The organism is Streptomyces spiramenti (assembly GCF_012034385.1).
In the GTDB taxonomy this organism is placed as follows: Bacteria; Actinomycetota; Actinomycetes; order Streptomycetales; family Streptomycetaceae; genus Streptomyces; species Streptomyces spiramenti.
The window spans coordinates 1-53677 of the sequence record NZ_JAAVJB010000003.1 but is presented as its reverse complement, the minus strand read 5'-3'; the positions used below and the strand labels follow the sequence as shown (position 1 = coordinate 53677).

Below are 53677 nucleotides of genomic sequence, written 5' to 3'. Positions count from 1 at the left end.
GTCCCGGGACGCCGTGGCGTCCCGGGACGGGCCCGAGGGTCAGCCGGTCGATGGACCGGTGGGCCAGGGGGGCCGATCGATCAGTTGTCGACCCAGCCGTGAGACGAGGCCAGGGAGGCGACCTGGTCACGGATGCGGCGGATCTGCTGCGCGGTGAGGTCGCCGTCGGCGGCGATCAGCGCCTCGGTGATCTCGACGCGGAACTCGGAGCGGGTCAGGATGTCGCAGACCTCGCCGTCGACCAGCTGGTCACCGCCGTTGTCGGCGGACGAGCGCGCGGCCGGGGCGGCGGCTCGCGGCGGCAGCGGCGGCTCGCCGGAGGTCGAATCCACCAGCCGGATACGGGACGCCTTCGGCCCCTTGTCGCCCATCTCCATCTCGAACTCGACCTCGCGGCCGGCCTGGTAGAGGTACTTCTCGCCCATGAGGTCGTTGGCGTGCATGAACACGTCCTCGTGGCCCTCCTCCGGCACGATGAAGCCGTAACCGCGAACCTCGTCGAACCGCAGGATCTTACCGATCATCCGCACTGCCGCCTCCTCAACAACTGCAACCACCGCACACACGGGTGCCCCGGACACCGTGCCCGGGCATGGTCAGAACCTAACGTGCGACCGGCCCCCACGCGCCAGTGGCGTCACCGTTCGTCCAGCATTCGTTCGCCTGCCGTTCACCTCCGCCGCCGATGACCTGGCGCACCCCGTCGCGTGACGTGGCGGCCACCGGAACGCGCCCCTGAATTTACGTACGGGCCGTTGTCATGGACTTCTCTACGCGCGTAGCTTAGGGTGACCCCCGCCTCTCGCTGTGCCACCGGGCGCGGCGCCGGGTACCAGAGGAGAAACCACGTGCCGCACGACAGCCGCCGTCGCCGCAGAGTCGCCCTGGTGGCGGCCGGCGCCGCCACCTCGCTGGTCCTCACCCCTCTCCCGCGGGCGCTGGCCGAACCCGCCCCCGACCCCGACGGACCGGCTGTCGCGACCGGCGCCGTGATCAGCGAGGTCTACGGCGGCGGCGGCAACTCCGGTGCCGCGCTGGTCCGGGACTTCGTGGAGCTGGGCAACCCCGGCGGCGTCTCCTACGAGTTGGCGGGCCACAGCGTGCAGTACCTGCCCGGTTCGCCGGGCGGCAACAGCCGGTGGCAGGCGACGCCGCTCTCCGGCACGGTCGAGCCGGGCGCCGGGTACCTCGTCGCCCAGGCCGCGGGCAACGGGGGCAGCGTGCAGCTGCCGGCCCCGGACACGACGGGCTCCATCGCCATGAGCGCGACCACCGGAACCGTCGCCCTGGTCGACGGCACGGCACCGCTCACCTGCAGGACGGCGGCGGACTGCGCCGCGGACGAGCGCGTCCTGGACCTGGTCGGTTACGGATCGGCGGTGGTGCGGGAGGGTTCGGGCCCGGCCGCCGGAGCCGGCAACACCACCTCCGTCGCCCGCGACGCGGAGCTGACCGACACCGACGACAACGCGGCCGACTTCACCGCCGGTGCGCCGACCCCCGTCAACTCGGCCGGCGAGGGCATCGACGACGGCGGCGGCGGGGACGACGGGGAGGAGCCCGGCGGGCCGCCGGAGGCCGGCGACGTCCGGATCCACCACATCCAGGGCACCACCCGCTGGTCGCCGCTGGCGGGCCGGCGGGTCACCGGCGTCCCCGGTGTCGTCACCGGCGTCCGCGCCTCGGGGTCGCGCGGCTTCTGGATGCAGGACGCCACCGGTGACGGGGACCCGCGCACCAGCGAGGGCCTGTTCGTCTACACCGGCTCCGCGGTGCCGACGGTCGCGGTCGGCGACGAGGTGCTGGTCTCGGGAGAGGTCTCCGAGTACTACCCGGCGACGGGCGCGCAGTCGATCACCCAGGTCACCGGACCGCGCGTCACAACGCTCTCCCGGGACAACGAGCTTCCCGCGCCGGTCGTGCTGGACGCCGCCTCCGTTCCGGACCTCTGGGCCCCCGAAGCGGGCGGCTCCATCAACGATCTCGTCCTGGAGCCAGACAAGTTCGCGCTGGATCTGCTGGAGTCGCTGGAGGGCCAGCGCGTCGAGATCAACGACACCCGCGTCGTCAGCCGCACCACCGACTACGACGAGCTCTGGGTGACGGTCAAGCCGGAGGAGAACCGCTCCGCCCGCGGCGGCGTCGTGTACGGGTCGTACGACGAGCCCAACACCGGTCGGCTGAAGGTCATGTCGCTCGCGCCGCAGCCGCTGCCGGCCGCGGACGCCGGTGACGTGCTGTCCGGTTCTACCGTCGGTCCGCTGGACTACGCCCAGTTCGGCGGGTACACGCTGCAGGCGACCGAGCTCGGCACGCACGTCGGCAACGGGCTCACCCGCCCGGCGACCCGCCCCCAGGCGGACGACGAACTCGCCCTGGCCACCTACAACGTGGAGAACCTCGCCGCCACCGACCCGGACGCGAAGTTCGCCGCGCTCGCCGAGGGCGTCGCCGTCAACCTCGCCTCCCCCGACGTCGTCGCGCTGGAGGAGATCCAGGACGACAACGGCCCGGTGAACGACGGCACGGTCACCGCCGAGCGGACGCTGGAGAAGTTCACCGACGCCATCGTCGCGGCCGGCGGCCCCCGGTACGCGTGGCGCTCGATCGACCCGGAGAACAACCGCGACGGCGGCCAGCCCGGCGGCAACATCCGCAACGTCTTTCTCTACAACCCGGAGCGGGTGGACTTCACCGACCGCGAGGGCGGCGACGCCACCACCGCGGCCGAGGTCGTGGCGGGCGCGGACGGCCCCGAACTCTCCGTCTCCCCCGGCCGGATCAACCCCGGCTCCGACGCCTGGGCCAGCAGCAGGAAGCCACTGGTCGGCGAGTTCGTCTTCGGAGGCGAGACGTACTTCCTCATCACCAATCACTTCAACTCCAAGGGCGGCGACCAGTCGCTCCACGGCCGGTTCCAGCCGCCGCAGCGCACCTCGGAGGCGCAGCGTCACCGCCAGGCCGAGGAGGTCGCCTCCTTCGTGCGGGAGCTGCACACTGCCGACCCGCAGGCCAAGGTGGTCAACCTCGGGGACTTCAACGACTTCGAGTTCTCCCGGACCCTGGAGATCCTCGCCGACGGCGGCGCCATGAACAACCTGCTGCTGACGCTGCCGCCCGAGAAGCGCTACACCTACATCTTCGACGGCAACTCGCAGTCGCTCGACAACATCCTGATGAGCTCCACCATCGAGGAGTTCGAGTACGAGGTGCTGCACATCAACACCGAGTTCGCCGACCAGGCGAGCGACCACGACCCGCAGCTGGTTCGGATCGCCACCGGCGACGGTGACGACGGCGGTGACGGAGACGGCGGCGGTGACGGAGACGGCGGCGGTGACAACGGCGGCAGCGCCAAGGACCGGCTGAAGGAGAAGCTGAAGGAGCTGGTGCGCGACCTCCAGGAGTGGCTGCGCAGGCTGCTCGGCCTGTGACCCGGCCCGGCCGGTGAGGGCGGCGACGCCCTGACCTCGCGCCGGTGACGGGCGGTCCTCGACCGCCCGTCACCGGCGCGTTCGGTCCCCGGCGCGTTCCGTCCCCGGGCCGCGCGTGCCGGGCGGAGGCCCACCGATGTGTCACCCGTCACCCGCGGGCCGCACCCGCGCGGCCCTTGTCGGAGTGCCCCTAGGCTGCGGGGATGACCACACACGTGCCGCGGGCGGCCCCCGGCACTCCTTCCCCGCAGGTCCGCACCCGGTCACTGCCGTGGGACTTCACCGGCGCCGGTGGTCACCGGCTGTCGGGCCGGTTGGAGCTGCCGGTCGACGGCGAACCGACGGCGATCGCCCTGTACGCACACTGCTTCACCTGCGGTAAGGACGGCCTCGCCGCGGCGCGCACGGCCAGGCTCCTCGCACAGCGGTCGACAGCGGTTCTCCGCTTCGACTTCACCGGAGTCGGCGGCTCCGAGGGGGAGTTCGCGGACACCGACTTCTCGGGCAACGTCGCGGACCTGGTGTGCGCGGCGGCGGCGCTCACCGAACGGCTTCGGCCGCCTACGCTGCTCGTGGGGCACTCGCTGGGCGGCGCCGCCGTCCTGGCCGCGGCACACCGCGTCCCCGGGGTGCGCGCGGTCGCGACCATCGGGGCACCTTCTCATCCCGCTCACCTCCGACGGCACTTCAGCCCGGCCGACCGGGAGCGGATCAGGCGCGACGGGGTCGCGGAGGTGACGCTGGCGGGCAGGCCGTTCCGGGTCGGCGAGGGGCTGCTGCGGGACGTGGTGGAGCAGCCGCAACGGGAGCTGATCGCGTCGCTGCCGGTGCCGCTGCTGGTGCTGCACTCCCCCGACGACCGACTCGTCGACCCGTCGCAGGCCCGTGAGATCCACGACGCCGCGGGCGACGGCGCGTCGCTGGTGTGGCTGCACGGCGCCGACCATCTGCTGACGGACCGGGCCGACGCGGAGCGCGCGGCACAGCTGATCAGCTCCTGGGCTGCCCCGTTGCTCGCAGCCCCGGGGTGAGCGACGCCGCGTGACCGCCCCGCAGCGCGCGGGCGACAACGGGCGTCGGCCGCCGCACGGGCCGCGCGGCGGCTGCCCGGCTCACCCCCGGCGGCGGTCTACCGTCGGCCCGGGAGCAGTTCGTCGAGGAGCGCCTCGGTCTCGGCCGGCAGCGGCCGGTCGACACCGAACAGCTGGCCGTGGTGGGCGGTCAGCCACTGGGCGGCGCCGGTGAGCCACTCCGAGCGGCCGGTGGCGTGGGCGGCCCGCAGCAGCTCGTTCCACAGCCGCTCGTCGGTGGGCGCGGCGCCCAGCGCCGTCCGCACCGCCAGGTAGGCGGGCTCGCCCTCGCCCGCCTCGCGGTGGGCGCCGGAGAGCGCCAGGGCCACCTCCGCCACCAGCAGCGGGTACTGGGCGTCGACGACCTCGTGGCGCAGCCACTCGAACCTGCCGTCCGCCCGCTGCCCGTCGAGGAGCGGGCCCCGGGCCAGGCTGAGGGCGTCGGTCAGCCGGCGGGTCCGGTCGGCCGGGTGGAGGCCGGGGCCGGGCGCGGCCACGGCGCCGTGGTGCAGGGTGCGGAGCACGTCCCAGTCGGAGACGACACGGTCGGAGAGGACCAGCCGCCCGTCACTGCCCGCCGACAGTCGGGGTCGCCCGGTCGCGGCCTCGGTGCCGAGCCACTCGGCGAGGCGGGTGACGAAGGCGTCGCGCACGTCGTCGGTGACGCCCCGCGGCCACAACGCCGCCGCCAGCACCCGGCGGTGGACCCCGGACCGACGCAGCAGCAGCACGGCGAGGGCTTCCCGCAGCTGTGCCGCCCGCTCGGGGTCGGGGTCGGCGAGGCCGGTGAGGGTGTAGCCGCCCATGATCTCGGCGTACACCTCCGGCTTGCCGCCGGCTCCGAGGTCCACGAGGAACGGTGGTGCGGCGACGGCCGCATCGGTGGTGTCCTGGTCGCCGAGTGCCGCGAACATCCGCACCACGGTGGCGCGTTCAGCTGCGGGCAACAGCTGCGCCGCGAGGTGCAGGCCCATGTCGGGTTCGGTGAGGCGGCCGTCCCGTGAGATCTGGAACTCCCAGGCCAGCCCGGGAAGATCGGGTCGGTCGGAGGTCACGAGGTAGCCGATGCCCAGGGGGGCCGACACCGAGGCCAGTGCGCCGAGCCGTTCGGCCTCCTCCTCCGTCGGGTCGACACCGATCACGACCAGGTGGGGCGCCCACTGGTGGCCGCGGGCCGGCCCGGTACGGCCGCGCAGCACGGAGTCCTGGCCGGTGTGCTGGAGGTTGCCGTGCCGCAGCCGGGTTTCGGTCTCCATGACCTCCAGCAGCCCGGCGACGTCCTCCAGGTGCCGCACGCGGGTGGGGGCCAGCGCGGTGAGGTCGGCTGCGAAGCCGACGAGGCTGACCGTCATCCGGTCGGCCCAGCCGCTGGTGGCGAGTTCCGCGGCGATGGAGGAGAGCACCGCTTCGCGGTCCGCGGGGGCGCCGAGGACGGACACCAGGCCGGGGACGGCCTCCAGGTTGAGGAGCAGCCGGATGTCGTCCCGGGTGCCGAGGCTGACCAGCCCGGGGTAGGGCGCCTCGGCGTCGGCCGGTACGTCCCGGACGGCGTCCAAGCGGTACCGCTCCAACGTCCAGTAGGAGTCGCTCTGGCCCAACTGCCAGGGAGCGGGGGGTACGTCGGCGGGCTCAGCCAGCTGGAGGTGCAGTTCGCCGTCGCTGAGCCAGGCGGCGTAGACGACGGGGAGGGAACGTCCGGCGGCGTCGAGGTCGGCGGAGAGCCGCCGCAGCGCCAGGTCGAGGAAGCCCACGGCGGACGGGTCGGCTCCCGCCAGCAGCGCGTCGCGGGCGTCGCGGCCCGTGCTGTCGCGAGGTTCGAGGTCGTCGCCCGCGTCGCGTCGCAGGGCGCCCGCGGCGGTCTGCCAGAGGGCGTTCCTGCGGGTTCGGCCGAGGGCGCCGAGGAGCCCTGCCGCGAGCAGCGGGGCGGCCATCAACGCGTCGGGGAGGCCCGGACCGTCCTCCCGCCCGGCGGGCGCCGGTGCCGCGAAGGCGGTGGAACCCGACCCGGAGTGCGCGGTGGGGTCGGGTTCGGAGAGCACCGCCGGTTCCGCACCGACCGGAACGGGGCCGGGAGCGCCGCGCGTGCCGTCGGCGACCGTCGCCCCGGCGGGCGCCTCGGTGACCGGTGTGACCTCCATGCCTCCGTGGTCGGGTGCGGGCGCGGCGGCCTCGGTTCCGGTCCGGGGGTCCGGGGCGGGGGTGACGTCCATGCCGCCGTGGTCCGGGGCGGGGACGGCGTCCGCGGTGTCGGCCGTCTCGCCGGGCAGGGCCTTCGACTCGCCATCCGGGGTGGCGCCCGGCTTCGAGCCGCCGTTGCCCGGGGTCACCTCCATTCCACCGTGGTCCGGACCGGGGGCGGGCGCCGGGTTCGCGGTGGGGTCGTTGCCGTACTCGGTGATCTCCTCGACCTCGTCCTGGCTCAGCTCGGCCTGGTCGTGGGGCAGTTCGACCAGATCGCCGCCCTCTGCGTCGGCCGGCATCTCCAGAATCCATCCCGGGCGGATCAAGCTGGCCTCGGTGAGCCGTGAACCGTCGGGCTGCACGCGGTCCTTGTTGAGTTCGTAGATCTCCTTGTAACGCAGTCCGTCGCCGAGGTGCCGTTCGGAGATGCCCCAGAGGGTGTCGTGGTGGCGGCCGTCGGGGGGCTGGATGCGGTAGTACTTCGTGGCGTCGGCCTCGTCCTGCCGTTCGGTGCCCGCGGCCTCCTCCGGCAGCGCCATCGCGGGGGCGGCCTGGGTCGCGGTGCCGGGCCCGGCACCGGTCTGGCCGGGAGCGTACTCGGCCTCGGCGACGATCGCGTGGTGGGACCGGGGGTCGAAGCCGTTGCCGATGGCGTCGAGTCCCGGGGTGAAGCTCGCCGCCGTGGTGCCCAGGAGCAGGAGCGCACCGACGAGTTGACGGGCGAGCGCCTGGCTGCCGCCGGCTCCGGGGACCCTGGCGGGCATCCCGACGCCGGACACGGCCGCCTTGACCTCCACCAGCACGCAGGCGGTGAACTGCGCCCAGGCGACCCAGACCAGCAGGGTGAGGATCTTCAGGAAGACGGTGGTGGAGATCTCCTGGCGGAGCATGTCCAGACCGGGCGCCCGGGTGGGCAGCGGCCAGCCGACGAACCAGGCCAGCGCCGACGGGACGCCGACGACAAGGCAGACGAGCGCGAGGAAGGCGGCGAACGCCTTGAGCACGTCGCCGAAGGAACGCCCGACCTTCACCGGTACGGGCGAGCGGTTCCCGCTGCCGGAGTGAGTGGTGCGCGCCATGGCGTCTGCTCCTGTTCGAGGGGTCGTGTCGGCGGTGGGGATGGCGGCGGCGCCGACGGTGGCGGTCGCCGCAGGGCGGTCACTGGGCCTGGGCGACGGCGGTGGCCTCCCCGGTGACCCGCACGCTGGAGGTGAAGACCGAGGAGAACAGCGGCCGGTAGTCGACCAGGACCTGGACGACGACCTGGGACTCGTCGGTGCGCGCCCTCACGCAGTGGGCGGAGGAGACCTCCGCGCTGGTGAGGTCGTAGTGGCGGACGAAGTCCCTCACGCGGGCTGAGCAGTTGGCGGTGTTGATGGGCGCGCCGGTGGCGCCGGCCCGGATCGCCTCCTCGTCGAGGTCCTGTGCGGCGTACCTGGCCGCCTGTTCGGCGATGTCGGCGGCGCGTTCGCGGTTGGAGATCGCGAGACCACCGTCGACGACGAAGGCGGCGAGGGTGATGACGGTGAGGGCGAAGATCACCACGAGGATCGCTGCCGAGCCCCGGTCCCCTTCCCCGGGTACGCAGTTCTGCCCGGGTGCCGCCGTACCGGCCCCGGTGGCGGGGACCGGCTCGTCGGCGGGAGCGGCGGGAGCGGCGGGAGCGGCGCGGCGGGGAGCCGGGCGGCCGGGGGCGGTCATCCGACCCGCCGGTAGGGGTCGATGGGGGCGACGGAGGTGCCGCTGACGCGGTTGGTGGTCGGGAGTCCGACGAGGTCCATGCCCCGCACCTGGCACTCCACCCGGACGACGAACAGGCCGCCTTCGCTGAAGTCGGTGCCGCCGAGGAACGGCCCGCTCCACGAGGAGCAGACGTCCTTCAGCTGGTCCGCCAGCACCTCGGCGGCGTGGGCCCGGCCGGTGGCCTGGTCGCGGGCGAGCGAGCCTGCGCGGGCGGCGTCACGCGCCGCGCCGTCCACAGCGGCACGCGCCGAAACCTGGTTGCCGAGGACGAACAGCACCAGGATGAAGAGGATCATCAGCGGTGCGAGCAGCACGACTTCGACCGCGCTGATGCCCCGGTCGCGGTCCTGCCGCGAGCGGGCGCGCGGCGACCGCCCCTCTCGCCCTGTGTCATGCACGGTGTGTCATCCCCCGTCCGGTACGAATCGTTCGACCGGCCCCTCCGAGACCGCTCTGACCTGCAATGTCATCCCCGGGAGAATGGCGGGGGCGTCGCCGATGACGGTGACGCTCACCATGTCCCCCTCACGGCCGACGGGCACGCTGACGTTGGCGAGCAGCCCCGGGCCGGCCAACTGGCGCACGTAGTCGTGGGCCTTGCTGCGTGCACTGTCCTGCCATCCGGCGGAGACGTCCGCCTCGCGGCGGGCCTCGCGGGCGCCGGCCTGGGCCGCCGCCTTGGCGACGTCGGCGGCGAACGAGTACAGCGCGAACTGCACGGCGCCGAAGATCAGGAAGAACATGATCGGCGTCAGCATGACGAACTCGACGGCGGAGGCCCCCGAGTCGTCGCGCAGCGCGGCGCGGAGCCCCGCCGGCGTGCGGTGACGGTCGGACGGCGGCTGCCGTCGCCGCCGGTCACCGGCCCCCGGCCGCACCGGGCCGCGGGGACGGGCGCGGTGCGCGCCGGTCCCGGGCGGGCGGTGCGCCGGACCGCTTGCGCGGCGTGGGGCGGTGACCACTGCCGTCACTAGCAGTTGCCGCTCTGGTTGCTGGCTCCGGCGATGCAGTTCTGCACGTCGGTGGCCTTGGAGGTGAGGGCGCTGGAGATCACGAAGCCGACGGCGAGCACGATACCGACGACCACGGCTGCGATGACGACCCATTCGATGGCCGACGCACCACGGTCCCCCTCCGCTCGGGCGCGCTGGAGCCGGGTGCGCAGTGCGGCGTACAGGTATCCGATCGCGGGGTGCGAGAACCCCGTGGAGTGACGCATGTCGTTTCCTTTCCCGTTCCGGGCCGGCGTCAGAAGCCGCCGAAGACCCGCATGCCTGCCGGATAGATGAGGAACACCAGGAATCCCGCGCAGAGCAGGAGCTGGGCGATGAGCATGGACTGGGACTTCTCGCCCGCGCCGCTCTCGATCTCCGCCATCTCCCTGCCGCGCATGGTCTCGGCGCGTGCCCCGAGGCTGTCGCGGACCTTGGCGCCGTCGTCGGCGACAAGGGCGAGGGAGTTGGACAGGTCGCGCAGTTCCTCGACCCCCACCTCGTCCCCGAGCTTACCGAGGGCCTGCCACTGGGTGATGCCCGTGATCCGGGCGTCGGCGAGGGCGGTGCGGATCCGCACTAGCGCCCAGCCGTCGCTGACCTCGGAGGCGGCCTTCAGCGCCTCCGGCAGCCCCCGGCCGCCGGCCAGGCTCATGGCGACCAGGTCGAGGTAGGCGGCGACCACCCGCCGGAAGTCCCGGCGCTTGGCGGCGGCGTCGCGCCGCACCTCCAGGTCGGGGAGGAAGAAGAACAGGCCGGCGAAGGCGAGCGAGAGCCAGACCGGGATGAAGGGGCTTTCCCCGATGCCGAGGAGGTGGACCCCGGTGAAGACGGCCGGGCCGAAGACCAGGCCGACGGCGGCGAGCCCGAGTTTGGTCGCGAGGAAGTTCTCCCAGCTGCGGCCCAGCAGCGCCAGGTCGGCGCGGAGCGACCGCTGCACCCAACCGCGCCGCAGATACGCCTCGGCCAACCACTCGCCGGCCCGGTCGCGGAGCGCGTCGAGGCGGGAGCGGCGCTGATCAGCGCCGGTGGGCCGGGCGGCGGGGACGGTGAAGGAGGCGTGGCCGCCGCGCGCCCGGACCGCGTCCACCCGGTGGATGGCGAGGACGGCGCCGCGGCGGGTGGGCATCAGCGCCCGGATCAGCGTGTAGAGGCCGAGGCCCAGGACGGCGCCGACGACGACCGCGGAGGTGACCGTGGAGTTCATCTCCGCACCACCGGGCCCTGGCCGCGAGCGGGCGCCGCGGCGCCGGCGTCCTGCGCCTCACGGACGCGGCCGGCGGGCGTGGGCCGGACCATGAAGCGGTCGGGCACCTCGATGCGGGAAAGGCTGCGCATCCACCAGAAACCGAGGCCGAACAGGACGCACACCAGGCCGAGTACGAGCTGCCCGAGCGCGTCGCCGTAGGGCTCGACGTAGGCGGAGTTGAAGATCGAGAGTCCCACGGGGAAGGCGAGGCTGACGGCGACGACGATCTGGACGCTGCGCCGGGTGGAGGCGCGCTGCGCGGAGACCCGCTGCCGCATCTCCACCTCCTCGCGGGCCGACTTGGCGAGGGCGCCCAGGACCTCGCGCAGCCCCGGGCCGCGCAGCCGCGCGTTGAGGATGAGCGAGGCGATGATGATGTCGGCCGAGGAGTCGTCGAGTTCCTCGGCGAACTCCTGGAGCGCGTCGGGGAGGGTGGTCCGCGACCGCAGCCGGTCGACGAGGTTGTTCAGCGGTTCGCGGAGCGCGGGCGCGGAGGCCCGCGCCGAGGCGGGGATGGCCTGCTCCAGGCCGACGGCGCCGGCGATGGTGTCGCGGAGCGACTCGGTCCAGGAGGCGAGCGCCTCGACCCGGGCCATGGCGGCGCGTTCCTCGGCGGCCCCTCCGAACAGCTTGTCCCACACGAAGGTGAGCAGTGCCGCAGCGAGCGCCGCGACCGGCCAGCCCGTGAGGACGAGCACGGCCACCGCGAGCAGGACGGCGATCATGGACCGTTGGCCGAGGAACCGCGCGATCTCGGCCCGGCGGCGTTCGGCACGGGCCACCTCGTCGGCGGTGCGCGGTGGCAGCCCGCGGAGGGCGACGGCGAGCAGAGCGAACCCGCCGCCCGCGGCGAGGCCGCAGGCGAGGGCCAGCAGGGTCTGCGGCGCGAGGATCCCGGTGGTGGGCACGGCCGGCTCACCCCCACCCTGGCTGGTAGCCGAAGGCGGCGAGTTCGTCGACGCAGGAGATCGCGGCGTGGGCGCGCGGCACGCCGTCGCGACCCTCGGCGAAGACCTCGCTCGACAGCACCCGGCCGTCGACGCCGTTGACCTCCCGGACGGAGGTGACGAGCCGTTGCAGCCGACCTCCGGTGGCGTAGTCGTTGCGACGGTGGATGAACACCACGAAGTTGACGGCGCCGGCGATCAGCATCTGGCTCGCCTCGATGGGCAGCCGCTCGTTGGCCTGGAGCGCGTAGGTGGAGATGCGGTTGAAGACCTCCGCCGAGCTGTTGGCGTGGATCGTGGAGAGCGAGCCGTCGTTCCCCTGCGACATGGCGTTGAGCATGGTGACGATCTCGTCGCCGAGCACCTCGCCGACGATGACGCGGGAAGGGTTCATGCGCAGCGAGCGGCGGACCAGCTCAGCCATCGAGATGTAGCCCTGACCCTCGGAGTTGGGGAGCCGCTCCTCGAACGCCACTACGTTGGGGTGGAGTTCGGGAAACTGGTCCAGGCCGAGTTCCAGGGCCCGTTCGACGGTGATGAGGCGCTCGTCGGCCGGGATCTCGTTGGCCAGGGCCCGCAACAGCGTGGTCTTGCCCGCGTTGGTGGACCCGGCGATCATGATGTTCTTGCGGGCGCGGACCGCCGCGACCAGGAATCGGCCCATCTCGGGGGTGACGGTCCCGTTGCCGACGAGGTCGGCGAGGAAGACTTTCCCGAGGCGGGCGCGCCGGATGGACAGCGCGGGCCTGCGGGTGACGTCCATGACGGCGGAGAGCCGGGAACCGTCGGGGAGTCGCAGGTCGAGTTGGGGGTTGGCCGCGTCGAACGGCCGCGAGGAGAGGCCGGAGTAGGCGCCGAGGACCTGGATGAGTTCGACGAGTTCCTCGTCGGTCTCCGCGACGGGCTCGCCGCGTTCCTCCCGGCCGTCGGCGTAGCCCACGAAGACCTGGTCGCAGCCGTTGATGTCGATGTTCTCGACCTCGGGGTTGTCGAGCAGGGGCTGCAGTCTCCCGACGCCGAAGAGCGCCGCGTGCACGGCCGCGGCGTAGTCCTCCTCTGACTGGGCGTCCAGCGGCGCCCGGCCCTGCGCGATCTCCTCTCGGACGTACTCCTCCAGGACCTGGGCGATGACGGCGCGCGCGTAGTGACGCTCGTCCTCGGGAGTCATGGCGCGGATGCCGCCGGCCTGGTCGATGCGGCGCTGCTCGGCGATCCGGTCGCCGGCGTCCTGCCGGAACCGTTTGACCAGCTGGTGGTTGACGTCGGTCACCGGTGGCCTCCGCGGGGGCCGTTGCCGGAGGCCGGGTAGCCGTATCCGCCACCCGTGGGGTAGCCGTAGCCACCGCCGGCGGGGGGTGCCGTCGGCGGGGGCCAGGGGCCCCCGGGCGGGGTGGGTGCGGGCGCATAGGGGCCCTGCGCCCCGTACTGCGGCGGCACCGGCGCGTGGCCGTGGGACGGTGGCGGCACGGCACCGGCGGCGGGCTGCGGCGGGGGCAGGGTTCCGACGGCGCCGGTGACGGCGGGGGCGAGTTCGCGGTAGGTCTGGTGGAGGTCCGCGACGACCTTGCGGGCCGACCGCACCAGTAGGGACTTGTCGACCCGACCGCGGCGGCGCCGGCCCGCCAGCTGGTCGGCGCCCGCGGCGTCCTCGGCGACCAGTCCGGCGACGCGTGCGCCGCTGCCGGCCGCGGTCAGCATCTCGTTGACCTGGCCGGCGATCCGGCTGCCCTGGGAGGGGTCGGTGACCAGCAACAGCCCGATCGGCGGGCGGCCGTGCTGCGCCGCGCCCCGATGCTGCCCGTGGAGTTTGCCGCTGAGAGCGAGGACGCGTTCCCGGGCGTGGGCGAGGTTCTCGGGCTGTGCGCGGGTGACGAGCAGTACCACGGCCGCGTGGGGCAGCAGCGCCAGCGCGGGCGAGTCCGGTCCGAGGCGCCCGCAGTCTGCGACGACATCGGCCGCGGCCTCCTCGTGCGGGGAGCGGGCCAGTTCGGCGAACGCCTTGCCCAGGGCCCCGAACTGGCCGGAGACACCGGTGCCCTGGTCGGAGGAGGTGAGGCCCACGATGACGTCGAGTCCGCCGGAGACGCGCTGCGAGTGGTCCCACAACTGCTCGGCGGCGATGCCGCGGCGCGCCGTGGCGGCCAGCGACAGCAGACCGGTGCCGGGGTCCAGCGGGCGGCCGTCCTCCCGGGCGGAGCGGTAGACGAGGTCGCCGCCGGCAGGGTCCACCTCGGCCAGCAGCGCGCGCCGCGGCCACAACGCGGCGAGGGCCACGGCGATGGTGGTGACTCCCGGCGACCCCTTGTCGGCCGCCACTGCGATCAGCGCCATGTCTCTGCTTCAGCCCCTCGGTCGGGTGCTCGCCCCGGCCCTGTCGTCGGTGGTGTGGTGCGCGGTCGGACGGGCACCACGGAGTGCGTGCCGCCCCGTTGCCGGGCCGCGTTCGGGCCGGCCGTGGCTCAGTCGGCGCTGCCGGGTACGACGACGAGGGTGACGTCGCCGGTCGCGCCGGCCCGCGCGAGGTCCGCGGCGTCAGATGCCGAGACCCGCAGCGTCACGAGCTGGTCGCCGCCGGCCCCGCCGCCCTCCACCTCGTGGACCTTGGCGTCGTCGACGAGCGTCCCGGTCGGACCGGTCGCCGTCTCGTCCTCGCCACTGTCACGGCCGACGTGGTAGGCGGCCACCGTCTCCCCGGCGCGCAGCCCGGAGGGGTAGCGGCCCTGGGAGAGGCTGAGGCCGACCAGCACCTGGTCGCGGTCGAGCGTCTCCTCGGCGGTGAGCATTTCCCCCACCATGACGGTCCCCGGCACCAGGTCGACACTGGGGATGAGGTCCTGCTGGAGCCGCGAACGGTTGCGCCACTCGAAGTAGTTGACGGCCGGGTCCTCCGCGACGAGCACCGCGGTGATGGCGCTCTCGGGAACCGGCTGCCCCGCGGGGACCCGCTCGGTGATCTTCACCGCCTCGACCCGATCACCGGCCTGGATCACCAGCGTGGTGGCGCCGAGGGCGCCGGCGAGGATCAGCAGCACCGCCAGCGCGGCCAACGCGGGCTTCCGCTCGCGCGGCGGCACCGGAAGCCGATCGCCCATCACCGGTCCGGCGGCGACCGACTTCTTGGCGATCGCAGACGAACGGTCCTGGGTCTTCACGCCACCACCCCCGCGTAATTCGGCGTCTGACTACGGCACATTGCGCGCTTTTGCATCGCGTGTGCAAAACAGCTCATCATGAATGGTTCAAACTCACCGGAACGTTATCAGCCGCTCGCAGAGCACTACAACGCCGAGGCTGTCACACGCGCGCAACAGGGCTGCCGCTGCGGCGACCTGCGCGGACTGGGCTCCGGCCGGGTGTCCCGGAGTCTCCGCGGCACGGAGTCGACGCAGTCGCGCACCGCAGCTCAACGGCGGTACGGGACAGGATGATGACCCGACGCCTCGCTCGTCGATGCCGTCGAACGCAAGGACGTCACGGCCACCGAAGCCTTCGTCACGACGCCCGCCCGCACCGGATCTCGCCGATTGCGGGCGCCTCGCTCCGGCATCCTGCGAGACGGTGGCGGAGACCGCAAGCGGAATTGCGAATCCCTGCGGAAGCGGCAGTGCCTTTCGACTCCGTCCACCCGGTCCGCGACGTCCGTCCCAGGGCGGGGCGCCCGACCGATGGCAGCAAACACACCCGGACCCCGCTCCCGCTCGGCCGGGCCACGACGCGACGCGGACCGGCGGAACACACAGGGAAGAGCCGCGGAGTCGCCGTGGTGAGGCGAGCGGGAGGGGCCCTGACGCCGCACGCCGAGGTCGTACCGCTGCGCCGAGGTCGTGGATCAGTAACGGCTGCGGAACAGCCTGGGGGCTGCCGGGGGCGATCGGGCGTCGCCATGGCAGGCTGAAATCAGCCACGCGCCGGGGGGCGTCCACCGGAGGACGGTGAATCCACCGCCGGCCGTCGACCACACAGCCAGCCGGTGAGAGGAACGCTCGTGAGCCACGGACCGCAGCCACCCACGGGGGACGGCCCGCCCCGGGGGGACGAGGCGGCGACGCCCGGGCCGTCCTTCGCCGCATCCCCGTACGGCGCCACGCCCGCGGGCCACTGGGACGGGCCCGGCGAGCACACCGCGCAGTTGAGCGCGGCGGGCGCCGGCGGAGCACGCTCGCACCGCACCAGGATGTCGCTGGCGATCGCCGCCGCCACCCTGATGGTCGCGGGTACCACCGTCGGTGGGTTCCTCCTCACGCGTGACGGCGACGGGAACCCGCCACCGCCGGCCGCCGCCGGCGAGGCGGACACGGAGTCCGACGGCACCGGCGCCGACGCGGACGCCGAAGAGGACGCCGACTTGCCGGAGGGCGAGGACGACGGGGCCCCCGCGGACGAGGACGAGGCCGAACGCCCCTCGGACCCCCGCGGCTCCCCGGGAGGCCGCCCCGAACCGGTCTCCGGTGACGACTGGCAGGTGCAGTACCTGGCCGACCGGGACGTGGTCTACGACGTGCCCGACACCGACGAGTGGGACGTCCGCTCCCCCGACACGATCCTGGGCTGGGGCGAGAAGGAGCCCGAGGAGGAGGGCGGGCTCACGACGCCGCAGTTCGTCGGGCGCGGCACGGCGCTGTTCAACGACGCGGCCTGCGGACGCTACAACAGCCGCGCGGTGACCGCGGTGACGGGCGCCCGGGGTGCCACGGGGACCGCCGATGCGGCCGAGGGCATCGCCCACGTGTACGTCAACGGTATCTTCGACCCCGACACCACCGGCGAGTACACGTTGGTCGACGCGGAGCCCTTCAGCAACGCGCAGGGCTTCGAGGGTCACATCGCCACCGGCCTTGTCACCGGCTACGAACCGTCCGAGGACGCCGACCCGGAGTGCGCCGCGACCAGCGCCGCCGTGGTCGCGGTCGCCTACCTGGACGGATCGCACGACGTGCAGGTGTGGTTCGCGCTGCTGGAGCGGGAGGTCGACGACGCGCTCGACGACGACACCCTCGCCACCATCACCGACAGTCTCCGTCACTTCCACACGAACTGACGACTCACGGGCCCGGTACGGCACCGGGCCGGCGACATCCCCAGGGGGAGCACGACATGACCGACGGCCCGCACCACACACCGCCGCCTTCCGGCCCGTACGGCCGACCGGAGTACCCCGGCCCGGGGTCGGACGTGACGCTGGTGCCCGGAGCCGGGACCCCGTCGAGCGGTCGCGGGCTGTCGCACGGGACCAGGATGGCGCTGGCGATCGTCGCCTCGGTGGCGATGGTGGCGGGCACGACCGTCGCCGGTGTCCTCCTGACCGGTGACTCCGGCGCCGACGGGACCACCGTCGCCGCGCCCGCCGAGGGCGAGGACGACACCGGGACCGACGGGAAGGGCGAGGCCGAGGAGCCGGAGGAGGAGCCCGAGGACGAGGGCGGCGAGGAGGAGACCGCCCCCGACCCCCGTGGGGGTCCCGGCCCGGTGGCCGAACCCGTCGTCGACGACGAGTGGCAGGTGCAGACCCTGCTCGACCGCGACCTGGCCTACGACGTCCCGGGCGGCGAGGAGTGGCTGGTGGCCGACCCCGAGAGCTACGTCCAGTGGCGGCCCGTGATCATCAACGACGACGGCGAGGAGGAGGAGCTGCTGTACGTGGCCCGCGGCGCCACCGTCTTCCAGGACGGCGTCTGCGGACGCGGCTCCAGCCGGGGCGTTCTGGCGATCACCGGAGCCCGGGGTGCCAGCGGGACCGAGGAGGCCGCCGAGGACAACGCGCTGGAGTACGCCCGCGCGGTCTACGACCCCACGTTCACCGGCGAGTTGGAGATCAGCGAACCGGAGGTCTTCACCAACGACCAGGGCTTCGAGGGCCACATGTCCGTGGGGACCCTGGAGGGCTACGCCCTCGACGAGGAAGACGACCCGGAGTGCCACGCGACCGACGCCAAGGTCGTCTCGATCGCCTACCTCGACAGCTCGCACGACGTGCAGGTGTGGTTGGCGATCCTGGACACCGGCGTGGAGGGCGAGCTGGACGAGGAGACCCTCGACAAGATCACCAACAGTCTGCGCCCCGCCGGCTGAGCCCGGCGGGCGCATTCGGGGACGGAGCCCCGGTGGCCGGTGGACCCGCGGGTCCACCGGCCACCGGGGCTCGACCGTGCCACGGCCCGTCCGGCGCCGGGCCCGTCGGGGTCAGCCGATGCCCGTCCGGGACAGGTGGGTCCCCCTCAGGCCGGCCGGAACGCCTGCCGGATCTCGGCCCAGCGCTGCCGCTGCTCCTCGTCCATCCGGCCGCGGAGCTCCGCGAGTTTCAGCAGGTTGGCCTCGGCGCCGCCGGTGAGCGTCTGGGCCTCCGCCAGGTAGTGATCGTCGATGGCGGACTCCACCTCGTCCTCGGTCATCACCGGGACGATCCGCTCGGCCAGCCGGTTGGTGTTGCGGTAGGACCCCTGGAGCAGGAACGGCGGCTCGGTGCGGTGCGCGTCGTCCTGGGTCGCCGAGCGGATGTAGGCGGCGTTGACCTTCAGCGTGGTGCGCTGGATGTGGAGCAGCTTGGCGAGCACCGAGGTGATCTGCTCCAGGTCGGCGGCGCTGTAGGGGTGGGAGAGGCGGTCGGCCGTCACGGAGTCGTCGCCGCGCGCCAGGCGGACCAGCAGGTCCACGTCGCCGCGTTCCCGGGCGGCCAGCGGCGCGAGCACCGGGTTGGAGGTGAGGGCGTTCTCGATGTGGCTGAGGGCGAACTGCTCCTCGCGTCCGGACAGCACGTCGCCGAGGTTCCAGACGTCGGCGCGGTTGGCGAGCATGTCGGGGACGCGGAACCGGGTGCCGCCACCGGTGAAGGGGTTGCCCGCCATGCAGATGGCGAACCGCTTGCCGCGCAGGTCGAACGTGGTGGCGGTGCCGTCGGCGCGGACACCGTCGATGCGGCGCTGCGCGTCGCACAACGGGATGAACCGCTGGAGGAGTTCGGGCGAGCAGTGCTGGATGTCGTCCAGGTAGAGGAAGACGTTGTTGCCCATCTCCAGACCGAAGTTGATCTTCTCGACCTCGCGACGGGCCGCCGCGTCCGGCGCCGCGGCCGGGTCGAGGGAGGTGGTGCCGTACCCCAGCGCCGGGCCGTCGACCTTGACCAGGACCAGCCCCAGCCGGGCGGCGACGTACTCCATGAGCGTCGTCTTGCCGTACCCGGGCGGGGAGAGCAGCAGGAGCAGCCCCTGGCTGTCGGTGCGGCGGTCCTCTCCGGTGGTGCCGAGCTGCTTGGCGAGGTTGTCGCCGATGAGCGGGAGGTAGACCTCGTCGATGAGTCGGTTGCGGACGAAGGAGGACATGACCTGGGGCCGGTAGGCCTCCAGCCGCAGTCGGCCGCGCTCCGCTTCCAGCAGGGCGTTGCGCTGTCGCGTGTAGGCGCGGTGCGCGGGGACGCGCACGGTGCGGAAGGCGGACGTTCGGGCGAGGAACTCGTCGATGCGCAGGTCGAGTTCGCCGCCCAGGACGCGCGGGTGGGTGCCCAGGAGCCCGGTGGTGGCGGTGCGCAGTGGCGCGTCGTGGGGGCGGTGGTCGAGGGTGTCGCCGCAGAGTTGGAGCGCGACGGCCTCGGCGAGGTCCTCGACCGGCCGGTCCGCGGAGCGGGCGTAGGCTTCGAGCCAGGCGGCCACCAGCTGGTGGCGGGCGGTGAGGTCGTCGCCGAGTGCGGCGGTGTCGGCGGTGAACTCGTCGCTGCCACCGCGCCCGAGGGTGCTGCGGAAGTCCCCGAGCAACTCGCGGGCCGCGTTCCCGGCGACGAACGCTTCGCCCCCCAGGGCGAGTTCTTCGAAGAGGTAGTCACCGGCCGCGGCGGTGGTACCGGGTGTCAGCGCATCGTGCAGCTGGGCTTCGGCGAGGAACTCCGCGATGTGTCGCGCGAGTTCGCGTGACAGGTCGGTCACCGCGGCGGAGGCTCCGAAGGCGGCGCGTGCCCGGGCGAGGGAGCGGGCGCGGGTGCGGTAGGCGGTGGCGCGGTCCTTGTCCGTGCCGAAGGCCCAGGTGAGCTGGGCAGCGGCCCGTGCCTCGGGGGTGTACCGAAGCAGCCCCGCGCCGTCGCGGAGTCGCAGCACGGTCGCCAGGATGGTCGCCGCGTCGTGGTCGTGGACGCCGCGGTCGTATCCCTCGTCGTAGGCCGCGCCCGCGAACTCCCTGACGAGGGCGATCAGTCCGTCGTTCCGGGTCGCTTCGGCGAGGCGTTCCTCGCCGGCTTCGGCGAGGACGGTGGCGGCGAGGTGCTCCGCGCGGTAGACCTCCGGTGACTCCGACGCGAGCGGCTGGTCCCAGAACTCGGCAGTGGCGGCGAAGGCGGGGTCGCTGACGCGGGCCCGGTAGTCGGTGCCGGTGACGGCGAACGCGAGGGCACCGTCCTGCGGGACGAGGGTGAGGTCGATCGGCTGGGTGTTGACGCCGAAGCGGTGGCGGCCGAGCCGGACGCTCCCGTCGGCGCCGTAGAGGTCGGCGCGGTCGCGGAGCGCCCGGCCCGCCTCCTGCCGGAGGGCCTTGATGCGGCCCTCCAGCTCCTCGGCGCGGACGGTCTCCCCGGTGGTGCGCAGCTCACCGGCGGCGCCGCGCACCCGCTCGACCAGCGGGTCGGTGGCGAAGTAGGCGTTGATCTCGTCGAGGCTGCCGAGTGAGGCCGTGCGGCGCTCGACGGTGGAGAGGATGCGGTTGGCGGACTCGCTGAGGCGTTCGGCGTGGCGTGCGCGCTCGTCGAGCTGGGCCTGCTTGCGGGCGGAGAAGGTCTCGTAGATCTCCTCCCGCTGTTCGGTGAGTTGGGCGAGGTAGTCGTCGAAGGCGCCGAAGCGCGATTCGAGGTTCTCCAGTTGGAGCAGCAGGCGGCCGAGTTGCTCGTCGCATTCCTCGGGGGTGGCGGCGGCGGCGAGGGCTCCGGAGACGGCCTGGCCGAGGAGGGCGTATTCCGCGGCGAACTCGGCGCGTCCCTCGGTCTCCAGCAGTTCCCGTCGGCGGCGGTCGAGGACGGCGTGGGCGCGGTTGACCGCTCCCATCACCTCGCCGATGCGTTCCAGCAGGCCGGTGCGGACCGTGGCGTCGGCGATCTCCAGTCCGCCGATGACGTCGGTGACGGTGCGCAGCGAGTCGGCCTGTTCGGCGATCTCCTCGGCGACGGGCTCGGCGTCGGCGACGGTCTCGACGGCACCGGCACGGTCGGTGAGTTCCGCGACGGCCGTGTGGGCGTCGTCGAAGGCGTCGGCCCGGGAGAGGAAGGCGACGGCTCGGCGGCCGGTGGCCGCGAGGGCGTCGGAGAGCTGCTCGGCGGTGGCGGTGAGCACGTCGAGGTCGGCGTGGCGCATCTCGCGCAGCGACTCGGTGCGGCCCTGCGCACGGCGGAGTTCGGTGAGGAGGGCGACCCACTGCGGCGCGGACTTCGGCGCCTCGCCGCGGGAGCGACGGATGAGTGAGGTGACCTCGGCGTCGTTGGAGGTGGTGGCCTCCCGGGCCTGCCTGCGCAGCTCCAGTACGCGCTCGTACTCGTCGATGACCTGCTCGGCGGCGGTCCGCAGGGTGGCGAGCGGCTGGTCCAGGCCGTGGAGGCCGTCGACGGTGAGCCAGTGGTACTGCTCGGAGAGGCGGGTGCAGGCGGCGACGACGGCTTCGAAGACGGCTGTACCGGGGGCGAGTTCGTCGGCCATGCGGGCGACGGTCAGCGCGTCGGAGACGCCTCGGACCAGCTCGGCGTTGCCGATGCGGGCGAGGGGCCCGTCGCTCTGCGGCTGGGCGGCGGCGTGGGCGTCGGAGACGAAGGGGGTGTGCCATACCTGCATCGGGTGGACGCGCGTCGCCTCCTCGCCGGCGGCGCGGAAGACGACCATGGTCCCGTCCTCGAACAGCGTGTAGCCGTGCGAGGCGATCGGGTTGGCGACCTCCTTGCGGATGAGGTTGTAGGGCAGCAGCAGGGTGCGGCCCTCGGCCCGCGCGTGGAAGACGTAGAGGACGTCCTCGCCGTTCGGCGAGCGGACTGCCGCCTTGTACTCCAGGTCGCTGGTGTCGGTGTCGAAGGTCCGGGCGGCGGCGCCGGTGGGCGCGCCGCTGATGTAGTAACCGCCGGGGAAGATCAGTCCCTGGTCCTCGGGCAGGGTGTGGCAGGCCTGCCCGATGCCGTCGAGGCGCACGACCTCCTTGGTGCGGGTGTTGTGGACGAGGTACCGGTGGTCGCTCTCGCCGTACGGCAGGACCTTCAGCAGGATCAGCGGCCCGCGGCGGGCGTAGGCGATCTCGGCGTCGGCGAGGGACTGCAACGGGGCCTCGACGGGTTCGCTGTGGATCGCCTCGCCGGTGTCGGTGGAGTCTTCGACCCGGACCGTGAGGTGGCCGCCGACCGCGTCGACGAAGAGTTCGCCGTCGACGGCGACGGTGGGGTGCTGCCCGGAGGTGTGGTGCTCGCGCCCGGTGACTGTCCACTCGAAGTCGTGGGACGGCGGGAAGACGTGGTCGCGTTCTCCCTTGGCGTCGAGGTAGGTGGGGGTACCGTCGGCGGCGAGCTCCCAGCGCAGCACGCGGATGTCGCTGACACGGTCACCGGTCTGGAAGACGGCGAGCACCAGCTGTCCGACGGTCCGCAGCTGGAGCAGCTGCGCCTGGCGGTAGTAGCGGAACAGGCTCTCGAAGTCGCGGACGAACGCGGGGTCGTCGAGGAGTCCGGGTACCGCGGTCTCGGGTGCGGCGGTGAAGTGCGCGCCGTCCGCGTCGGGCTGGTAGCGGTGCAGCCCGAAGACGTCGCTGACGGCGGTGTCCTGCTTGAGGCCGAACCGGACGGTGTAGCCGGCGAGCAGGTGCCCGCGGACCTGGACGATGTCGCGGGGGACGCAGTGGTGCTCGGTGCGGATGCGGTCGGTGGTGCGGAGGGCGAGTTCGCTGCCGCCGAACGTCTCGACCCGGTCGTCGTTGAGGCTGCGGGCGCGGCCGGCGAGGTCGGCCGCCGCGGACTTCATGCGGTCCCGGAGCACCTCGTAGGTGCCCGCGTCCATCTCCTGGGTCATGGGTCTCCTGGGGCTGGGCGCACGGCCGGGTCGGCTGCGGTGCGCCGGGGGTGTCCGGGCGGCACGGCTTCGGGCGGGTCAGCTGTCGCTGAGCTGCTTCTTCGTGGCGAGCTGGGCGAGCGGGGTGTCGGCGAGGCCCTGTTCGCGGACCGCGTCGAGGAGGCCGCGCAGCTGGGCGCTGTGGCCGCCGCCGCCGGAGATCAGGCCGGAGAGCAGCCCCGCGAGGGTGAGGTCGCGCATGCCGCCGGCGCCGAGCCCCGCGAGCATGCCGGTGACGTCGTCGGTGAACGTCGAGTTCTCGGGGTCGAGCCACTTGCCGGCCAGCGCCCGGGTGTGCTCGGAGTTGTCGACGAAGGCGTCCACGCTGCGGCCGGCGGAGATGGCACCGATGAGCCGGTCGAAGAAGACGGAGTCGCCGCCGACGATGTCGATCTTGGCGTTCTCCAGGCCGGTGGCGATGAGGGTGGCCTGCGACTCGGCGATCTTGTGGTGGACGTCGATGCCGGCGATGCGGATCTCCTTCTCCGCTTCCAGCCGCAGTCGGTACTCCTCGTGCTCGCGGCTGGCGGCGTCGAGGGCGGCCATGGCGGCGGCCTTCTCGGTGAGGCCCTCGGCCTCCGCCTGCATCTTCTCCTTCATGCCCTCGGCCTCGGCCTGGAGCTTGACCTTGAGACCCTCGGCCTCGGCGGTCAGCTGCTCGCGCACGCCTTCGGCCTCGGCGAGGCGCTTCTTGCGGTCGACGTCGGCCTCGGCCGCACCGACCTTGGCGATGGCCTCCGCGGCCCGCTCCCGGACCTGCGCCTCGGCGAGGCCCTGGGCAGCCGCTTCGGCCTGCTTGCCCTCGGCGAGCCGGATGGCGGCCTGGGTGTCGAGCTCGGCGGTCTTGCGCCGCGCCTCGGCCATGGTGAGCTCCTCGGCGGCGCGGTGGCCGGCGGACTGCTCGGCGGCCTCGGCGGCCTTGATGTCCTTGACGAGCTGCTCCTGCGCCTCGGCCTCGGCGGCGATCACGATCGCCTGGCGGTTGCGCTCGGCCTCCTCGACTGCCCGCAGCTTCTTGATGTCCTCCTCCTGCTGCGCCACGGTCTTCTCGACCGCGATGCGCTCGCGGATGACGTCGGCGATCTCGCGGCGCTCGCCCTCCAGCTCCTTGTCCTTGGAGATGCGGTGGAGCTCGGTCTCGCGCTCGCGGGCGATGACCTCCAGCTGGCGGTCCTTCTCGATGCGCTCGTTCTCGACGGCGACGACCCGCTCGCGGTTCAGCTGGGCGACGGCGACCTCGCGGGCCCGGTTCTCGTTCTGGACCCCGATCTGCTCGTCGGTCTTGATCGCGGCGGTCTGGGAGCGGAGCCGCTCCTCGGCCTGGACGCGGGCGACCTCGGCCTCCTCGCGGGCGCGCACCGACTCGATCTCACGGGTCTGCTTGATCTCGGCGTCCGCCTGGCGGCGCTCCAGCTCCAGCACGGCCTCACGCGCGTCGACGTTCTGGCGCGTGATCTCCTTCTCCTCGTTGCGACGGAAGTCGTTGGTGAGGATGTTCTGCGCGGCGGTGAGCTCGGTGATCTTCCGGATGCCCTGGGCGTCGAGGATGTTGTGGCGGTCCAGGTGCCCGAGCGGGGTCTGCTCCAGGTAGTCGACGGCGACGTCCTCCAGGCGGTAGCCGTTGAGGTCGCGGCCGATCTCGTTGATGATCCGCTGCTTCAGCTCGTCGCGCCGGTCGTACAGCGCCTCGAACTCCAGCTGCTTTCCGACGGTCTTCAGCGCCTCGGAGAACTTGGAGTTGAAGAGCTCCTGGAGGGTGACCTGGTTGCTGGCGCGCTCGGTGCCGATGGACTGCGCGACCTTGATGACGTCCTCGACCGTGTTGTTGACACGGACGTAGAACGAGATGCGGATGTCGGCGCGGATGTTGTCCGCGCAGATCAGGCCGTCCTTGCCCTCACGGCTGATGTCGAGGGCCTTCAGGGAGATGTCCATGGTCTCGGCCTTGTGGAGGACCGGGAGCACGACAGTGCCCGTGAAGGTCACGTCGACCTTGCGCATCTTGGAGACGATCAGCGCCTTGCCCTGTTCGACCTTGCGGAAGAGCCGGGTGACGGCGAAGAGCAGTACGAACAGTATGAGCAGCGAGACGGCGATGAGGACGCCGAGTCCCTGGCCGATGGATGTGTCCATCCTGGTACGTCCTTCGTGGGTCAGGTCCTGCAGTGGTGTCGGGCGCGGGCCGGCTCGCGGGGCCGGGACCGGTGGGTGGCGGTGCGCTCAGCCGAGCGGGTCGGCGGCGGCACCGGCCGGGGCGACGCGGTAGAAGTCCTCCGCCGCGTCGTAGTCGTAGATGAGGGCGTGGCTCCCGGCCGGGACCGGTTCGGGTTCCTCACTGCGGATGTCGATGAGGGCGGTGCCGCCGCCGGGGAGGGGCACGAGCCCCTGCCCGAAGCGGCCCGGGGCGCAGCCCACCCGCACCTCGCACACCTGGCCCACCAGGTCGGCGTTGCGGGATGCCGAGGTGGTGCGCAGGGCGCGGCGCAGCGGGCGGGCGAGCAGCCAGGTGGCCTGCCAGCCGGCGTAGAGCGCCACCAGCAGGGCGACGGTGCGGAGCAGGACGCCGTCGAGGAGCACGGTGCCGACCAGTGCGGTGAACCATGCGATGGCGACGACCAGCGAGAGCACGACGGTGACGGGGACGCCGCCCAGGCCCAGCGCGCTGAGCGCGCCGGTGACGCCGGCGGTGTCCGCGGAGCCCCCCTCCGCGGTGTCACCGCCGTCGAAGAGGTCGCCCGCGAGGCCGGTGACGGCGGCGATCAGCCAGTACGCGACGACGACGAGCAGCGGGAACGTGAAGACGACGGCCGGATACGTGAGCGCGGCCGTGAAGAACTCCCCCATGTGTCCCATCCCCCTGTCATGGCTCCTACCGTTTATATGCCAGGTAGCGCGGTTGCCACCACCGATCGGGCGGGAACGGGACCTGTTGGTGACAGGGCTGTGACGTGCTGGGCAGGGCGGCGGTGCACAAGGTGTCGGTCGGCCGTTTTTCGACGGTCACCGCACACGCATCTCCTCGGGTCCGCGCACGGCCGAGTGGTGGAAGTGTGGCGCCACGGGCCGCTAACCTGCGGGAAACCCCATCGCCTTCCCGTCGAGGCCGGTCACACACCATGAGATGGGTCACCCCTGGCCGTGAGGCCACATGGGCTAGGGTGTCCGAAATGGTGTGCCGGGAAGCCTGGTCGGCGACGTCTTTTGTCGACCGCGAAAGGGCCGCTCGTGCCTCCCTGTTCCGCCCTGCGCCGCCCGCTGGACGTCGGTGCCCCCGGGCCCTGTACAGCCGCTGATCCTCACTCCTGTGCCCCCGCTGTCGGGGCGGCCACGTGCGAGTACTCCGCGTCGAACCGGGGACGGTGCCAGGCATGACACTCGTGCTCCTTCTCGCCGCGTCGGGGACGCTGGCCGCACTCGCTCCCGCGGTGGCCCGCCCCCTCGGCGGCCGGGCCGGCTGGTTCGTCGGAGCGGCACTGGCGTCGCTCACCGCGGCGCTGTTCGCGCTGCGGCCCGCGGAGGGTGCCCTGACCGCCGCGGTGGAGTGGATCCCGACGGCGGACATCTCACTCCGGCTGCAACTCGACGGCCTGTCCTTTCTCTTCGCGATGGTGGTACTCGGCGTCGGCGCCGTGGTGATGCTCTACTCCGCCGCCTACGTGAAGGATCGAGCGCCGGGCTTCTACCTGTTGATGGCGTTCTTCGCCTTCGCGATGCTCGCCCTCGTCCTCGCGGACGACATCGTGGTGCTGTTCGTGGCGTGGGAACTCACGACGCTCTGTTCCTACCTCCTGATTCTGCGGTCGTCTCCCGACGCGGCGGCCCCGGCGGGCCGAACCCTGCTGGTGACGGCAGGTGGTGGCCTCGCGCTGCTCGGCGCGGTGACCGCGCTCGTCGTCCGCACCGGCACCACCGAGTTGACCGCTGTGCTCAACGACCAGGTGTGGCAGGACGACCCGGTCTTCGCGGGGGTCGTGGCTGCGCTGGTGGCCCTCGCGGCGATGACGAAGTCGGCGCAGTTCCCCTTCCACGCATGGCTCCCGGACGCCATGGTCGCGCCGGCGCCGGTGAGCGCCTACCTGCACGCGGCGGCGATGGTGAAGGCGGGCATCTACCTGCTGATGCGGTTCTCCGAGGCTGCTTCCGCCACCTGGGTGTGGCCGGTGGTTCTGGTGACCATCGGCCTGGTGACCGCGATCATGGGCGCGGTGTTCGCCCTCCAGCGAACCGACCTGAAGGAGTTGTTCGCCTACTCGACCGTCAGCCAGCTGGGACTGCTCGTCGCGGTGATCGGCGTCGGCACACCGGAGGCCCTGACCGCGGCTTCGCTCCACGTGGTGGCGCACGCGCTCTTCAAGTCTTCCGGTTTCATGTACGTCGGCCTCGTCGAGAAGCGCGCCGGTACACGGGACATCCGCGAGTTGCAGGGGCTGGCGCGGGCCATGCCGTGGACCTCCGCAATGGCCGTCCTGGGTGTGGCGGGCATGGCGGGGCTGCCACCGCTGCTCGGCTTTGCCAGCAAGGAGCTGGTGCTCGACGCAATGGCCCACTCGCCGGCCGGGGCCGCGGTGGGACTGGTGATCGCCCTGGCGGCGACGGCTGCGAGCGTCGGGACGGTCGCCTACAGCGCGCGTGTGGTGGTTCGAACGCTGCCAGGACGGCCGATGGAGCTGAAACCTGCCCGCGGCACGGTCTCCATGGCGGTGGCGGTCGGCGTCACCGCGGTGGCCGGCGCCGTGGGCGGACTCCTGGTCGGTTTCCTCGACCCGGTGGTACTGCCCGCCGCGGCGAACGCCACCGGTACGGCGGTGGGCGACTTGTACCCGCTGTCGCTGTGGCACGGCGTGAACCTCGCGCTGCTGCTGTCTGCGGTCGCCGTCGGAGGAGGCGCGGTCGCCGTGTGGCAGCGCTCCCGGGTGGACTCCGCGTTGGACCGTCCGCTCTTCCCCTTCACGGGCGTCGCCGCGGTCACGCGCACGCAAACGGCGACGATCGCCGGCGGTCGTCGCGTCGGTGACCTCACCCGGACGGATCTGCCCGCCGCACACCTGGCGGTGCCGCTGACCGTGATCGCGGGGGGCGGCCTGCTCGCCGCCGGGCTGACCGTCGGCAGCTGGAGCGCCGACGGGGGCGCGGCCGTGGCGGACATCGGGCTGACACTGCTGATCGTGGTGGGTGTGGCAGCGGCGATCGCCTCGCGTACCCGGCTCGGCGCGGTGATCGCCGCGGGGATCGTCGGATTCACCGTCGCACTGTGGTACTACTCCCTCGGCGCGGCGGACGTGGCTCTGACACAACTGCTGGTGGAGATCCTCACGGTGGTCGTCATGGTGCTGGTGCTGCGGCGGCTCCCCGCCACGTTCCGGCGGCGCAGCGCACGAGGCCGTCTCACCGGCGGAGTCGTCGCGGTCGCAGCCGGATGCGTCGCGACCGTCGGCACACTGGCGCTGACCGGTGGTCGGCCGCTGTCCTCGGCCGGGGAGTTCTTCCTCGACCTGGCCGAGGAAGAGACTGGAGGCACCAATGTGGTCAACACCATCCTCGTGGACTTCAGAGCTCTGGACACGCTGGGCGAGCTGGTCGTGCTGGGCATCGCGGCTCTCGCGATGACCGCGCTGCTCACCGCCCGGTCCCCGGTCGGTGGGGAGGTGGCCGCCCCCCTGCCGGGCCCACTCTCGGACCCGGCGTTGAACACGGTGTTCCTCCGGTCGCTGGCGCGCCCGCTGGTGCCTCTGATGGTTCTGGGCTCGCTCTACGCCCTGTGGCGGGGACACAACGCGCCAGGCGGCGGTCTCATCGCCGCCCTGCTGGGTGCGTCCGCGCTTGCGTTGCTGTACCTGGCCGCGGTCTCCGACCGCGCCGCACCACTGCGCCTGCCCTATCTGTCGATCACCGGCACCGGCATCCTCGTCGCCGTCGGCAGCGGTGTCCTGGGGCTCGCGGACGGATCGTTCCTGCGTCCTCTCCACGCGGACCTGCTCGGCGTGCACCTGACCACGGCTCTCGTCTTCGACCTGGGTGTCTACCTTGCGGTGTTCGGCGTGATCCTGGCCGCGATCAACCTCCTGGGGATGCCTCCCCTGGACGACGGGCCGCGCGGCCGTGCCCGCGCCGGTTCGCACCCACCGCCGCGTCCGACCGCCGGCGCATCCGCGGCGGCTTCCGTCCGCGCGGACCACGACAGCCGCGCAACCGAGGAGGCACAGCGATGATGCTCGCCCTGTCCGTGGGCGCCCTGGTTGCCGGGGCCGCCTACTTGATGCTGGACCGCACGTTCCTCCGGGTCGTCATCGGCTTCGTACTCCTCGGGCACGCGGTGAACCTGCTGCTGTTCAGCTCGGGGGGCATCCTGCGCCGCACGGAACCGCTGGGGAGCGAGCCGGACCCGGCCGTGACGGCTGACGCGCTGCCGCAGGCGTTCGTGCTGACCGCGATCGTCATCGCCTTCGCGATCACCGTTTACATGCTGGTCCTGGCCGTGACCGGGCGTGCCGACGAGGAAGCGCAGGCCGAGGGGGACGGAGAGGCCGCGGCTCCGGACGCAGCGGAGACGGACGCCCCGAACACGGACGGCCGCACCGGGGCCGCACCCCGCTCCACCGACGAGGAGAGCCGCGCATGAGCCCGACCCTGCTCCCGCTGCTGGTGGGGCTTCCCCTGGCGGCGGCCGGACTCACCGCGCTCGCGCGCCAGGGCGCGCGCTGGCCGTCCGTGGTGCTGATCGCGGCGCTGTCACTCAACCTCTCCGGGGCGCTGTGGCTCGTCGTGACGACCCGGTCCGGCGGTGTCCTCGCCCACGGCGTCGGCGGCTGGCCCGGGGGAATCTCCATCCCGTTCGTCGGTGACACGCTCTCGGCACTGATGCTGGTGGTGACCGGTCTGCTGACCCTGGTCTGCTCAGCGTTCGCTCTCAACACCGGCCTCGGCGCGGTGCGGTTGTTCGCTCCCTTGGTACTGACGCTCACCGCGGGGGTGAACGGTGCGCTGCTGACCGCGGACATCTTCAACATGTTCGTCTTCATCGAGGTCATGCTGCTGCCGTCGTACGGGCTCCTGATCCTGGCGAGGCGCGGCCGGGGAACGTTGGGCTCCGTCGTCGGCTCCCGGCTGTACGTCACCTTCAACCTGTTCGTCTCGACGGTCTTCCTCGCCGGCGTCGCCTTCGTATACGGCACCGCGGGGACCGTCAACCTCGCCGAGCTCGCGGGTGCGGCGCGCTCCTCACCGCTGGTCGCGGCGGCCACGGCCGTCTGTCTGTTCGCCCTTGGCATGAAAGCCGCGGTGGTGCCGACCCACGGATGGCTGGCCCGCGCCTATCCATCCACCTCCCCCGCTGTGACGGCTCTCTTCTCCGGCCTGCACACCAAGGTCGCGATCTACGCGATCTACCGCGTGTACGCCGTGGTGTTCGAGGGCGACCAGCGGTACCTGTGGATCGGCGTGGTGGTTTTCAGCGCCACCATGGCCGTCGGTGTGCTCGGGGCCGTGGGCGAGGACACGATGCGTTCGATCCTCGCGTTCCACATGGTCAGTCAGATCGGGTACATCCTGTTGGGCGTGGCCCTGTTCACGCCCGCCGGCCTGGCCGCGGGCATCTTCTACCTGCTTCACCACATGGTCGTGAAGGCGTCCCTCTTCCTCTCCACCGGTGCCATCGAGGTGCGGGCGGGTGAAGGACGGCTGGACCGGCTCAGGGGCTTCGCGCGGCGTGAGCCGCTCCTCGCGGCGGCCTTCCTGATGGCCGCGCTCTCGCTGGCGGGACTTCCGCCCTTCTCCGGGTTCGTCGCGAAACTGACGCTGATCCTGGCGGCACTCGACGCCGGACAGGTCGCCGCTGCCGTGGTCGCCATCGTGGTGAGCCTGGTGACCCTGTTGTCCATGCTGAAGATCTGGAACGCGGTCTTCGTCTCGCGCGAGGACACGGGCGAGGACACGGGCGGCGCAGGCGGCGGCGCCGGGGTGTCGGTCCGTGAGCGGACCGAGATCCCGCGCGTGGGGATCCTCGGTTCCCTGCCCGCGCTGGCACTGGCCGGCGTCACCCTCTTCCTCGGCCTGGGCGCCGAGCTCCTGCTCTCGCTGGCGTCGACAGCCGCCGCCGGCCTGATCGACACGGCCCCCTACGTCCAGGCGGTGCTCGGATGACCCCGCTGTTCTCTCTCCCCCTCCGCCTCGTGGCGTTCTCCCTGTGGTTCGCCGCCGAGGTCGTGAAGTCCTCGTACGCCGTGCTGCGCGACGTCCTGACCACCGGGCGCCGCTCCCGACCGCGGGTCGTCGACATGCCACTGGAGTCGGAGCTCGACGGACACGTCACCCTGATCGCCTCGTTGATCACCCTGACTCCCGGGACGCTGACGCTCGGCGTGACACGCGGCGGGAACGGTGCGAGACACCTGGCGGTCCATTCGATGTACCACCCGGACGCGGCGTCGGCGCTGGCCGACCTCCGCGACATGGAGAAGCGGATGCTCCACGCCTTCACCTGGAAGGGACGGTCATGACCGGTATCGACTTCGCCGCTGCCTGCTGCGGAGCGGCGGCGCTCATCGCGGCGTACCGCATCGTGCGCGGCCCCACGCCGGCGGACCGCGCGATCGCGGCCGATCTACTGTCGTTCGCCGTGATCGGGTTGATCGCCGCGGTGGGGACACGACTGGGCAGCGGCGCCACGATGGACCTGGTGCTCGTCGCCACGCTGGTGGCGTTCCTCGCCGCCGTCTCTCTCGCCCGTGCACTCACCCGGGGGGCACGATGACCGCCTTCCTCGATGTGCTCGGCCAAGCGATGGCCGTGCTTGGCGGCCTCGTCTTCGTGGCTGCCGGGGTCGGACTGCTGCGGCTGCGCGACCCGTACATGCGGACCTCCGCCGTCGCCACCGCCGCCGGTGTCGGGGTGGTGCTGGTGGTCGGCGGGTCCGTCCTGACCTCTCCGACGGTTTCCGACCTGGCGAAGCTCTTCATCGCCGTCGTACTGCAACTGGCGACATCGGCCGTCGGTGGGATGACGCTGGCCCGGGCGGCGGTTCTCTCCGGGCACGCTTTCGCCGACGGAACGGACACGGCCGCGTTGGAGCCGGGCGAGCGGCCCGGCCACGGCTGAGCAGCGTGTTTGAGACCCCACGTCGGATCGGCTCGCGGCGCCAGATGCGGTCAGCTGCAAGGCGGAGGGGCACCCTCACACCGGGTTGTATTCGGATGTTCCCGACAACGCAGCAGATGGCCGTAGCCGGCGTCGCGGGCCCGGCGTGGAGTCTCACACACGCTCTGAGCGTGCGGAGCGCCGGCGCCGCGCGCTGATCGCGGTGCCGGGGTCGACGGCCGGGCGCGTTGCCCGCATGTCCTCGGGTCGGAGGGAGGCGTCAGCGGCGCACCAGCAGCCGCAGTTCGAAGCTGTGGCGCGACGCCCGGTAGAGGTGGGAGCCGTACTCCACCGCGCGGCCGGTCTCGTCGTAGGCGGTCCGCTCCATCGTCAGTAGCGGCGCCCCGTCGTCCTCGTCGAGCAGTTCGCCCTCCGCGGCGGTCGCGGCGCGGGCACCGATGCGCTGCCCGGCGCTGTGGAGCACCACCCCGGCGTCGCGCAGCAGCCGGTAGAGCCCGGTCGCCGCCAGATCGGCCCGGCGCGGCCGGATCACGTCGTCGGGCAGGTAGTTGCAGAGCCGGGCGATCGGCTCACCGTGGGTGAGGCGCAGTCGCTCCACGTGGTGCACCCGCGCCCCCTCGGCGAGGTTGAGCGCGGCGGCGACCTCGGGGGGCGCGGCGACCTCCTCCAGGCGAAGCACGCGCGTCGCGGGCCGCTGACCTGCGGCTTCCAAGTCCTCGTAGAGGCTGCTGAGTTCGAGCGATCTTCGTATCCTGCTGTGGACGACCTGGGTGCCCACTCCCCGACGCCTGAGCAACAACCCCTTCTCGACAAGTAGTTGTATCGCCTGGCGTACCGTAGGCCGCGACAGGCCCAGCCGGGTGGCCAGTTCGATCTCGTTGCCCAGTAACGAGCCAGGTGGCAGCCTGCCCTGTTCGATCGCCTCTTCCAACTTCTGGGAGAGCTGGAAGTAGAGGGGGACCGGGCTGGCTCGGTCGACGCTGAGCCCGAGCGCGGATGTGTCGTGCCTCGTCATAGCGGTGACTCCCTCTCGTCGGAACCGTGTTGTCCAGATGTTAGGACATCAGGTCTTTACGTCGCCGCGTCGCTGTGAAACTCTCGCGAAACGCTTCACCAAGGAGAACCCCCACATGACTGTGTTCACCAGACGTGCTGTGGCGATGACCGGCGCAGCCGCGGCCGTCTCGCTCACCCTCACCGCGTGCGGCTCCGGTGGCGGCTCCGGCTCCGACACCGACAGCCTGGTCATCTCCGCGAACGCCATCGCCGGCGGAAAGAACGAGCAAGAGGCGAAGTGGATCGAGGAGTGGGTCATACCCAACTTCGTCGACCAGAAGAAGGAACAGGACGACGTCGACGTCTCCGTCTCCTTCGACGCCAGTGGCGTGGACGACGAGCAGTACAAGACCAAGCTGGCGCTGGACCTCCAGGGCGGTTCCGGCCCGGACATCATGACCCTCGACGGCATCTGGATCGGTGAGTTCGCGCAGGCCGGCTACATCAAGCCGCTCACCGAGGTCGTCACCCAGGCGGACTTCTGGGAGGGCTGGGACCAGATCCCGGAGGCCGTGCAGAAGCTCGGCTCCTTCGAGAACGAGCGGTACGGCATCCCCGCCGGTACCGACGGCCGAGTGCTGTACTACAACAAGGACCTCTTCGAGCAGGCCGGGCTGGACCGCGAGTGGCAGCCGGCCGGCTGGGACGAACTGGTCGAGGCGGCCGAGGCCCTCGGTGGCATCGACGGGGTGACCCCGGTCCAGCTCAACGCCGGTACGGCGATGGGTGAGGCCACCACCATGCAGGGCTTCCTGCCGCTGCTGGCGGGCGCGGGCGAGCACATCTGGGACAAGGGCAAGTGGCGCGGCGAGTCCGACGCCGTCACAGAGACCCTCGGCCTCTACGAGAAGATCTTCGCCGACGGGCTCGGCGACCCGCTGCTCCAGCAGGAGGCGCAGGGGCGGGACAAGTCCTTCGAGCAGTTCGCCGACGGCCGCATCGGCATCCTGTTGGAGGGCGACTACTTCTGGCGTTCCGTGGTCCACCCCGAGCTCGGCATCGCGCCGATGGAGGACCGCGACGAGGTCGTCGGCTACGCCAAGATCCCCGCGATCGAGCCCGGCAAGGGCATCCACGGCCAGGACTTCGCCTCGATGTCCGGCGGTTCGGCGCGTGTCGTCAACCCGGAGACCGACAACCCGGAGCTGGCCTTCGAGCTGCTCACCTTCATGAACTCCGACGAGGCGCTGAAGGCGCTGCTGGAGGGCGAGGCCCGCATCACGGCCCGTACCGACACCAACGCCGACGTCCTCAAGGACGACCCGATGCTCACCTTCGTCGCCGACGAGGTGCTGCCGATCACCGCCTACCGGCCCGGCCTGGCGGAGTACACCCGGGTCTCCACCCTGCTCCAGGAGGCCACCGCCTCGGTGGTCTCGGGAAGCAGCGCCGAGGACGTCGCGGCCTCGTACCGCGAGAAGCTGGAAGGGGTCGTCGGCGGTGCCGGCAACATCAGCAACTGATTCCGACTCCGGCACGTCGGTGAACGGATCGAAGGGGCGCCCGCTCGCGGGCGCCCCCGCCGGGCGCACGGGCGGCTCGGACGCGGCGGGGCTCGGCCGTCGCCGGGCGGCGGGGTTCGTCGCCCCGGCGATGCTGCTGATCGTGGCGTTCCTGCTCTTCCCGGCGCTGTGGACGGTGTACCTCGGGCTGACCGACTACCAGTTGACCGGGTTCGCCGCGGCGAACCCGCAGGTGGTCGGCCTGGAGAACTACGACCGGGCGCTCGGCGACGACCGGTTCTCCAACTCCCTCGTGCTGACGCTCCAGTTCGTGCTGGGATCGGCCGTACTCGGCCAGGCGGTGCTGGGTTTCGCCATCGCGTGGTTGATGCGCAACCGGGTGGGCGCGCTGCGCCGCACGGTGGAGGCACTGGTCCTGCTGGCGTGGATTCTGCCCAGCTCCGTCATCACCTTCCTGTGGATCGCGCTGCTCGACCGGGACGGCGGGACGCTCAACGCGCTGCTGAACACCCCGGGCACCGCGTGGCTGCTCGAGTACCCGATGGCCTCGATCATCGTCTTCAACATCTGGAAGGGCGCCGCCTTCTCGATGATGCTCTACGCGGCGGCGCTGGGGAACGTGCCGCCGTCGCACCTGGAGACCGCGCGCCTCGCCGGCGCGGGCACGTTCCAGCAGCTGCGCGACGTGGTCTTCCCCCGGATCAAGGGCCATGTGCTGACCAATCTCCTGCTGATCAGCCTGTGGACGTTCAACGACTTCACACCGTTCCTCCTGACGGCCGGCGGCCCGGAGAACCGCACCGAGATCATGCCGGTCTTCATCTACCGGATCGCCCTGGAGAGCGGTGAGCTGGGCTTCGGCGCGGCGATCTCGGTCTTGATGCTGCTGATCAACCTGGTGATCGCACTGGTCTACATGCGACTGCTCAGGCAGCGGAAGGACGCGAGCGCATGACCCCTCCCCCCGACCACGCCGCCGTCCCCAGCGCCTCGGACGCCGCTCCGGTCGCCGTAGCGACCGCCCCGGCCGGTCCGCCGCCCTCCGACACCGAGCACCGCCGCCGCGAGGCGCAGCGGGCGGCGGGCCGCGAGGGTGCCCGCAGGACGGTCGCCCAGATCGGCTTCTACACCTTCGTCAGCCTGGTGCTGGCGTTCTTCTCGCTGCCGCTGCTGTGGCTGGCCGTCGCGCCGTTCGACGCCAACCCCGGCCTGTCGGCGTCGCTGCCGGAGTTCACCCTCCAGAACTTCCAGGTCCTGTGGGACAACCCGTACGCGATGCGGTCGCTGGGCAACTCGGTCATCCTGGCCGGTGGTACCGGTCTGCTGGTGGTGACCTTCGCCGCGCTCGCCGCCTACGCGCTCAGCCGGGTCCGGCTGCCGGGCCGCGACATGCTGCTGTACGTCCTGCTGCTGCTGTCGTCGATCGTGACCGGCACCGCGGCGATGGTCCCGCTGTTCAACCTCGCGACCGAGCTGCGCCTGATCGACTCCCAGCTCGGGGTCATCCTGGTCCTCAGCGGCGGGCTGCTGCCCAGCGCCATCTTCATCCTCAAGGACTTCATGGACGGCACCCCGCGGTCCTACGAGGAGTCCGCGCGGGTCTTCGGCGCCTCGCCCTTCCAGATCATGCGGGACATCGTCGTGCCGGTGGTCCGCCCGGGGCTGGCCACCATCGGCGTGTGGTCGGTGGCGCAGGTGTGGGGCAACTTCCTCATCCCGTTCCTGCTGCTGCGCTCGCCGGACCAGTACCCGGCCGCCGTCGTGATGTACACGTTCTACACCGAGGGCGGGCAGGCCAACCTGGCCCTGATCTCGACCTTCTCCCTGCTCTACTCCGTCCCGGTGATCCTGATGTTCCTGTTCGTCAGTTCCCGTTACGGATTCCGTTTCCACGGAGGTATCAAGCGCTGATGGCAGCCATCACGATGGACCGGCTCACCAAGGTCTACCCGGGCGGGGTACGCGCCCTGGACGAGATCGACCTCACCGTCGAGGACGGTGAGTTCTTCGCGCTGCTCGGCCCCTCCGGGTGCGGCAAGACCACCCTGCTGCGCACCATCGCCGGGCTGGAGGAGTCCTCCGGCGGCAGCCTGCGCATCGGCGACGTGGACGTCACCCGTACCCCGCCGGGCAGCCGTGACGTGGCGATGGTCTTCCAGGACTACGCCCTCTTCCCCCACATGACGGTCGCCGAGAACGTCGCCTACCCGCTGCGCATCAAGAAGGTCGCCCGCGGCAAGCGCACCGAGAAGGCTGCGGCGACCGCGGGCGAGCTGGGGCTGGCCGACTACCTGGAGCGCCGCCCCGGGCAGCTCTCCGGCGGTCAGCAGCAGCGGGTGGCGCTGGCGCGCGCCATGGCCTGCCATCCGCGGGTCTTCCTCTTCGACGAGCCGCTGTCCAACCTGGACGCGAGGATGCGGCTGGAGGCGCGCACCTTCCTGAAGCGGCTCCAACGGGAGTTGGGCGTCACCACGGTCTTCGTCACCCACGACCAGGCGGAGGCGCTGGCCCTCGCGGACCGCATCGCCGTCATGGAGAGCGGCCGCATCCGGCAGCTCGGCACGCCCAGCGAGGTGTTCCGCCGGCCGGCCAACACCTTCGTGGCGTCGTTCATCGGCTCCACGCCGATGAACCTTCTCGACGGTGTGGTCCGGTCGCGCGGGATCGAGGTCGGCGGCGAGCTGCTGCCGACGCCCCCGGAGCCGGCCGGCCGGCTCGTCGACGGCGAGAAGGTCGTCTACGGCATCCGGCCCGAGTACCTGGTCCACTCGCCCACCGCCGTCCCCGGCTCGCTGACCGGCGAGGTGCGCGTCGTGGAGAACCTGGGCCACGCCCAGCTGGTGACGTTGGAGGGCCCGGCGGGCTTCGTCCAGCTGGTGGTGGACGAGGACACCCCGGTGGCCCTCGGTGACCGCGGCTTCGCCGTCCCCCGTCAGGACCGGGCGCTGGTCTACCGCGACGGGGAACTGGTCACCGCGGGGGCCGACCCGACCGGGCTCACCGCCGGGGCGCGGGCCACGGGCGCGACGTGAACCGCGAGGTCGCCGTGCACCGCGGGCGCTGGTCCCTGACGGACCGGCTCGACGCGATCCTCCGGGAGCTGCCCTTCGAGGTGGCTCCCGGAGCCGCGCGCGTGACGGTCGAGTTGGAGTACGACCGCGCTCAGGGCGTGCTCGACCTCGGCTGCGAGGGCGCCGACGGCTACCGGGGCTGGTCCGGCGGGGCCCGCGACCGTTTCACCGTCGCGGAGCGCTGGGCGACCCCCGGCTACCTGCCCGGAGCACCGGAACCCGGCACCTGGCAGGTCCTGCTGCGACTCCACCGGGTCCCCCCGGAGGGGCTGGAGTACACGGTCCGGGTCACCACCCACGGCGCGGCGCCGCCGGAACCGGCACCGCGGCCCGCACCCCCCGCCCGGGAACGTCCGCCCCGGCGGGACCTGCCCGAACTGCGCGCCGAGGGTGGCGGGCTCCGCTGGTACGCCGGGGACCTCCACGCCCACACCGTGCACAGCGACGGCTCGCTCACCATCGACGAACTGGCCTCGCTCGCCGCGGGCGAGGGGCTGGACTTCCTGGCCGTCACCGACCACAACACCACCAGCCACCACCCCCACCTCCCCGCGGCCGGTGCCCGGCACGGCATCGAGCTGGTCCCGGGACAGGAGGTCACCCGCGACGACGGGCACGCCAACGTCTTCGGCGACACCGGCTTCGTCGACTTCCGCCGACCGGCCGACGACTGGTACCGCGCCGCGCGGGAAGGCGGAGGGGTGATGTCGGTCAACCACCCGCTCAGCGGGGACTGCGCGTGGCGCCTGCCCGTCGAGGACCGGCCCCGCCACGCCGAGCTGTGGCATTCCAGCTGGACGGATCGCCGGTGGGGCGCGCCGCTGTCCTGGGCGCGCGCCTGGCGCACGGACACCGTCGCCCTGGGCGGCAGCGACTTCCACCGCCCCGGGGAGGGCAAGACCCCGGGGGCGCCCACCACCTGGGTGCTGGCCGAGGACCCCTCACCCGCCGCGGTGGTCGCGGCGCTGGCGGCCGGACGCACCGCGGTCTCCGCGGGCCCGCGCGCACCGCTCCTGCTGCGCTACGGCACCGAACTGCTCGCGCGCGACGCGGACGGCCTCGTCCTCGTCCGCCCCGACGGGACCCGCGCCGTGGTCCGCGGCGACCGCGCCACCGTGGCTGCCGGAACCGGTCCCCACCGTCTGGAGACCTACGAGAACGAGGTGATCGCACTGTGTCAGTGACCATCCGGGTGGCCAACGCCCCCGTCAACTTCGGCATCTACCAGCCGGACAGCGCGCCGTTCACCGCCCCCGAACTCCTCGCCGCGCTGGCCGACGCCGGGTACGCGGGCGTCGACTCCGGCCCGATCGGCTACCTCGGCACCGGCGACACGCTGCGCGCGCGCCTCGCCGAGACCGGGCTGCACCTCGCCGGCGGCTGGGTGGACCTGCGGTTCACCGACGAGGACGGCTGGCGGGAGGACCTCGCCGGACTCGACGCCGCCCTCGACGTCTTCACCGCCGTCGAGGTGGACGACCCGAGGTTCGCGCCGCGCCCCACCCTCTCGCTGCCCGCCGATCCGGTGCGGTTCGCCCGCCCCGGCCTGGCGCTGGGCGGCATCGAGGACCGGAGTGGCTTCGCTCGGCGGCTCCAGGCCACCGCCGACCGCTGCCGGGACCGCGGCCTGGAGGCCGTGTACCACCACCACCTGGGGACCCTGGTGGAGAGCGAGGCCGAGGTGGACCGGCTCCTGGACGCCACCGACGTCTCCCTCTGCCTGGACACCGGGCACCTCTACCTGGCCGGTGGGGAACCGCTGTCGGCGCTCCGCCGCTGGGCGCCCCGTGTCAAACAGGTCCACATCAAGGACGGCTCCCGCGCCCTGACCGAGCGCTGTCGAGAGGCCGGGCTGGACTTCGACCGGCTCGTCGCCGAGGGCGGGTTCTCCGTGCTCGGCGAGGGCGACCTCGACCCGGCCGACACCGTCGCCGTGCTGCGCGAGATCGACTACACGGGCTGGGTCGTCGTCGAACAGGACGCGCCGGCCAACGGCCGCGCGCCCGCGTCGCTCCTCGCGGACCAGTGCACCAACCGCGCGGCGCTGCGGAAGGCCGGCCTGTGACCGCCCCGTCCGCACCGGCCGGCGGTGTCCGGCCCGAGGTGGTGCGGGTCGCGGTCGCGGGGCTCGGCACCGTCGCGCAGACCGTCCACCTGCCGCTGTTGGAACGGCTTGCCGACCGCTTCGCCGTCACCGCGCTCGCCGACCTCTCCCCCGGTCGGCTGCGCAGCACCGGCGAGCGCCACGGCGTGCCCGCGGAGCGGCGGTTCACCGAGGTCGGCGCGATGCTGGACCACGGGGGCTTCGACGCGGTACTGCTGCTGACCTCCGGCTCGCACGTCCCGGACGCGGTGGACGCGCTGCGGCGCGGCCACACCGTGCTGGCGGAGAAGCCGCTCGGCTACGCCCACGGCGAGCTGGCCGGACTGCTCGCCGCGGACGGCCCCGACGCGGGGCTCGCCGACCGGCTGATGGTCGGCTACATGAAGCAGTACGACCCGGCGACTCGGCGGCTCGCGGCGCTGCTGGCGGAGGTCGGCGGCCCGGAGGCGGTGCACAGCATCGACGTCACGGTGCTCCACCCCTCGGCCGAGGCGCAGCTGGCCTTCGCCCGGCTGCCCGCCCCTCCGGGGGACGTGGACCCGGCGGTCCTCGCGGCGCTGGCCACCGCGCAGCAACTGCCGCTGACCGCCGCGGTCGGCGCGGACGCGTCGCCGGAGGTGCGCACCCTCTACGGCATCACGATGAACAGTGTCTGCCACGAGCTGTCGCTGATCAGGCTGTTGGCGGGAGCCCCGGCCGGCGTGGACCACGCCGCACTGTGGCGTGCGCCCTCCGCCGGCGAGGGCGACCCGCCCTCGGCCGAGCTGTCGGGCACCCTGGCCCACGGCGGCCGGTTCGGCATCCGCTGGCTGTACCAACCGGACTACCCGGCGTACCGGGAGACGGTGGCGGTGCACCACGGGACCGGCTCCTCGGAGCTGGTGTTCCCCTCGCCGTACCGGCTGAACGTCCCCACCACGCTCACCGTGAGCGGTGGTTGCGACGAGAGCGAGCACCGCACCGTCCACACCTCCCCCACCGGGGGTTTCGAGGCCGAGCTCCTGGCGTTCCACGAGCTGGCCACCCGGGGCACGCCCCCGCTGTCCGGCGTCAACGAGGCCGCCGCCGACATCACCTTCGCCCAACAGGCCGTCGCGCGGCTCGCCGCCGCGCACGGCTACGCACTGACCGGGGAAGCAGCCCATGCGTGATCTCGTCATCGTTCCGCACACCCACTGGGACCGGGAGTGGTACCTGCCGTTCCAGCGATTCCGCCTGCAGCTGGTCGGCCTGCTCGACGAGTTGCTGGAAACGATGGAGCAGGACGACCGCCACAGGTTCACCCTGGACGGTCAACTCGCCGCCGTCGACGACTACCTGGAGGTACGGCCCGAGGCGAGGGAGCGGGTGGTCTCCCTGGTGCGGGACGGCCGGCTGGCGATCGGACCGTGGGACATCCTGATGGACGAGTTCCTCTGCTCGGGTGAGCAGATCGTCCGCAACCTGGAACGCGGAATCCGCCGTTCCACGGAGCTTGGCGGCGTCATGCCCGTCGGCTACCTGCCGGACATGTTCGGCCACATCGCGCAGATGCCGCAGATCCTGCGCCGCGCGGGGCTGCACCACGCGTGCGTCCACCGCGGGGTGCCGACCTCGGTCACCACCGACTCGTTCGCGTGGACGGCGCCGGACGGCACCGCCGTGCGGACCCGCTACCTCGCGGCGGGCGGGTACGGCAACGCGGCCGGGCTGCTCGCCGACGCCGACTCGGTGGCTGAACGCGTCGCGGAGCTGTCGGAGCGGATGACGCCCTGGGCGCTGCCCGGCACCACCGCCCCGCTGCTGGGGATGCTCGGCTCGGACCACACCGCGCCCGCGCCGGAGGCCCCGGACCAGCTGGCCGCGGCGTCCGCCCGCACCGGTGTCCCGACGCGGTTGGAGACGCTGGCCGCGTTCTTCGCGGAGCTGCCGGAGTCGGTGGACGGCCTGCCTGCCGTCCACGGCGAGCTGCGCTCCCACGCCCGCGCCAACATCCTCCCGGGGGTGAACTCGGTCCGGCCGCAGCTGAAGCGGGCGATGAGCCACGCGGAGCGGGCCGTCGAGCGGTACGCCGAGCCGCTGGCCGCGCTGTACGGCGACGGCAGCGAGCAGCGCTTCCTCGACATGGCGTGGCAGCGGCTCATCGCCGTCTCCGGCCACGACTCGGTCACCGGGTGCGGCTGCGACGAGACGGCCGTCCAGGTCGGCGCGCGGATGGCGGAGGCCGAGCAACTCGGCCAGGCGGTCTGCGACATGATCGGGCGGCGGCTGGCGGCGCAGGTGCCGCAGGACGCGCTGCTGGTGGTCAACCCCTCCCCGCACCCGCGTTCCGGCGTGGTCATGGTGGCGGCGGAGCGGGACGGCGGCGAGATCCTGGCGGACGACCGCGTCCCCGGCGCGGTGGCGCTGGCACGGGTGCACGGTACCGAGCTCTACGGGCGGCACATCACCGCCTGGGACCTCACCGGCGACACCCTGACCTTCCGCGTCGCCCGCCACACCTCGCTGCCGTTCGACGTCTCCGAGGTGCGCGAGGCCCTGACGCGGCGCGGTGGCGACTGGCCGGCGGACGAGCTCCGGGTGCGGATCCTGGCGCTGCCCGAGGAGGAGGTGCCGGTCTGGGTGGAGGTGCCGCCGCTGGGCCACACCGCGGTGCGCGCGCCCGCGGCCGGTGCCGTGCCGGCGCTGCCGCCGCACGACGTGCGCGCCGACGGCCGGACGCTCGACAACGGGCTGCTCCGGGTCGAGGTCGCGGCCGACGGCACCCTCACGCTCGACGCCGACGGCGTCCGCACCGCCGGAGTGGGCGCGCTGGAGGACGGCGGGGACCTGGGCGACACCTACAACTACGCGCCGCCGCAGGCGGACGTGGTCGTGGGCGACCCCGACGAGGTCCGGGTCTCGGCGGTTCGCCGGTCGCCGCTGACCTCGGCGCTGCGGATCGAGCGCGACTACCGCTGGCCGGCGGCGGGCGACTTCGCGACCGGTGGGCGCACGGCGCGGACCGAGCCGGTCACGGTGGCCACCGAGGTGGAGCTGCGGGCCGGTGAGCGGTTCGTTCGGCTGACCGTGGAGTTCGACAACCGCTGCGAGGACCACAGGCTGCGGCTGCGGCTCCCGCTGCCGCGACGGGCGCTCTCCTCGTTCGCGGAGGGACAGTTCGCCGTCGTGGAGCGCGGTCTCACCGCCGAGGGCGGGGGCGGCGAGGAGCCGGTCGCGACGTTCCCGGCCGCCGGCTTCGTCGCGGCGGGCGGGCTGGCCGTGCTGCTGGAGGAATACAGCGAGTACGAACTCATCGATGGAGGGGACGAGTTGGCGCTGACGCTGCTGCGAGCAGTGGGGAGCATCTCCCGCAACCGCCATGTGTACCGCGACGAGCCGGCCGGCCCGCAGGTACCGACTCCCGGCGCGCAGGTGCGCGGCGGCCGGACGGTGACCCTCGCGGTGGCACCGTACGCGGGCGACTGGCAGGACGGCGACGTGCTGCGCTCCGCGGAGGAGTTCCGGCACGGCCTGTACGGGGTTCCCGGTCGCGGGCCGCGCGGCGGGCGACTGCCGGAGCCCGTCACCGGCCTGTCGGTCACCGGTCACGGCGTGGCGCTGACCGCGGTCCGCGCCCGTGACGAGGGGTGGACCGAGGTGCGGTTCGTCGCCGAGGGCGGCTCGGCCACCCGCGCGCGCATCGCCGGCGACTTCGGCCGCGCACGCAGCGCGGACCTGCTGGGTCGCCCGGGAGAGGAACTGACCGTCGAGGACGGCGTGCTGACCGTCCCGGTCGGCGCGTGGGAGATCGCGACCGTGCAGCTGGCCCGGTGAACGTGCCGGAGCCGGCGTCGGAGGGAGCAGCGGTGGGAGCACCACGGACCGACGACGCCGGCCCCCGGCCGGCGGGCGACACCCGGTACGAGCTGATCACCATGGGTCGCATCGGGGTGGACATCTACCCCCTGCAGACCGGGGTGTCGCTCGCGCGGGTGGAGACCTTCGCCAAGTACCTGGGCGGCTCGGCCACCAACGTGGCGGTGGCCGCCGCCCGGTTGGGCCGCCGCACCGCAGTGGTCAGCCGCACCGGCCGCGACCCCTTCGGGGCGTACTGCCGTCAGGCGCTGGCCGAGTTCGGGGTGGACGGCCGCTGGGTGACGGAGGTCCCCGAGTACCCGACGCCCGTCACCTTCTGCGAGATCTTCCCGCCGGACCACTTCCCGCTGTACTTCTACCGGGAGCCCAAGGCGCCGGATCTGGAGATCCACCCGGCGGAGTTGGACCGGGAGGCGATCCGGGAGGCGGCGGTCTTCTGGATGACCGGCACCGGGCTGTGCGCGGAGCCGAGTCGGGCCGCCACCCTCGCCGCGCTGGAGACCCGCCGCGCCGACCGGTCGGGACAGGTCGCCACCGTCTTCGACCTCGACTGGCGGCCGATGTTCTGGGAGTCGGGTCCCGACGGGGCCCGCACCCACTACGAGCAGGCGCTCGCCCACGCCACCGTCGCCGTGGGCAACCTGGAGGAGTGCGCGGTCGCCACCGGCGAGACCGAACCGGAATCCTGTGCACGGGCGTTGCTGGATCGCGGCGTGGAGCTGGCCGTGGTCAAGCAGGGGCCGCGCGGGGTGCTCGCCGTCCACCGCGACGGCGACCGCGCCGAGGTGCCGCCGCACCCGGTGGAGGTCGTCAACGGCCTCGGCGCGGGGGACGCGTTCGGCGGCGCGCTCTGCCACGGCCTGCTGGCCGGCTGGGAGTTGGAGCGGACCGTCCGCCACGCCAACGCCGCGGGGGCGCTCGTCGCCTCCCGGTTGTCCTGCTCCGCCGCGATGCCCACCGCCGAGGAGGTCGCCGAACTGATCGGCGAGGAGGGGACCACGGGCCGCGGCGAGGACGGCGCGGCACCCGCCTCCCCTGACGACGTGCACGACCCGAAGGGGGAATCCCCGTGACCATCACCATCGCGGACCTGCCGGCGGTGCGCAGCCGCACCCCGGAGGCGATCGAGGAGGCGGCCCGGCGGCGGGTCCGCCGCCCGTTGCTCGGGGAGAGCGGCCGGCTCATGATCGTCGCCGCGGACCACCCCGCGCGCGGCGCGCTCTCGGCCGGCGGCCGGCCGCTGGCCATGGCGAACCGGGGGGAGCTGCTGCGCCGCCTGGTGCTCGCTCTCTCCCGGCCCGGCGTCGACGGGGTGCTGGCCACTGCCGACATCCTGGAGGACCTGCTGCTCCTCGGCGCGCTGGAGGGCAAGGTCGTGCTCGGTTCCATGAACCGGGGCGGCCTGGCCGGCTCGTCGTTCGAGGCCGACGACCGGTTCACCGGGCACCGGGCGGAGGACCTGGCCCGCATGCGGTTCGACGCGGGCAAGCTGCTGCTGCGCATCGACCGCGACGACCCCGGTTCGCTGAACACCCTGCACGCCACGGCGCGCGCGGTGGACGCCATGGCGGAGCGACGGCTGCCGGTCTTCGTCGAGCCCTTCCTCTCCTGTCGGGACGAGCGGGGGCGGCTGGTCAACGACGTCTCCCCGGAGGCGGTGACCACCTCGGTGGCGATCGCGTCCGGCCTGGGCGGCACCTCGGCCTACACCTGGCTGAAGGTGCCCGTCACCGCGGATCCCGACGACATGGGCCCGGTCCTGGAGGCGTCGTCCCTGCCGGCCGTCCTGCTGGGCGGGGACCTGGGGCCGGATCCGGGCGAGGTGTTCCACCGGTGGCGGCACGCGCTGCGGCTGCCGACGGTCCAGGGCCTGGTGGCGGGGCGTTCCCTGCTCTATCCGGCCGACGACGACGTGGCCCGTGCCGTGGACACGGCGGTCGGACTGTTGTGAGAGCGTGTTTGCGACCCCGCGTCGGATCAGCTCGCGGCGTCGGATGCGGTCAGCTGCACGGCGGAGGGGCGCCCTCATACCGGGGTGTCTTCGGGTGTTCCCGACACCGCGGCAGATGGCCGTAGCCGGCGTCGCGGGCCCGGCGTGGGGTCTCACACACGCGCTGAGGCCTCGCGCGGCGGCCCCGCCGCGACGACAGTGGAGTGGGCCGGTCACCGCATCGGGACCGGCCCCGGCACCGGCGGGCGCCGGGCGGGACCCGGCAGCGCCGGTCCCCGTCCGGAGCGCGCCATCGAGGAGAGCGGGCCATGACCTACCACCTTCCGGCGGGCACCACCGCCACCGGGCCGTACCACCTGGACATCAGCCCCGAGCGGGCCGGCTGGGCGCACAGCGCGCTGCGCGTGCTCCATCTGGACGCAGGCGGGTCCCACACCTTCCGCACGGCCGACAGCGAGTGGATCGTGCTGCCGCTGTCGGGCGGCGCGACCGTCTCCGCCGAGGGGGAGCGGCTGGAACTGCGCGGCCGGGCGTCCGTGTTCGCCGGGCCGTCGGACTTCGCCTACGTCCCGCGTGACGCCGAGGTCACCGTCACTTCGGCGGGCGGCGCGCGCCTGGCGCTGGCCGGTGCCCGCTGCGAGCGACGGCTGCCGGTGCGGTCGGGCCGGGCGGAGGACGTGCCGGTGGAGATGCGCGGCAGCGGCGTCTGCTCGCGGCAGGTGCACAACTTCGCCGCGGCGGACGTGTTCGAGGCGGACCGGCTGATCGCCGTGGAGGTCTTCACCCCGGGCGGCAACTGGTCCTCCTACCCGCCGCACAAGCACGACGAGGACCGGCCCGGGGAGGAGTCGGTGCTGGAGGAGGTCTACTACTACGAGTTCACCGCCGACGAGACCGCCGGAACGCCGCCGGGCACTCCCGGGTTCGGCTACCAGCGGGTGTCGTCCTCCGGGCGGGGCCGCGGCACGGAGGTGCTGGCGGAGGTCCGCGACGGGGACGCGGCCGTCATCCCCGACGGCTGGCACGGCCCGTCCGTCGCCGCGCCCGGCCACCACATGTACTACCTGAACGTCATGGCGGGGCCGAGCCCGGAGCGGGCGTGGCTGATCAGCGACCACCCCGACCACACCTGGGTGCGCGCGACCTGGCCGGCGACGCCGGTGGACCCCCGGCTGCCGCTGTCCGCGGCGCCGGGCGACCACGACGGCGATCGCGACGGCGACGGCGACGGGGACGGCGACGGGGACGGCGGCACGACCGGGAGCGGGGACGGCGGGGCACGGCACGGCGAGGACCGCGAGGTCCGCGGGGACGCGGCGGGCAGCGGGCCCGCCGGAGAAGGGACGCGTGAGGCATGAGCGAGCTGTCACCCGGCACCGGACCGGCCACGGAGCGGCTCACCGTCGCCCAGGCGCTGGTGAGGTTCCTCGCCGCCCAACACACCGAACGTGACGGTGTCCGGCGGCGGTTCGTCGAGTCGATGTGGGGGGTCTTCGGGCACGGCAACGTCGCCGGCGTGGGCCAGGCCCTCGTCGAGTACCGCGACCGGATGCGCTACCTCCAGGGCCGCAACGAGCAGGCCATGGTGCACGCCGCCGTCGGGTTCGCGCGCCACTCCGGCCGGCTGCGGGCGCAGGCGGTCACCACGTCCATCGGCCCCGGCGCCACCAACCTGGTGACGGGCGCGGCGCTGGCGACGATCAACCGGATCCCGGTCCTGCTGCTGCCCGGCGACGTCTTCGCCACCCGGCCCTCCGACCCGGTGCTCCAGCAGTTGGAGCACCCCTCCGGCGGCGACATCTCCGTCAACGACACGCTGCGGCCGGTCTCCCGCTGGTTCGACCGGATCGTCCGGCCCGAGCAGCTGGTGCCGGCGGCGCTCCAGGCGATGCGGGTGCTGACCGACCCGGCGGAGACCGGCGCCGTCACACTGGCGCTGCCGCAGGACGTGCAGGCGGAGGCGTACGACTGGCCCGCGGAGTTCTTCGCCGAGCGGGTCTGGCGGATCGACCGGCCCGCGCCGGACCCCGATGCGCTCGCGGCGGCCGTCGCCGCGGTGCGGGCGGCTCGCCGCCCGCTGATCGTGGCGGGCGGCGGTGTCCACCACAGCGAGGCCCACGACGCGCTGCGGGAGCTGGTGGACGCCACCGGCATCCCTGTTGCCGTCACCCAGGCGGGCACCGGCGCGCTGCGGTACGACCACGCCTCGGAGACCGGCGGGATCGGGCACACCGGCACCGCCGTCGCCAATTCGCTGGCGCGCCACGCGGACCTGGTCATCGGGGTCGGCACGCGCTACACGGACTTCACCACCGCCTCCCGGACGCTGTTCGCCGGCGAGGGCGTGCGGTTCCTGAACCTCAACATCACCTCCCACGACGCCCACAAGCTGGCCGCGCTGCCGCTGGTCGCCGACGCCCGCACCGGGCTGACCGCGCTGACCGCCGCGCTGGAGGGCCACCACGTGGAGCCGGCCTACGAGGCGGAGTACGCGGCGGGCCGGGCCGACTGGGAGACGGTCGCCGGGGCGGCGCTCGCCACCCCCGAGGACACCTCCCGCCCCACCCAGGCGCAGGTCATCGGGTTGCTGGCCGAGACCGTCGGCGACGAGGACGTCGTCGTCAACGCCGCCGGTTCGCTCCCCGGCGACCTCCACAAACTGTGGCGGCCGAGGTCGCCCCGCCAGTACCACCTGGAGTACGGCTACTCCTGCATGGGCTACGAGATCCCGGCCGCGATCGGGGTGCGGCTGGCCGCCCCCGACACCCCGGTGTGGGCGCTCGTCGGCGACGGCACGTACCTGATGATGCCGACCGAGCTGGTCACCGCCGTGCAGGAGCGGCTGCCGATCACGGTGGTGCTGGTGCAGAACCACGGCTACGCGTCGATCGGCGGGTTGTCGGAGGCCACCGGCGGCGAACGCCTGGGAACCGACTACCGGTTCCGCGCGGAGGACGGCACGTTCACCGGCGATCCGCTGCCGGTCGACCTGGCGGCCAACGCCGCCTCCCTGGGGCTGGCGGTAGAACGCGCCTCCACCGTGGGTGAGTTGCGGGCGGCGCTGACCTGGGCACGGACCTCCCACGGGCCGACATGCGTCTACGTGGAGACCGATCCCGAGCCGACGGTGCCGGCCGCGCAGGCGTGGTGGGACGTGCCGGTGGCGGAGGTCTCCCGCCGCCCGGCCGCCCGGACGGCGTCGGAGGAGTACCGGCGGTTGCGGTCGATGCGCCGCCACCACCTGTGAGCGGGGCACCCGGCGCGCGACGCCGCGCCCTGGTCCCGAGCGGCCCCGCCGTGGTGCGGCGGGGCCCGATTCCCGAGAGAGAGGCCGGCCGAAGATGAAGCAGACCATCGGTCACTGGATCGCCGGAGCCGCCGTACCCGGTGACTCCGGGCGGACGCTGACGGTGCACGACCCGGCGACGGGCGCCGCGACCGCCCGGCTGGCCGTCGCCTCCGCCGCGGAGGTCGACCGCGCGGTGTCGGCCGCCCGTCTGGCGCTGCCCGACTGGTCGGGGAGTTCGCTGGCCCGGCGCGCCTCGGTGCTCTTCGCCTACCGGGCGCTGCTCCACTCCCGGCGGGAGGAGCTGGCGCGGCTGATCTCGGCCGAGCACGGCAAGGTCCTCTCCGACGCCATGGGGGAGGTGGCGCGCGGGCTGGAGATCGTGGACCTGGCGTGCGGGGTGCCGCAGTTGCTGAAGGGCGAGCTGTCCACGGAGGTCTCCGCGCGGGTCGACGTCGCCTCGCTGCGGCAGCCGGTCGGCGTCGTCGCCGGGATCACCCCCTTCAACTTCCCGGCGATGGTGCCGCTGTGGATGTTCCCGCTGGCCGTCGCGTGCGGCAACACCTTCGTGCTGAAGCCGAGCGAGAAGGACCCGTCCGCCGCCGTGCTGCTGGCGTCGCTGGCGACCGAGGCCGGGCTGCCGGACGGCGTGCTGAACGTCGTCAACGGCGACCGTGAGGCGGTGGAGCGTCTGCTGGACCATCCGGACGTCTCGGCGGTCTCCTTCGTGGGTTCCACGCCGGTGGCCCGGGAGGTGCAGCGGCGCGCGGTGGCCGCGGGGAAGCGGGTGCAGGCGCTGGGCGGGGCGAAGAACCACATGGTGGTGCTGCCCGACGCGGACCTGGACCTGGCGGCCGACGGTGCCGTCAACGCCGCCTACGGGTCGGCGGGCGAACGGTGCATGGCGGTCTCGGTCGTCGTGGCCGTGGGCGCGGTCGGGGACGACCTGGTGGCACGCATCGCGGAACGCGCGCGGGCGGTCCGGGTCGGGCCCGGGGACGACCCGGCGTCGGAGATGGGCCCGCTGATCACGGCGGAGCACCGCGACCGGGTGGCGGGGTACGTCGACCGGGCCCGCGCGCAGGGGGCGGAGGTCGTGGTCGACGGCACCGGCCTGCGGGTGCCGGGCCACGAGGACGGCTACTTCCTCGGCGTCTCGCTGCTGGACCGGGTGCCGACGGAGTGCGACGCCTACCGGGACGAGATCTTCGGCCCGGTGCTCTGCGTGGTCCGCGCCGACTCCTACGAGGAGGCGGTCGCCCTGGTCAACGCCTCGCCGTGGGGCAACGGCGCCGCGGTCTTCACCCGGGACGGCGGCGCCGCGCGCCGGTTCCAGCTGGAGGTGGAGGCCGGGATGGTCGGGGTGAACGTGCCGGTGCCGGTACCGGTGGGCTACCACTCCTTCGGCGGCTGGAAGGACTCGCTCTTCGGCGACCACCACGTCTACGGCGAGGACGGCGTGCGGTTCTACACCCGCGGCAAGGTGGTGACGACCCGTTGGCCGGACCCGGCCGACGCGGGCATCGACCTCGGGTTCCCCGGCAACAGCTGACCCGGCGACGCTGACCCCGGCGAGACAGCCCGTGCCGGGACCGGGCCGGGGCCAGGCCGGGACCGGGCCGGCGGCCCGGGCGGCGCCGCGGCCGTCGGGTGTGCAGGGAGACCGTCGGGTGTGCAGGGAGACCGCCCGTCACCCGTCCTGGTGGGTCCTCGCACACCCGTCCCGTCACCTCAGGTGACAGCGCGGTCACAATTGTCACCGGATCACCGGCCGCGTGTCACAGGGCGCCGACAGGGCCGGGTCCCGCGCCGGCCGGGGGCTCGGCCCCGCGCGAGGCTCTCGGACCACGAGCAGCCGCCGCCCGCGGCCCCCGGGCGGCCCCCACCCCCCGACGCGGCGCGGGGCGGGAGGTGGAATGACGTGACGGACCGCCGTGACCTCTGGTCCTACCGCGAGATCGCCGCACACATCGGGGTGCGGCCGGACACCGTGCGCTCCTACCGCAAACACGCCCTGCTGCCGGAACCGGACGTCGTCGAACGCGGTCGCCCCCTCTGGTACGCCGAGACGATCCACCACTGGGTGAGCCGCCGCCCGGGCCACGGCTGGCGGCGCGGGTAGAGCGTTTCGCCCCGATCCTCGCGGACCCGGCCGCGGCAGCCGTGCGGCGCGTCGCACGGCGCCCGATCGCAGCCCATACGGGCCGCACTCGCGCGATCCGGTGACGCGGGGTAGGCGCGGCGGCCCCACGCACGATCCGCAGGACACGTCCAGGGCGGTACCGGCGGTGCGCGCGGTACGGATCGTACGGCTCACGGCCCTGCCGATCGGCCGGACCGCCACCACCCCCCGCACCCGTCGGCCCCGGCGCACCGAACGACCCGGCACCAGGCCGCGGGTGCCCCCGGTCCACCCCCGCGCACCTCGGGATCGAATACCCCTTGGGGGTATCATTCGACAGCGGCGGGGCACCCCGCCCCCGAGCGGCCCCACCCGGACGGCCCCGGCCGCGCCGACCGCGCGGCGGGGGCGACCGGTCGGTCGATCGGACTCGACCACTCCCCCGAAGGAGCGCCACCATGAGCACCGTCACCTACCAGGTCACGGGAATGAGTTGCGGTCACTGCGAGAACGCGATCTCCGAGGAGCTCTCGGCGCTGCCGGGCGTCTCCGCGGTGACGGCGAAGGCGGACACCGGCACGGTGACCGTGGAGTCGGCGGAACCCCTCACCGACGAGGCCGTCCGCGCCGCCGTCGACGAGGCCGGCTACGAGGTCACCGGTCGCGCCTAGGCCCTGCCTGATGAGTCCCGCCTGGCCCGCGGCGCCCGGCACGGCATCTCGCCGCGTCGGAGCCTCGCGCGAGTACGACGGGGTACGAGTCCCGCGGCGCAGAAGCCGAGCGACGCTCCCCTGGGCCCCGGGTCGGGGCCCAGGGGAGCCAGGACTCCCCGAGCCCCGCAGCCGCCCACCGGGCGCCCGGGGCACCCCTGGCGCCGCGGCGGCCTCACCCCGGCCCCACGGACGGGCGCGACCTCCGGCAGCCCCGGAGAACCCCGCCCGCCGCCGGCGGCTGTACACGAGCGGGTGAACTGTCCGGCGAAGATGGACACATTCGGTGAACGAGCGTTTCCACAGCCGGACATCGGGCACGAGAACCGTTGGAGGCGAACGGCCCCTTGCGCCGCGAGAGCGGCGCGTGGTCCGCACCGCTTCCGCCGAGACGGCGCGAAGCACCCCGCGCGCGGCACGGTGGCGCTCCGTGCGTCCGGACCCCTCCCCGGACATGCGAAGCGCCCCGTGCCGGGTCCCCCCACAGGGCCCGACGCGAGGCGCTTCTGTGCCGTCTGCGCAGAGTGTCCCCCCACGGGACCCCGGCCACGACGGCCACCGTCACGGATCCAGCCGAAACCGCGACGATGTCACTCCATAAGACCTCCCCGCGAGCAAAAAGTTGCTCCCCCGCACGTGTGACCTGCGTCACATTTACGGGGGAGCGGTGAAGATCCTTCACCCGGCCGGCACCCCGAGAGGTGCCGGCGGGGTGATCAGCGCTGCTCGACGGGGATGTAGTCCCGCTCGACGACGCCGGTGTAGACCTGGCGCGGACGGCCGATCCGGGAGCCGGGCTCCTTGATCATCTCGTGCCACTGGGCGACCCAGCCGGGCAGCCGGCCGAGGGCGAAGAGCACCGTGAACATGGAGTTCGGGAAGCCCATGGCCCGGTAGATCAGACCGGTGTAGAAGTCCACGTTGGGGTAGAGGTTGCGCGAGACGAAGTAGTCGTCGTTGAGCGCGCGCTCCTCCAGCGCCAGGGCGATGTCGAGCAGCTCGTCGGACTTGCCGAGCGCCGACAGCACGTCGTGCGCCGCCTCCTTGATGATCTTGGCGCGCGGGTCGAAGCTCTTGTACACCCGGTGGCCGAAGCCCATCAGGCGTACGCCGTCCTCCTTGTCCTTCACCTTGCGGATGAAGGTGTCCACGTCGCCGCCGGACGCCTGGATCTGCTCCAGCATCTCCAGCACGGCCTGGTTGGCGCCGCCGTGCAGCGGGCCCCAGAGCGCGTTGATGCCGGCCGAGATCGAGGCGAACAGGTTGGCCTGCGAGGAGCCCACCAGACGCACCGTGGAGGTCGAGCAGTTCTGCTCGTGGTCCGCGTGCAGGATGAGCAGCTTGTCCAGCGCGGCCACGACGACCGGGTCGGGGATGTACTCCTCCGCCGGGACCGAGAAGGTCATCCGGAGGAAGTTCTCCACGTAGCCCAGCTCGTTGCTGGGGTAGACCACGGGGTGGCCGACCGACTTCTTGTACGCGTACGCGGCGATCGTGGGCAGCTTGGCCAGCAGCCGGATCGTCGAGATGTGACGCTGCCGCTCGTCGAACGGGTTGTGGCTGTCCTGGTAGAAGGTGGACAGCGCGCTCACGACCGACGACAGCATGGCCATCGGGTGGGCGTCCCGGGGGAACCCGTCGTAGAAGCGCTTCACGTCCTCGTGGAGGAGGGTGTGCTGCGTGATCTCGCTGCGGAAGCCGGAAAGCTCGTCCGCGGACGGCAGCTCACCGTTGATCAGCAGGTACGCCGTCTCCAGGAAGGTGCCGTGCTCTGCCAGCTGCTCGATCGGGTACCCGCGGTAACGCAGGATCCCCTGCTCGCCGTCGAGATAGGTGACCCCCGACTTGTACGCGGCGGTGTTGCCGTAACCGGAGTCCAGGGTCACCAGACCGGTCTCGGCACGCAGCTTGCCGATGTCGAAACCACGGTCGCCGACCGTCGAGTCCACCAGCGGGTACCGGTACTCGCTGCCGGAGTACTTGACCACTACTGCGTCATCACTTGCGCGGTGTTCGCTCACGTCTATCCCTCACCGACGTCGTGCCTCTTCTTCGAGGTGCCCTGACTGTTTCCACTGTCCCCCATCAGAGGCCACTTAGTGCACTCGGGGTCGGCCGAACCCAAAAAATCTGGCACGCCGTGCCGGACAGTAGTACACAAGGCCGGGCATAGCACTCCGTCGCACGGCCGTGAGTACCGTCACGTCCGCCACCGGGTGCCGGGCGGGAGCGTGGCGGATGAAGTCCCTGTTGCTGGTGAGCGGCAGCACCCGGGGAGGGGCGGGCAACGCGGCGGTGCTCGCCACGGTGGCCGCCGAGG

At 72.9% G+C, this 53677-nt stretch carries 41 protein-coding genes; 25 read left to right on the top strand and 16 right to left on the bottom strand.

Annotation, left to right across the window (positions count from 1 at the left end):
- Positions 1–80: 80 nt before the first annotated feature.
- Complete coding sequence (locus tag HCJ92_RS00875) at positions 81–530, bottom strand: cold shock domain-containing protein (protein ID WP_167931398.1); 450 nt, start codon at positions 528–530, stop codon at positions 81–83.
- Positions 531–848: 318 nt separating this feature from the next.
- Between HCJ92_RS00875 and HCJ92_RS00870 the strand changes: the two genes are divergently transcribed.
- Positions 849–3434: an endonuclease/exonuclease/phosphatase family protein gene (locus tag HCJ92_RS00870; RefSeq protein WP_167931397.1), complete on the top strand. Its 2586-nt coding sequence runs from the start codon at positions 849–851 to the stop codon at positions 3432–3434.
- 203 nt (positions 3435–3637) lie between these two features.
- Entirely contained in the window at positions 3638–4465 is an 828-nt protein-coding gene (locus HCJ92_RS00865; RefSeq protein WP_167931396.1) for an alpha/beta hydrolase family protein, read from the top strand.
- Between the two features lie 98 nt (positions 4466–4563).
- Here the strand turns inward: HCJ92_RS00865 and HCJ92_RS24590 are convergent, their stop codons facing one another.
- The 10 genes from HCJ92_RS24590 to HCJ92_RS00815 form a co-directional block, all read right to left on the bottom strand.
- Positions 4564–7764 carry a BTAD domain-containing putative transcriptional regulator gene (locus tag HCJ92_RS24590; RefSeq protein WP_245240434.1) on the bottom strand — a complete coding sequence of 1067 codons (3201 nt, stop codon included), beginning with the start codon at positions 7762–7764 and terminating at the stop codon, positions 4564–4566.
- A gap of 79 nt (positions 7765–7843) precedes the next feature.
- Positions 7844–8386 (bottom strand): TadE/TadG family type IV pilus assembly protein, encoded by a 543-nt coding sequence (locus HCJ92_RS00855; protein ID WP_167931395.1) that lies wholly within the window; start codon positions 8384–8386, stop codon positions 7844–7846.
- Positions 8383–8826: a TadE/TadG family type IV pilus assembly protein gene (locus HCJ92_RS00850; protein WP_338053947.1), complete on the bottom strand. Its 444-nt coding sequence runs from the start codon at positions 8824–8826 to the stop codon at positions 8383–8385. Before HCJ92_RS00850 ends, HCJ92_RS00855 begins: the two co-directional genes overlap by 4 nt.
- A 6-nt stretch (positions 8827–8832) precedes the next feature.
- Positions 8833–9186, bottom strand: coding sequence for a TadE/TadG family type IV pilus assembly protein (locus HCJ92_RS24585; RefSeq protein WP_245240432.1), 354 nt, complete (start codon positions 9184–9186; stop codon positions 8833–8835).
- A 212-nt stretch (positions 9187–9398) separates the two neighbouring features.
- Entirely contained in the window at positions 9399–9647 is a 249-nt protein-coding gene (locus HCJ92_RS00840; RefSeq protein WP_167931393.1) for a hypothetical protein, read from the bottom strand.
- A gap of 29 nt (positions 9648–9676) precedes the next feature.
- Positions 9677–10627 carry a type II secretion system F family protein gene (locus HCJ92_RS00835; RefSeq protein ID WP_167931392.1) on the bottom strand — a complete coding sequence of 317 codons (951 nt, stop codon included), beginning with the start codon at positions 10625–10627 and terminating at the stop codon, positions 9677–9679.
- Positions 10624–11577, bottom strand: a complete 954-nt coding sequence (locus HCJ92_RS00830; protein WP_167931391.1) for a type II secretion system F family protein — start codon at positions 11575–11577, stop codon at positions 10624–10626. The genes HCJ92_RS00835 and HCJ92_RS00830 overlap by 4 nt, the downstream gene beginning before the upstream one ends.
- Positions 11578–11584: 7 nt before the next feature.
- Positions 11585–12886, bottom strand: coding sequence for an ATPase, T2SS/T4P/T4SS family (locus HCJ92_RS00825; RefSeq protein WP_167931390.1), 1302 nt, complete (start codon positions 12884–12886; stop codon positions 11585–11587).
- Positions 12883–13947: a hypothetical protein gene (locus HCJ92_RS00820; protein ID WP_167931389.1), complete on the bottom strand. Its 1065-nt coding sequence runs from the start codon at positions 13945–13947 to the stop codon at positions 12883–12885. The genes HCJ92_RS00825 and HCJ92_RS00820 overlap by 4 nt, the downstream gene beginning before the upstream one ends.
- 128 nt (positions 13948–14075) lie before the next feature.
- A complete protein-coding gene (locus HCJ92_RS00815; RefSeq protein ID WP_167931388.1) occupies positions 14076–14768 on the bottom strand; it encodes a hypothetical protein in 693 nt (230 codons plus the stop codon).
- Positions 14769–15601: 833 nt separating this feature from the next.
- Here HCJ92_RS00815 and HCJ92_RS00810 point away from each other — a divergent pair.
- Positions 15602–16654, top strand: coding sequence for a DUF8017 domain-containing protein (locus HCJ92_RS00810; RefSeq protein WP_167931387.1), 1053 nt, complete (start codon positions 15602–15604; stop codon positions 16652–16654).
- Between the two features lie 56 nt (positions 16655–16710).
- Positions 16711–17685, top strand: a complete 975-nt coding sequence (locus HCJ92_RS00805) for a DUF8017 domain-containing protein (RefSeq protein ID WP_167931386.1) — start codon at positions 16711–16713, stop codon at positions 17683–17685.
- 146 nt (positions 17686–17831) lie between these two features.
- Here HCJ92_RS00805 and HCJ92_RS00800 read toward each other — a convergent pair whose 3' ends face one another.
- From HCJ92_RS00800 to HCJ92_RS00790, 3 genes are all read right to left on the bottom strand, one after another.
- Positions 17832–22625, bottom strand: a complete 4794-nt coding sequence (locus tag HCJ92_RS00800; RefSeq protein WP_167931385.1) for a DNA repair ATPase — start codon at positions 22623–22625, stop codon at positions 17832–17834.
- A gap of 78 nt (positions 22626–22703) precedes the next feature.
- Positions 22704–24797, bottom strand: a complete 2094-nt coding sequence (locus HCJ92_RS00795; protein ID WP_167931384.1) for a flotillin family protein — start codon at positions 24795–24797, stop codon at positions 22704–22706.
- Positions 24798–24884: 87 nt separating this feature from the next.
- On the bottom strand, positions 24885–25517 hold the full coding sequence (locus HCJ92_RS00790) for a hypothetical protein (RefSeq protein ID WP_245240430.1): 633 nt from the start codon (positions 25515–25517) through the stop codon (positions 24885–24887).
- 515 nt (positions 25518–26032) lie between these two features.
- Between HCJ92_RS00790 and HCJ92_RS00785 the strand changes: the two genes are divergently transcribed.
- The 6 genes from HCJ92_RS00785 to HCJ92_RS00760 are packed head-to-tail and all read left to right on the top strand — an operon-like array spanning position 26033 to position 31757.
- Positions 26033–28873, top strand: a complete 2841-nt coding sequence (locus tag HCJ92_RS00785) for a DUF4040 family protein (RefSeq protein WP_167931383.1) — start codon at positions 26033–26035, stop codon at positions 28871–28873.
- A complete protein-coding gene (locus tag HCJ92_RS00780) occupies positions 28870–29283 on the top strand; it encodes a sodium:proton antiporter (protein ID WP_167931382.1) in 414 nt (137 codons plus the stop codon). The genes HCJ92_RS00785 and HCJ92_RS00780 overlap by 4 nt, the downstream gene beginning before the upstream one ends.
- Positions 29280–30803, top strand: coding sequence for a monovalent cation/H+ antiporter subunit D family protein (locus HCJ92_RS00775; protein WP_167931381.1), 1524 nt, complete (start codon positions 29280–29282; stop codon positions 30801–30803). Before HCJ92_RS00780 ends, HCJ92_RS00775 begins: the two co-directional genes overlap by 4 nt.
- Positions 30800–31159 (top strand): Na+/H+ antiporter subunit E, encoded by a 360-nt coding sequence (locus HCJ92_RS00770; RefSeq protein WP_167931380.1) that lies wholly within the window; start codon positions 30800–30802, stop codon positions 31157–31159. The genes HCJ92_RS00775 and HCJ92_RS00770 overlap by 4 nt, the downstream gene beginning before the upstream one ends.
- Positions 31156–31413 carry an MrpF/PhaF family protein gene (locus tag HCJ92_RS00765; protein WP_167931379.1) on the top strand — a complete coding sequence of 86 codons (258 nt, stop codon included), beginning with the start codon at positions 31156–31158 and terminating at the stop codon, positions 31411–31413. Before HCJ92_RS00770 ends, HCJ92_RS00765 begins: the two co-directional genes overlap by 4 nt.
- The gene (locus HCJ92_RS00760; RefSeq protein WP_167931378.1) at positions 31410–31757 is read left to right on the top strand and encodes a cation:proton antiporter; all 348 of its coding nucleotides are present in this window, start codon (positions 31410–31412) and stop codon (positions 31755–31757) included. The genes HCJ92_RS00765 and HCJ92_RS00760 overlap by 4 nt, the downstream gene beginning before the upstream one ends.
- 259 nt (positions 31758–32016) lie before the next feature.
- Here HCJ92_RS00760 and HCJ92_RS00755 read toward each other — a convergent pair whose 3' ends face one another.
- Positions 32017–32772, bottom strand: a complete 756-nt coding sequence (locus tag HCJ92_RS00755; RefSeq protein ID WP_167931377.1) for a GntR family transcriptional regulator — start codon at positions 32770–32772, stop codon at positions 32017–32019.
- A gap of 115 nt (positions 32773–32887) precedes the next feature.
- On the opposite strand from HCJ92_RS00755, the gene HCJ92_RS00750 reads away from it, so the two are divergent.
- From HCJ92_RS00750 to HCJ92_RS00680, 15 genes are all read left to right on the top strand, one after another.
- Positions 32888–34276, top strand: coding sequence for an extracellular solute-binding protein (locus tag HCJ92_RS00750; RefSeq protein WP_245240429.1), 1389 nt, complete (start codon positions 32888–32890; stop codon positions 34274–34276).
- Between the two features lie 19 nt (positions 34277–34295).
- On the top strand, positions 34296–35231 hold the full coding sequence (locus HCJ92_RS00745) for a carbohydrate ABC transporter permease (protein ID WP_338053946.1): 936 nt from the start codon (positions 34296–34298) through the stop codon (positions 35229–35231).
- Complete coding sequence (locus HCJ92_RS00740) at positions 35228–36187, top strand: carbohydrate ABC transporter permease (protein WP_167931376.1); 960 nt, start codon at positions 35228–35230, stop codon at positions 36185–36187. Before HCJ92_RS00745 ends, HCJ92_RS00740 begins: the two co-directional genes overlap by 4 nt.
- Positions 36187–37308: an ABC transporter ATP-binding protein gene (locus HCJ92_RS00735; RefSeq protein ID WP_167931375.1), complete on the top strand. Its 1122-nt coding sequence runs from the start codon at positions 36187–36189 to the stop codon at positions 37306–37308. The genes HCJ92_RS00740 and HCJ92_RS00735 overlap by 1 nt, the downstream gene beginning before the upstream one ends.
- Positions 37305–38531: a CehA/McbA family metallohydrolase gene (locus HCJ92_RS00730; RefSeq protein WP_167931374.1), complete on the top strand. Its 1227-nt coding sequence runs from the start codon at positions 37305–37307 to the stop codon at positions 38529–38531. Before HCJ92_RS00735 ends, HCJ92_RS00730 begins: the two co-directional genes overlap by 4 nt.
- Positions 38522–39412: a TIM barrel protein gene (locus HCJ92_RS00725; RefSeq protein WP_209310536.1), complete on the top strand. Its 891-nt coding sequence runs from the start codon at positions 38522–38524 to the stop codon at positions 39410–39412. The genes HCJ92_RS00730 and HCJ92_RS00725 overlap by 10 nt, the downstream gene beginning before the upstream one ends.
- Entirely contained in the window at positions 39409–40602 is a 1194-nt protein-coding gene (locus tag HCJ92_RS00720) for a Gfo/Idh/MocA family protein (RefSeq protein ID WP_338053945.1), read from the top strand. The genes HCJ92_RS00725 and HCJ92_RS00720 overlap by 4 nt, the downstream gene beginning before the upstream one ends.
- Positions 40595–43246 carry a glycoside hydrolase family 38 N-terminal domain-containing protein gene (locus HCJ92_RS00715; protein WP_167931373.1) on the top strand — a complete coding sequence of 884 codons (2652 nt, stop codon included), beginning with the start codon at positions 40595–40597 and terminating at the stop codon, positions 43244–43246. The genes HCJ92_RS00720 and HCJ92_RS00715 overlap by 8 nt, the downstream gene beginning before the upstream one ends.
- Positions 43247–43347: 101 nt before the next feature.
- The gene (iolC, locus tag HCJ92_RS00710) at positions 43348–44361 is read left to right on the top strand and encodes a 5-dehydro-2-deoxygluconokinase (protein WP_167931416.1); all 1014 of its coding nucleotides are present in this window, start codon (positions 43348–43350) and stop codon (positions 44359–44361) included.
- Complete coding sequence (locus HCJ92_RS00705) at positions 44358–45239, top strand: Cgl0159 family (beta/alpha)8-fold protein (protein ID WP_167931372.1); 882 nt, start codon at positions 44358–44360, stop codon at positions 45237–45239. Before iolC ends, HCJ92_RS00705 begins: the two co-directional genes overlap by 4 nt.
- Positions 45240–45547: 308 nt before the next feature.
- Entirely contained in the window at positions 45548–46597 is a 1050-nt protein-coding gene (iolB, locus tag HCJ92_RS00700; RefSeq protein WP_167931371.1) for a 5-deoxy-glucuronate isomerase, read from the top strand.
- On the top strand, positions 46594–48486 hold the full coding sequence (gene iolD, locus HCJ92_RS00695) for a 3D-(3,5/4)-trihydroxycyclohexane-1,2-dione acylhydrolase (decyclizing) (RefSeq protein ID WP_167931370.1): 1893 nt from the start codon (positions 46594–46596) through the stop codon (positions 48484–48486). Before iolB ends, iolD begins: the two co-directional genes overlap by 4 nt.
- Before the next feature lie 94 nt (positions 48487–48580).
- On the top strand, positions 48581–50077 hold the full coding sequence (locus HCJ92_RS00690; RefSeq protein ID WP_167931369.1) for a CoA-acylating methylmalonate-semialdehyde dehydrogenase: 1497 nt from the start codon (positions 48581–48583) through the stop codon (positions 50075–50077).
- 369 nt (positions 50078–50446) lie between these two features.
- Positions 50447–50647 (top strand): MerR family transcriptional regulator, encoded by a 201-nt coding sequence (locus tag HCJ92_RS24580; RefSeq protein ID WP_167931368.1) that lies wholly within the window; start codon positions 50447–50449, stop codon positions 50645–50647.
- A 458-nt stretch (positions 50648–51105) separates the two neighbouring features.
- The gene (locus tag HCJ92_RS00680) at positions 51106–51318 is read left to right on the top strand and encodes a heavy-metal-associated domain-containing protein (RefSeq protein ID WP_167931367.1); all 213 of its coding nucleotides are present in this window, start codon (positions 51106–51108) and stop codon (positions 51316–51318) included.
- 755 nt (positions 51319–52073) lie between these two features.
- Here the strand turns inward: HCJ92_RS00680 and HCJ92_RS00675 are convergent.
- On the bottom strand, positions 52074–53378 hold the full coding sequence (locus HCJ92_RS00675) for a citrate synthase (RefSeq protein ID WP_167931366.1): 1305 nt from the start codon (positions 53376–53378) through the stop codon (positions 52074–52076).
- Positions 53379–53677 lie beyond the last annotated feature (299 nt).

Excerpts from the sequence above, each read along its gene's own strand:
- HCJ92_RS00800 (WP_167931385.1), bottom strand. The coding sequence starts at position 22,625 with ATGACCCAGGAGATGGACGCGGGCACCTACGAGGTGCTCCGGGACCGC.
- HCJ92_RS00775 (WP_167931381.1), top strand. The coding sequence starts at position 29,280 with ATGAGCCCGACCCTGCTCCCGCTGCTGGTGGGGCTTCCCCTGGCGGCG.
- HCJ92_RS00760 (WP_167931378.1), top strand. The coding sequence starts at position 31,410 with ATGACCGCCTTCCTCGATGTGCTCGGCCAAGCGATGGCCGTGCTTGGC.
- HCJ92_RS24590 (WP_245240434.1), bottom strand. The coding sequence starts at position 7,764 with ATGGCGCGCACCACTCACTCCGGCAGCGGGAACCGCTCGCCCGTACCG.
- HCJ92_RS00735 (WP_167931375.1), top strand. The coding sequence starts at position 36,187 with ATGGCAGCCATCACGATGGACCGGCTCACCAAGGTCTACCCGGGCGGG.
- HCJ92_RS00680 (WP_167931367.1), top strand. The coding sequence starts at position 51,106 with ATGAGCACCGTCACCTACCAGGTCACGGGAATGAGTTGCGGTCACTGC.
- HCJ92_RS00755 (WP_167931377.1), bottom strand. The coding sequence starts at position 32,772 with ATGACGAGGCACGACACATCCGCGCTCGGGCTCAGCGTCGACCGAGCC.
- HCJ92_RS00820 (WP_167931389.1), bottom strand. The coding sequence starts at position 13,947 with ATGGCGCTGATCGCAGTGGCGGCCGACAAGGGGTCGCCGGGAGTCACC.
- HCJ92_RS00855 (WP_167931395.1), bottom strand. The coding sequence starts at position 8,386 with ATGACCGCCCCCGGCCGCCCGGCTCCCCGCCGCGCCGCTCCCGCCGCT.
- HCJ92_RS00795 (WP_167931384.1), bottom strand. The coding sequence starts at position 24,797 with ATGGACACATCCATCGGCCAGGGACTCGGCGTCCTCATCGCCGTCTCG.
- HCJ92_RS24585 (WP_245240432.1), bottom strand. The coding sequence starts at position 9,186 with ATGCTGACGCCGATCATGTTCTTCCTGATCTTCGGCGCCGTGCAGTTC.
- iolB (WP_167931371.1), top strand. The coding sequence starts at position 45,548 with ATGACCTACCACCTTCCGGCGGGCACCACCGCCACCGGGCCGTACCAC.
- HCJ92_RS00690 (WP_167931369.1), top strand. The coding sequence starts at position 48,581 with ATGAAGCAGACCATCGGTCACTGGATCGCCGGAGCCGCCGTACCCGGT.
- HCJ92_RS00785 (WP_167931383.1), top strand. The coding sequence starts at position 26,033 with ATGACACTCGTGCTCCTTCTCGCCGCGTCGGGGACGCTGGCCGCACTC.
- HCJ92_RS00865 (WP_167931396.1), top strand. The coding sequence starts at position 3,638 with ATGACCACACACGTGCCGCGGGCGGCCCCCGGCACTCCTTCCCCGCAG.
- HCJ92_RS00715 (WP_167931373.1), top strand. The coding sequence starts at position 40,595 with ATGCGTGATCTCGTCATCGTTCCGCACACCCACTGGGACCGGGAGTGG.
- HCJ92_RS00790 (WP_245240430.1), bottom strand. The coding sequence starts at position 25,517 with ATGGGACACATGGGGGAGTTCTTCACGGCCGCGCTCACGTATCCGGCC.
- HCJ92_RS00840 (WP_167931393.1), bottom strand. The coding sequence starts at position 9,647 with ATGCGTCACTCCACGGGGTTCTCGCACCCCGCGATCGGATACCTGTAC.
- HCJ92_RS00780 (WP_167931382.1), top strand. The coding sequence starts at position 28,870 with ATGATGCTCGCCCTGTCCGTGGGCGCCCTGGTTGCCGGGGCCGCCTAC.
- HCJ92_RS00805 (WP_167931386.1), top strand. The coding sequence starts at position 16,711 with ATGACCGACGGCCCGCACCACACACCGCCGCCTTCCGGCCCGTACGGC.
- HCJ92_RS00765 (WP_167931379.1), top strand. The coding sequence starts at position 31,156 with ATGACCGGTATCGACTTCGCCGCTGCCTGCTGCGGAGCGGCGGCGCTC.
- HCJ92_RS00770 (WP_167931380.1), top strand. The coding sequence starts at position 30,800 with ATGACCCCGCTGTTCTCTCTCCCCCTCCGCCTCGTGGCGTTCTCCCTG.
- iolD (WP_167931370.1), top strand. The coding sequence starts at position 46,594 with ATGAGCGAGCTGTCACCCGGCACCGGACCGGCCACGGAGCGGCTCACC.
- HCJ92_RS00835 (WP_167931392.1), bottom strand. The coding sequence starts at position 10,627 with ATGAACTCCACGGTCACCTCCGCGGTCGTCGTCGGCGCCGTCCTGGGC.
- HCJ92_RS00750 (WP_245240429.1), top strand. The coding sequence starts at position 32,888 with ATGACTGTGTTCACCAGACGTGCTGTGGCGATGACCGGCGCAGCCGCG.
- iolC (WP_167931416.1), top strand. The coding sequence starts at position 43,348 with ATGGGTCGCATCGGGGTGGACATCTACCCCCTGCAGACCGGGGTGTCG.
- HCJ92_RS00740 (WP_167931376.1), top strand. The coding sequence starts at position 35,228 with ATGACCCCTCCCCCCGACCACGCCGCCGTCCCCAGCGCCTCGGACGCC.